This is a genomic window from Actinacidiphila acididurans (assembly GCF_016918855.1).
GTDB classification, from domain to species: domain Bacteria; phylum Actinomycetota; class Actinomycetes; order Streptomycetales; family Streptomycetaceae; genus Actinacidiphila; species Actinacidiphila acididurans.
The window spans coordinates 286997-344270 of the sequence record NZ_JADKYB010000003.1 but is presented as its reverse complement, the minus strand read 5'-3'; the positions used below and the strand labels follow the sequence as shown (position 1 = coordinate 344270).

Genomic DNA, 57274 nt, shown 5'->3' with positions numbered 1-57274 from the left:
GTGGTGAAGCCCAGTTCCGCCAGGTCCCATTCGGCGAGCCGGCCGGCGACCTCCGTGCGGATCATGCCCACCGCCGTCGGCTCGGCAGGCACGTCCCAGCGGGCGATGTGCTCCGGCGGCAGGACCCGGGTTCGGGCGACCAGCAGCGCCACGTCGTCCTCCGGATGGTGCGGCAGCATGGCGGCGAGCACCGAGCCGCAGACCCGCTCGGGGTCGCCGGTCGCCCCGCTCAGGGCCGTGCGGAGCAGATCGAGGCTCTCGTCGATGTCCCGGCCGCGGTCCTCCACCAGGCCGTCGGTGTACAGCAGGAGCGTGCTGCCCCCGGGCACCTCGACGTCGGTCGTCACGAAGGGCGAGCCGCCGATGCCCAGCGGTGGCCCGGCCGGTGCGTCGAGGAACTCCAGCGTGCCGTCGGGACGCCGCAGCAGGGGTGGCAGGTGTCCGGCCCGGGCGATGCCGCAACGCCGCTCGACCGGGTCGTAGATCGCGTACACGCACGTCGCGCCGATCACCTCGTCGGGGTATCCGTACGCGTCCTCGCTGCGATCGATGCGGTCGGCCAGTTCGTCGAGCCGGCCGAGGATCTCGTCGGGCGTCAGCTCCAGGGCGGCGAAGTTGTGCACGGCGGTGCGCAGCCGCCCCATGGTGGCCGCGGCGTGCAGACCGTGCCCGACCACGTCGCCCACGACCAGCGCCACCCGCGTGCCCGACAGCGGGATCACGTCGAACCAGTCCCCGCCCACGCTCTGGTGCGCGGGCAGGTAGCGGTAGGCGACGTCAAGGGCGTTCTGTTCCGGCAGGCTCGCCGGCAGCAGGCTGCGCTGGAGCGTGACGGCCATCGCGTGCTCGCGGGTGTAGCGGCGGGCGTTGTCGATGCTCACCGCGGCGCGGGTGGCCAGTTCCTCCGCGAGCGCCACGTCGTCCTGCTCGAACGGCTCCGGCTTCTGCGAACGCCAGAAACAGGCCACCCCGAGCACGACACCCCTGGCGTGCAGCGGCGCGCTGATCAGCGAATGGATGCCGTAGTCGATGATCCGCCGGGCGCGTTCGGCGTCCTGCGCGGCCCACGCGGTGCCCTCTCTCAGCTCCGCCTCGCGCACCGCGTGCCCGGTCGCCAGGCCTGCGGCCTGCGGGCCGTCCGGATGCAGCCGGATCCGGGTGCCGTCGGGCCACAGCGGCGGGTCCTGGCGGACACCGACGGTGGCGACCCGGCGCAGGGTATTCGCGGTGTCCGCCGGGTCGTCGCCGCGCAGGATCCCCTCGGCCACGTCTACGGTGACGAAGTCGGCGAAGGCGGGGACGGCCACCTCCCCGAGTTCCCGGGCGGTGCGTGCCACGTCCAGCGTCGTGCCGATGCCCGTGCCCGCGTGGTAGAGCACCTTCAGCCGGTCCTGGGCGGCCTGTGCCCGGCCGGCGGTCTGCTGGAGTTCGGTGGAGTCGCGCAGCGTGGTGACGCTCCCGGGCAGCCCGCCGTACTGCTCGGTCGGCCGCTGGTTGACGGCGAGCACCCGTCCGCCGGCCGGCCGCACCTCGTCGCTGGCCACCCGGCACGAGACCAGCAGTTCGGCGATCGCCGGGGGCAGGTCCAGCTCGGTGACCTGACGTCCCTCCGCGTCCAGTGGCAGGTCGAGCAGCCGGCGTGCCTCGTCGTTGGCCAGCAGCAGCCGGTGCTCCCCGTCGACGATCAGCACGCCCTCCCGCGCGGCGTGCAGCACCGCGTCGTGGTGCTCGTACATACGGGTGATCTCCGCCGGTCCCATGCCGCGGGTCTGGCGCAGCAGGCGTCTGCTGAGCAGCGCGGTGCCCGCCGTGGCCAGTACCACCGCCCCGCCGGTGATGCCGAGCAGCGCCGGCAGTTGCTCGCCGACCTGGTGGCTGATGCTCGCGATCCGGACCCCGGCGCCCACCGCGCCCAGGATCCGGCCGTCGGTGTCGCGGATCGGGACCTCGGCCCGCACCCGCGGGCCGAGCGCACCGGTGTCGTGGGCCTGCGTCGTACGGCCGGCCAGCAGCGGTGCCATGTCGATGGAGCTGCGTTTCCCGATGAGGGCCGGCGTGGAGGCGGTGTAGCGGATGCCGTCCCGGTTCACCACGCCGATGTAGTCCACGCCGGCCCGGGCCGCGGCCGCGGACGCCACCGGCTGGAGGATCGCCGGCGGGTTGCGGGACTTCATCGCCGCGGCCACTCCAGGAGCGTTGGCGAAGCCCTCGGCGACGGCCAGGGAGCGGTGTTCCGCGTCATGCGTGCTCTGCCGCTGGAGAGTGAGCACCAGGATGGCCAGGGCCCCGCCGGACAGCAGCAGCACGACGACCAGTTGCAGGATGAACAGTTTCCCGACCACGCTGTGCGGGTTCAGCAGCGACCGGATCGACTCGCCCTTGCGGCGCCCACGCCGGGCCGGGGCCGCTGCCTCCCTCGAGGACTTCCGGGAGGGGAGCAGTCCTGCCGGACCGGCGAACCGTGACATACCTCCTCTCTACCGCGACTTCGCCGGTGGCGGCGACCCGTCGGCGACGGCTCACTCGTTGCGGGGGAAGCCCAGGTTGATGCCACCGTGGCTGGGGTCGAGCCAGCGGGAGGTGACGACCTTGCCGCGGGTGAAGAAGTGCACGCCCTCGGTGCCGTGGGCGTGGCTGTCGCCGAAGAGGCTGTTCTTCCATCCGCCGAAGGAGAAGTACGACACGGGGACGGGGATCGGCACGTTGATGCCGACCATGCCGACCTCGACCTCGTTCTGGAAGCGCCGGGCGGCGCCGCCGTCGTTGGTGAACAGGGCCGTGCCGTTGCCGTAGGGGTTGGCGTTGATGAGGTCCAGGCCCTCGTCGTAGGACGCCACGCGGACCACGGACAGCACCGGGCCGAAGATCTCGTCGGTGTAGACGGGCATGTCCGGGCGGACGTCGTCGAAGAGGGTCGGCCCCAGGAAGAAGCCGTCGCCGTCCGCGTCGAAGTCCCCCTTCGTGCCGTCGACGACCAGCGTCGCACCGGCCTCGACCCCCGCGTCGATGTAGGAGGCGACCTTGTCGCGGTGCTCCCGGGTGACCAGCGGTCCCATGTCGGAGGCGCGGGTGCCGTCGCCGGTGCGCAGCCGGGCCATCCGGTCGGTGATCCCGGCGACGAGCCGGTCGGCGACCGGTTCGACGGCGACGAGCACCGAGATCGCCATGCAGCGCTCGCCGGCCGAGCCGAAGCCCGCGTTGACCGCCGCGTCGGCAGCCAGGTCGAGGTCGGCGTCGGGGAGCACCAGCATGTGGTTCTTGGCCCCGCCGAGCGCCTGGACCCGCTTGCCGTGCGCGGTGCCCGTCTCGTAGACGTACCTGGCGACGGGCGTCGACCCGACGAAGGACACCGCCTTGACGTCCTTGTGGGTGAGCAGCGCGTCCACGGCCTCCTTGTCGCCGTTGACGACCTGCAGCACGCCGTCGGGCAGGCCGGCCTCCTTCCACAGGGCCGCCACGGCGAGCGCGGCGCTGGGATCCTTCTCGCTCGGCTTGAGCACCACCGCGTTGCCGCAGGCGATCGCGATGGGCACGAACCACATGGGCACCATCGCGGGGAAGTTGAACGGCGAGATCACCGCGACGACACCGAGGCTCTGCCGGATCGAGTGGACGTCGACCGCCGTGGAGGCGTTCTCGGAGAATCCGCCCTTGAGCAGGTGCGGGATGCCGCACGCGAATTCGGCGACCTCCAGGCCCCGGGTGACCTCCCCCAGCGCGTCCGACAGCACCTTGCCGTGCTCGGCCGTCACGAGGGCCGCGATCTCGTCCTTGCGGGCGTGCAGCAGCTCGCGGAAGGCGAAGAGCACCCGGGTCCGCCGGGCGAGGGACACGTTGCGCCACGACCGCCAGGCCGTGTGGGCCGAGGCGACGGCGGCGCCGACCAGCTCGGCCGAGGCGAGGTCGACCGCTCCGGTCCGCTCCCCGGTGGCCGGGTTGAAGACCGGGCCGGTGCGCTCGGCGGTGCCCTCCCAGGGGCGGCCGTCGATCAGGTGGGTGATGCGCCGCGGCTCACTCACGGCTGGCTCCTTCCGTGCCGCGGACCAGTGGCCGCTGGCTCTGCTTGTGCCGGTCGTAGGTCCGGTGGGCGGCCCGGGTCGACTCCAGCGTGGACACGGCGCCGACCGGTACGTCCCACCAGCTCTCGCTGTCGGGCGAGGGCACCAGCGGGTCGGTCTCGACATGGATGACGACAGGACCGCCGTCGGCCGGCCGGGCCTTCGCCTCGGCGATGGCGGCCTCGAGTCCGGCGCGCGAGTGCACCTCGATCACATGGGCGCCGAGGCTGCGGGCGTTGGCGGCGAGGTCGGTCGGCAGCGGGGGGCCGTCGAGCCGGCCGTCGGCCGAGCGGTAGCGGTACTGCGTGCCGAACCGCTGGGAGCCGAGGGACTCCGACAGCGACCCGATGGAGTGGAAGCCGTTGTTCTGCACCAGGACGACCACGATCTTGACCCGCTCCTGGACCGCGGTGGCGAGTTCGGTCGGCATCATGAGGTAGCCGCCGTCGCCGACCATCGCGAACACGTCCCGGGTGCCGTCGGCGAGCCGGACGCCGATCGCGGCGGGGATCTCGTACCCCATGCAGGAGTAGCCGTATTCGACGTGGTACGCCTTGCGGTCCCGTACCCGCCACAGCTTGTGCAGGTCGCCGGGCATCGAGCCGGCGGCGCACAGGACGACGTCACGGGGGTCGGAGAGCTCGTTGACGCAGCCCAGGACGGTGCTCTGGGTGAGGACGCCGTCCGCGAGGCGGCTGGTGACCGACGCGTCGGGGTGGTGGGCCGCCTCGACACTCGCGTCCCAGGACGCCCAGAGGCGGGCCTGGTCCTCCTCGTGACCGGCGGGCACCCGGTAGCCGGCGACGGCCGCGGTGAGGGCGGTGAGGGCTTCGCGGGCGTCGGCCACGACGGCCAGGCCCGCGTGCTTGCCCGCGTCGAAAGCCGCGACGTTGATGTTCACGAAGCGCACGCCGGGGTTCTGGAAGGCGGTGCGGGAGGCGGTGGTGAAGTCGCTCCACCGGGTGCCGACGCCGATGACGACGTCGGCCTCCCGGGCCAGGGCGTTGGCCGCGGTGGTGCCGGTCGAGCCGACCGCGCCCATCAGCCGCGGGTGGCCGTGCGGCAGCGAGCCCTTGCCGGCCTGGGTCTCGCCGACGGGAATGCCGGTCGCCTCGGCGAAGGCGCGCAGCGACTCCTCGGCGCCCGAGTAGTGCACGCCGCCGCCGGCGACGAGCATCGGCCGGCGGGCGGTGCGCAGGACGTCGGCGGCCGCGGCGATCCGGGCGGTCTCGGCCGGGGGCCGGGCGATGTGCCAGGTGCGCGGGGCGAACAGCTCGACGGGCCAGTCGTACGCCTCGGCCTGCACGTCCTGCGGCAGGGCGATCGTCGCCGCGCCGGTCTCGGCCGGATCGGTGAGCACCCGCATCGCGCCGAGCAGCGCCGAGGGCAGCTGCTCGGGCCTGGTGACCCGGTCGAAGAAGCGGGACAGCGGACGGAAGGCGTCGTTGACGCTGACGTCGGCGGCGTACGGCAGCTCCAGTTCCTGCAGGACGGGGCTGCTCACCCGGGTGGCGAAGGTGTCGGACGGCAGCAGCAGTACCGGGATCCGGTTGATCGTCGCCAGGGCCGCGCCGGTGAGCATGTTGGTCGAGCCCGGGCCGATGGAGGCGGTGCAGGCCCAGGTCTCCAGGCGGTCCTTCTGCCGCGCGTAGCCGACCGAGGTGTGCACCATGGCCTGCTCGTTGCGGGCCAGGACGTACGGCAGGTCCGGCCCGTCGCCGGCCTCCTGTTCCATCTGGAGGAGGGCCTGCCCGATGCCCGCGACGTTTCCGTGGCCGAAGATCCCGAAGACGCCGGCGAAGAACCGCCGGCGCTCCCCGTCCCGCTCCGACCACTGGGCGGCCAGGAACCGGGTCGTCGCCTGGGCCACCGTCAGCCGCACCGTCGCGGCGCGCTCCGTGCTCATACCGATCCTCCCGATGCTGGGCGGGACAGCGGAAGCCGCGGGTCGAACGGCTGGTCCCGCCAGGTGTCGCGGACCCACGCGTGGGCGGGGTCGTCGCAGATCAGCCAGGCCCGCTCCGGCCCCGGGCCCGCCATGACGTTGAGGTAGTAGAGGTGCGCGTCGGGTGCGGCGATCGACGGCCCGTGCCAGCCGTGGGGTACGAGGACCGCGTCGCCGGTGCGCACCTCGGCGAGCACGTCGACGGGCCGGTCCGGGTCGGCGGTGTAGACGCGCTGGTAGCCGACGGGGTCGGTGCAGCGGGGGTCGGCCGGCTGCGTCTCGAACCAGTAGATCTCCTCCAGGGCGGTCTCCTCGCCCGGGCGTTCGACGTCGTGCTTGTGGGGCGGCCACGAACTCCAGTTGCCGGCCGGGGTGACGACCTCGCAGGCGATGATCGCGTCGGCGTCGAGCACCGCGGGGGTGCCGAAGTTGCGTACCTCGCGCGAGGCCGTGCCCGCGCCGCGGCGCTCCACGGGCACCTCGGCCGCCGCCACGTGACGGAAGGCCCTGCCCGGCCCTGCCCCGCCGGGGACCAGGGCGCCGGCGAGGGCGACCCGGGCCGGGCCGGCCGCCGCGCGTACGGTGATCCGCGAGCCTGCGGGCACGAAGGCCAGGTCGGTGGGTCCGGCGAACACGTCGGGCCGGCCGGTGAGCGCGGCCTCGTGGGTGGTTCCGTCGGGGGCCTGCGCCGTGACGTGCACGCCGCCGGACAGCGGCACGACCAGGTACTCCCAGTCGCCGCCCTCCAGGGTGCGGGTGTCCGGTCCGGTCAGGGTCGCCACGCGCAGGCTCGTGTGGTGCCAGCCGGGGCGGGCGTCGGTGACGGCGAGGTCCCATCCGTCGCCGCCCGCCGTACCGCGGGGCAGGACCCAACGGGCGTCGTGGTTCACCTGGTGCTCCCGTGGGTGAGTTCGGCCGCGATGTCGACGGCGGCGGCGACGTCCCCGTCGGGCGGGTAGAGCAGGGCGCGTCCGACGACGAGCCCGCGTACCTGGGGAATGCGCAGGGCGGCGGCCCAGGAGGTGTAGGTGTCGCGGGGATCGCCCTGGGGGTCGCCGCCGAGCAGGAGGGTGGGCAGTGTGGTGGCGTCCAGCACCCGGTCGAGTTCGTCGACCACCGGCAGCTTGAGCCAGGTGCGGGCACTGGTCGCGCCCAGTCCACTGGCTATGTGGATGGACTTGATCACGCTGTCCGGGTCGAGGAGGTTGCGCGAGCGGCCCTCCTCGCGTACCGACAGGAAGGGCTCGATCATCGCCATCAGGCCGAGTTCGGCCAGGTGCGTGACCGCGGTCGCCGTCGCTTCGAGGGTGGCCGCGGTGCCGGCCTCGCCGAGGCAGATCCGGGTGAGGGTCTTGCCGCCGTCCAGGCCCTGCGCCGCGATGGCCTGCGGGGTGTAGGCGGTGAACCGGTCGTCGAACTCGAAGACGGCGCCCTGCAGTCCGCCGCGGTTCATCGAGCCGATCACGACCTTGTCCTCCAGCGCCCCCATGAGCAGGAGGTCGTCGAGCAGGTCGGGGGTGCTGAGCACGCCGTCCACGCCGGGCCGGGACAGTGCGGTGGCGAGGCGGTCCAGCAGATCGGTGCGGCTGGCCATGGCGCCGCTGTCGCCGCGGACCCCGAGGGCGCCGCGGGCCGGGTGGTCGGCCGCGACGATGAGCAGCCGGCCGTCGTCGCCGACGAGCGGCCGCCGGGAGCGCTTCTGCCAGGACCGTGCGATGCGTTCGGGCTCGCGGGCCCGGATCTCGGTCAGCTCGGCGGCGTCCATCATGGCGTCCTTTCGGAAGTGCGCGCCCCGGAGGCGAGGGTGGCCGCCACCTCGGCCGTGGTGGGCATGGCGGTCGAGCATTCGAGGCGGGAGGCCACGATGGCGCCTGCGACGTTGGCGAACTCGATCACGCGGCGCAACTCCCAGCCGCTGAGCAGTCCGTGGACCAGGGCGCCACCGAAGGCGTCCCCGGCGCCGAGGCCGTTGACGACCTCGACGGGGAAGGGCGCCACTTCGACGCGCTCGTGGCGGGTGGCGGCCAGCACGCCCTTGGGGCCCTGCTTGACGACGGCCAGTTCGAGGCCGCGGTCGAGGAGGGCGTCGGCGGCGCGTCGCGGATCGCTCTCGCCGACGGCCACCTCGCACTCCTCACGGTTGCCGACGGCGATGGTGACGTGGTCCAGTGCCCGGCTCACCTGTTCCCTGGCCTCTTCGGGGCGGGCCCAGAACATCGGCCGGTAGTCGAGGTCCAGGACCGTGGGGCCGCGGCGGCCGCGGGCCCGCCAGGCGGCGAAGTGCGCCGACCGGCTCGGCTCGGCGGACAGTCCGGTGACGGTCGCCCAGAAGACGGCCGCCTCACGGATGTCGTCCAGCGGCAGGCCGTCGGGGTCGATCAGCAGATCGGGCGCCGTGCCGTACCGGTAGAAGTAGAGCGGGAAGTTGTCCGGGGGGAAGACCTCGCAGAACGTCACGGGCGTGGGCGGTCCCGCGGGGTCCTCGATCGGGGTGACGTGTGTCGGGTCGACTCCGAGCCGCGCGGTCTCCTGCCGTACGTAGCGGCCGAAGGGGTCGTTGCCGACGCGGCTGACGAGGGCGGCGCGGCGGCCGTGACGGGCGGCCGCCACGGCGACGTTGGTGGCACTGCCGCCGAGGAACTTCTGGAACGTGCGCACGTCCTCCAGGCCGACGCCGTGGTCGAGCGGATAGATGTCGACGCCGGTCCGCCCGATGGTGACGAGATCGTGGGCCATCGCTCACTCCCCTGCCGGGCCGGGCGCGGACCCGGACGGCTCGGCGAGGGAGAGCAGGTGGGCGATCGAGGCGCGTACGTCGTCCAGGGGGTCGGCGAAACCGGCCTCGCCGGGCGCCGCGCTCAGGACGGTGTCCTGCTCCAGTACGTACCATCCGGCGTATCCGCTGCTCTCCAGCAGCCGGACGATGCCGGCGATGTCGACGTCTCCGGCGCCCAGCGGCACGTACATGCCGCCGATGACCGCGTCGGTGTACGTCCGCTGGCCGGCGCGCACCTGCCGGGCGAGGGCGAGGCGTACGTCCTTCAGGTGCACATGGGCGATGCGGCCGGGCCAGCCGGCAGCGATGGCGAGGGGGTCGCCGCCGCCGATGAGCAGGTGCCCGGTGTCGAGGCAGAGCCCGATGCCGGAGCCCTCCAGGACGCGCCGCGTCTCCTCGCCGGACTCGATCATCGTGCCGACGTGGGGGTGGAGGGTGGCGGTGAGGCCGACCGCGGAAGCGGCGGCGGAGATGCGGTCGAGGTTGGCGAGCAGGCGGGCCCAGCCCGCCTCGTCGAGCGCCGGGCGCGCGTCGTAGCCCTCGGTGCCGGTGGCGGCCGCGAGCACGACGGTGCCTGCGTCGGCGGCCAGCAGGCCGGTCATCGCCGCCTCGACCTCGGGCAGCGGGTCGTGGCCGGGGTCGTGCAGCACGACCGGCACGAACTGGCCCACGGCGCGCAGGCCGTACGAGGCGAGGGTGGCCGCCTTGTCCGCCGGGGCGTCGGGCAGGAAGCCCTCGGGGCCGAACTCGGTGGCGCTCAGGCCGACGTCCTTCATCTGCCGCAGGACCAGTTCCGGCGCCAACTGGTGGCCCCAGCCCGGCACCTCGCTCACTCCCCACGAGATGGGCGCTCCGGCGACGCGCCGGGCCAGCGGCGGTGCGGGGGTGGACGTCACGACCGGTCTCCCTTCGCCTGGCCGCAACCGGTGTCCGGCCCGGCGGCGTGACCGCCGGCCAACCTGATCCGCATACCGCGCCCCTCTTCCCGCGTCACTTCTCGCGTCGTGCCCTTGCCGTCCACCGGGCCGGATGCCCGGCGCACGTGTACCGAGCCTGCCTTCCGCAGTGACAGCATGTCAATAGTTTGTCCTGACATTCTAACTTCCGTGCCATCAACTCCGCGCGGCGGGTACGGCACCGGCCGGATCAGTGGGCGGAGACGGTCATGGCGAAGGAGTACCGCGAGGCGCGGTAGACGTGGGAGCCGAACTCGACGGGCCGGCCCGACTCGTCGTGCGCGGTGCGGACCATGGTCAGCAGGGTGGCGCCGCGGGTCTCGTCGAGCAGCCTGGCCTCGGCGGCGGTGGCCCGGCGGGCGCCGATGGTCTGGTCGGCGGTGCTCAGGACTATGCCGGAGCGGCGCAGCAGTTGGTACAGGCCGCCCTCGCTCAGCGCGGTGCGGGTCAGCTCGACCAGGCCCGCGGGCAGATGGTTGTGCATGACGGCGATCGGCTCGCCGTCGGCCAGGCGCAGCCGCTCCACCGACACCACCTCGGAGCCCTCCGCCACCCGCAGCGCCGCGGCGATCTCGGCGTCGGCTGGGGCGGTCTCGATGGACAGCACCTCGGTGCTGGGCAGGCGCCGGTCGCGCTCCAGGTCCTCGTAGAGGCTGGTGAATTCGAGCTGGCGGCGTATGCGGTTGGTCACCACCTGCGTGCCGACCCCGCGCTTGCGGGCCAGCAGTCCCTTGTCCACCAGGTGCTGCATCGCCTGACGCATCGTGGGGCGGGACAGCCCGAACTGGTCGGCCATCGCGACCTCGTTGCTCAGCCGGGTGCCCGGCGGCAGGGCCCCGGTCTCGATGAGGTGCTGCAACTGCTGGGCGAACTGGAAGTACAGAGGCACCGGACTGCTGCGGTCGATGGTGATCTGCTGCGCGAGTGACTCCACTGTTCACCCCTCCTGGAGGCTCCTGCCGTCGGACGTCAGTATGACTCATGGCAGACTAAGTTTCGTACGTCCATATGTCATAACAATCTCTTGCCTTGTCATTCGCCGGAGAGTAGAAAGCAGATGGGCGCTCCAGGCCCTCCGGACGAAAGGCACACGCACATGCGTATCGGACTCATCGGCACGGGCCGTATCGGCGCGTTCCACGCCGCGACCCTCGCCACGCTGCCGGCCGTGACCGGCATCGTGGTGCACGACGCCGACGAAGGCTCCGCCCGTTCCGTGGCGGAGAAGGTGGGGGCGCAGTACGCGGGCGACCTGGACGGGCTGCTCGGCGCCGGACTCGACGGGGTCGTCGTCGCGGCCCCCACCGCCTTCCACGCCGAACTCATACTGGCCGCGCGGCGGGCCGGGCTGCCGACGTTCTGCGAGAAGCCGGTGGCCGGCACCCTGGAGGAGACCGACGCGGTGCTGCGCGCCCTCGAAGGGGCGCCGGTCCCGCTGCAGATAGGGTTCCAGCGCCGGTTCGACGCCGGGTACCAGGCGGTGCGCGAGGCGATCGCCGACGGCCGGCTCGGCTGGACGCACACCCTGCGGGCCTGCACGGCCGATCCGACGCCGCCTCACCCCGGCTACATCCCCGCCTCCGGCGGCATCTTCCGCGACTGCTCCGTGCACGACTACGACATCATCCGGTGGGTCACCGGACGCGAGGTCACCGAGGTGTACGCGACCGGCGCCAACCGCGGCGAGGACTTCTTCGCCGCGGCCGACGACGTGGACACCGCCGTCACCCTGCTCACCCTGGACGACGGCACCCTGGCCACCTGTACGGCCACCCGCTACAACGGCGCGGGGTACGACGTACGCCTAGAGGCCTGCGGCTCGCGGGGCACGCTGGCCGCAGGGCTGACCGACCGGGCCCCGCTGACCTCGGCGGAGGGCGCCCCCTGGCCCGCCGGCACTCCCTACGGCGGCTTCATGGACCGCTTCCAGGACGCCTACCGGGCCGAACTGACGGCGTTCACGGAGGTGGTGGCCGGTACGCGGCCGAGCCCCTGCACCGGGCAGGACGCGCGCGCCGCCCTCGCGGTGGCGGAGGCCGCCACCCGGTCGCGCAAGGAGGGCCGCCCGGTCCGCGTCGCCGAGGCGGGCTGACCGGCACGGGCGGGGCGAGGCACCGGGGACGCGGTCGCGGCGGGAAGATCCCACCGCGGCCGCGTCCTCGTACCCGGCGCCGTGACCGAACCGCCCGTGCCCGGTCATCCGTCAGCCCGCCGCCAGGCGCAGCCGGATCGTGCGGGACTCCGGGCGCAGCGCGAAGTCGGGCCACACGTCCGGCCCGCAGGCCCGCGAGCCCAGTCCGTGCTGGGCCGCGTCGATGATCAGGTGACTCGTCGCCGACTCGGGCAGCTGGTACGGGTGGGCGGCCCGGGCGATCTGCTGCGGGGTGTGGCGGGCCAGGGTGAAGCCCGGGCGGCGTCCGCGGGCGTCGGGGAGGGCGGCGATGCGCACCACCCCGGTCCCGGCGCTGGTCAGCGTCAACTGCCGCAGCGCGGAGCGGTGTCCGGTCTCCTGCGGGCGCGCGTACGCCACGGACAGCTCGCGGACCCCGGCGGTGAAGCGGCCGGTGCGCGCCGCGCGCAGGCTGTCCGGGTAGGACTCCAGCGGGCCGAGGCCGAACCAGTCGGCGCCGTCCACCGGCGCCGCGCCGTCGGGCAGCTCGAACCGGATGCCGATCCGCGGCCACACCGTCGGCCAGCCGCTCGACGGCGCGGTCTCCACCCGCAGTTCGAGCTCGTCGCCCTCCAGCGACCAGAGCGTCTCCACGGTCACCCACAGGCCGGAGTTCGCCGCCGAGACCCGGTCGACCGTGCGCAGGGCGTCCGCGGCGCGCTCCACCGCCACCCGACGCGTGGTCAGCCGGTCCAGGCCGTCGCGGCGCCACAGGGCGGCGTTGGAGATTCCGGCGATGCTCGCGTCGCTCTCCTCGACCTCCGTGGAGGCGCCCTCGTCGTTGTCGGTCGGGGCACGGAAGAGTTCCAGCCGGGGTCCGGTCACCGGACGGCCGGCCAGACGGGTCAGGGATCCGCCGGTGAACTCGGCGATGCCCAGCGTCAAGGTCCCCTCGCTCGGCCGCCAGTCGGTCCGCGGGCGGACCGCGGGCGCGGGGCGGGCAGCCGAACGGTCGAGCTGGGCGGTGGCCAGCACATGCCCCTGGTCCGCCCAGGCGGTCGCGGCCGCCAGCGCCACGTCGACGGTCAGCCAGGTCTCGGCGTCCTTGGCCACCGGGACCGGCGGCAGCGGCACCCGCGCCGACCCGCCGGGCGCGAGGACCGGCACGTCCAGTTCCCCGGCGTCCACCAGGGCCCCGTCGTGCTCGACGCGCCAGTGGAAGCGCAGGTCGGAGGTGTCGGCCGAGTGCCGCAGGCTGGTGACCACCAACTCATCGCCGTCGAAGGCGAGGCGGAGCGGCTGCACGACGGCCTTGAACTCGTACAGGCTCGGGGTCGGGACGTCGTCGCTGAGCAGCATGCCGTCCATCACGAAGTTGCCGTCGTGCACCACCTCCCCGAAGTCGCCGCCGTACGCGAAGTACGGCGTGCCGTCGGCGGTCGTCGTCGCGATGCCGTGGTCGCGCCATTCCCAGACGAAGCCGCCGTGCAGCCGCGGGTGTTCGTGCACCAGCGCCTCGTACTGGTCCAGCGCGCCCGGTCCGTTGCCCATCGCGTGCGCGTACTCGCACAGCAGGAACGGCTTGGTGCGCTGCCTCGCGCCCTGCGCCGGAGTGCAGTTCAGCAGCGGCGCGCGGGAGCCGTCGGTGCCGATCTGCCGGACCTCGGGCACCGAGGCGTACATCCGCGAGTAGACGTCGGTGTACGCGCCGGTGTGGTCGCCCTCGTAGTGCACGGGCCGTCCGGTGTCGCGGGCGTGCACCCAGGCCGACATGGCGGCCAGGTTGCTGCCGGTGCCCGCCTCGTTGCCGAGCGACCAGAGCACGATGCTGGGGTGATTCTTGTCCCGTTCGACCGTGCGCCGGACGCGGTCGAGGTACGCCTCGCGCCACGCCGGGTCGTCGCTCGGGTTGCCGGCCCAGCCGACCGCGTCGAAGCCGTGGGTCTCCAGGTCGCACTCCAGGACGACCCAGAAGCCGAGTTCGTCGGCCAGGTCGAGCAGCCGCGGATGCGGCGGGTAGTGGCTGGTGCGGATCGCGTTCACGTTGAACCGCTTCATCCGGGCCAGGTCGGCGCGGGCGTGCTCCTCGTCGAAGACCCGGCCGCGCACGGGGTGGGTCTCGTGGCGGTTCATGCCGTGGAAGACCACGCGGCGGCCGTTGACCAGGAAGCGGTCGCCGCGGATCTCGACGGTACGGAACCCCACCCGCAGGGCGACGGTCTCGGCGGCCGTCGAGACCGTGACGTCGTAAAGGCGGGGCACCTCGGCGGACCACGGCTGCACGGCGCCGACGTCGAACGGGGTCACGTCGGCCGGGCTCGCCCAGACCTGTTCGACGCCGAGTTCCGGCAGCCGCAGGGTGACCGGGAAGGCCGAGGCGCCGGCGGTGACCTCCGGCTCGATCCGGCCCTGCCCGTCGTCGAATCCGGCCCGCAGCCAGACGTCCTCGACGCCGCCGGCCGGCCGCGCCAGCAGGGTGACGTCGCGGAAGATGCCGGGCAGCCACCACTGGTCCTGGTCCTCGACGTAGCTGGCCGCCGACCACTGGTGCACACGCACCGCGACGACGTTGTCGCCGGGGCGCACGGCCGAGGTCACGTCGAATTCGTGGGCGAGCCTGCTGCCGCTCGCGCCGCCGATCTCCTCGCCGTTCACCCACACCCGGAACAGCGACTCGACGCCGTCGAACCGCAGCACCACCCGTTCGGCGTCCGACCAGGCGGCGGGCAGTTCGACATGCCGGCGGTAGTCACCGGTGGGGTTCTCGTCGGGGACGTGGGGCGGGTCGATCGGGAACGGGAACTGCACGTTGGTGTAGATCGGCCGGCCGTGGGCGCCGTCGCCCTGGAGCACCCAGTGGGAGGGCACCGGGATGCTGTCCCAGCCCGCGTCGTCGAAGCCTTCGGCGGCGAAGTCCTCGGCGGCGCGGGCGGTGGGCGACAGCCGGAACCGCCACGGCCCGTTCAGGGAGAGGGAGGGTGCGTCGGAGTGCAGCCACGAGCGCGCCGCACGCAGCGCGCCGCGCCCTGGCGTGGGGTCCGAGACGTACGAGGTGTCGGGGGAGGGCACGAGGTCACAACTCTTTCTCGAGGGCGGAGGCGGTGGGTCCGTGGGGCCGGGGGCTACTGGAGGACGACGGTGCGGATCTCCCAGGGGCCGAGGGCGAGTTCGAGCCCGTCCGGGGCCGGGGTGGTGGACAGCGGCCGGCCGAGCAGGTCGACCGTGGTGGCCTCGGTGAAGGGGCCGGTCACGCGGGCGGTCGCGCCGGTGTCGCTCATCGCGACCAGCCGCACCTCGACGCCGCCTCCGCCGGACCGCCCGGCGCCGGCTTCCTCGACCGCGACTTCCCGGGCGCCGATTTCCTGAGTGCCGATTTCCTGAGCGCCGACGCGGCGGACGGTGGACACGAGGACGTCCGCGCCGTCGACCCGCACGCCGGTGGCATCGGGGGGCAGCGGGGCGCCGGCGGGCGCCGTGCCGCGGGTGACCAGGACGTCGTTGCGGAAGAGTTCGGCGGCGGCGACCGCGTCCGCGCCCTGCCAGCCGGAGGCCGAGGGCAGGACGGCGAAGCGGTTGTGAATGCGCATGCCGAGGTCCTGCGCGCCCGGCGCGGGGATCTCGCTCGCGGCGGGCTCGTCGCGGTAGGGATGGATGTTGACGCTGATGGAGCCGATCGCGCGCAGCAGGGTGACGGCGAGTTCGGAGCCGTCGCCGACGAGTTCGTACTCCGAGGCGTGGTCGAGCAGGAGTGTGGCGGCGCCGGCCGACACGAAGGAGCTCGCCGGGAAGGTCGGGATCGGGTACTCGCCCCAACCGCCCTCGGCGGTGAGCCCGCGCCGGGTGACGGCGAACTGCCCCGCCGCGGCGGACTCGGCGGCCGGCTCGGGCAGGGGGACGTGGAAGCGCAGCCGGTGGTCGGCGGACCGGTTCAGGAACGAGGTGGAGACCCGTACGAACGGCTCGCCCGCCCTGACCTCCACCAGGGTCTCGACCGGGGTCCGCACCGTCCGCGCGTCGCGCACGTCGCGGTCGGCGGAGAGCGCGGCGGGCCAGGCGTAGACCCGGGTGACCAGCGTCCGGGAGCGCAGCGGGCCGGTCTCCAGGACCTCGACGGTGACCTCCGCCGGCTCGGTGACCAGCACGTCCTTGGCCGGCGGGCCGTAGTTGTAGCTGTCGCCGCGGTCGCCGCCGTCCACGAGGCGGCCCACGCCGCGCAGCACACAGCCGTCGGCGCCGGTCACGTCCAGGGTGCCGTCGGCGGCGATCTCCACCCCGACCAGGCCGTTGGACAGCGTACGGTCCGCCGCCGTCGCGGGGACGAACGCCGGTGCCTGCTCGGGCGCCTGTTCCCGGGCCTCGACCCGGAAAGCCGCGAGCCCGGAGGCGGGGACGGGCACGGAGACGAGCGCGGTCGCGCGGGGCTCCTCCAGCGTCAGCACCCGCCACTCCCCCGGGTGCGCGGCGGCCGCCTCGGCGACCTCGCGGCGCAGGATCAGCAGGTCGAAGGGTCCGGCGGCGGGCACCTCGGCGAGGTGGAAGACGAGCGATCCCGCGGTGAGCTCGTAGGAGTCGATGAGCCGGCCGAACAGTTCGCGGCGGTGGATACGGCGCAGCACGCGTTCGAGCTGCGAGGCGTCCATGCGCTCGTCGCTGAGCACCGTCGGGGCCCGGTGGATCGTCTGCACCGGGTGCGCCGAGCCGTCGGCCGCGGTCGCGACCAGGACGCCTGCCTCGGGCGGGGCGACGACGTCCACCTCGACGGCGGCGGTGCGCGCGAACGGCAGCGGGTTGGCGACCAGGTAGCCGTCACTGGGCACCTCGGCGGCGGGCTCCGCGAGGGCCGCGTCCCGTACCGCCCGGGCGGTCTGGGCGGCTTCGGCGAGCCGCGCGTCGACCTGGTCGCAGGTCTCGTCGGTGCCGGAGCCGACGACCGAGTCGTGCGCGGTGGACTCGATGATCTTGTGCCAGGCCAGCGCGAGGAAGGGCGAGTCGTCGCGCCGGGACCACAGGGCGTTGATCCGCTCGGCGTGGTCGACGGTCCGCTCGGCGACGGCCATCCGCTGCTTGAGCCCGAGCCGTACGGAGAGCACGCCGGGCAGGATGTTGCCGCGTACGTGGCTGCGCAGTTCGCCGGTGACGACGGCGGAGACCTCGTCGCGCGCGTGCGCGCGGATGTACTCGTCCAGGGTCGCGACGGTGATGGCACGCTGGTCGCTCGACGCACGCCGCAGCCATTCGGTCAGCCGCGGGTCGGGGGCGTTGTGGTCGGTGCCGGCCATCGCGAGCACCGGGTCGTTGCCCCAGCGGTCGGCGGTCATCCCGGCGTAGTCGCCGAGCGCCCGGCCGATGCTGTCCGGCACCAGCAGGACGTCGAGCCCGTTGTCGTAGCCGTCGAAGAGGAACTCGGTGCGCACCTCGGAGCCGTCGGGGGCGCGCCAGCGGAAGGCGTGGCCCTCGACGGAGCCGGGGACACCGCGCCACAGCGCCGCGTGCTCGAAGCCGGCCCGGGCCAGGATCTGCGGCATCTGCGCGACGTGGCCGAACATGTCGGGCAGGTAGCCGACGGGCATGGCGCCGCCGAGTTCCGCGGCGGCCGCCCAGCCCATCCGCAGGTTGCGCACGATGGTCTCGCCGGAGCACAGGAACTCGTCGAGCAGGATGAGCCAGGGCCCGATGGCGAGCCGTCCCTCGGCGACCAGGGCCGCCAGCCGGTCGCGGTTCTCCGGCCGCATCCGGAGGTAGTCCTCGACCGCGGCCATCTGCCCGTCGACGGTGAACCGGAAGTCCGGGTTCGCCTCGGCCGTCTCGAGCACCGTGTCGAGTGCGGCCACGAGCCGGTGCCGGAACACCTGGAAGGGCTCGTACCATTCGCGGTCCCAGTGGAAATGGGGCACGAAGACGGCGGATCTCTGCATGGGTCGGCGACCTTCTGTGGGCGGGGTGGGCGTGCGGGGCGGCCGGGGCCGGCCGGTCACTTCAATGAGCCGGCGGCGAGCCCGGTGCGCCAGAAGCGCTGAAGGAGGATGAAGACGACGATCACCGGCACGATCGAGACCAGCGCGCCGGTGATCACGGACTCCTGGAGGAGCGGGGCCCGGGCGGTCTGGCCGTTCCACTCGTACAGGCCGAGCGTGACCGGGAAGAGCGACTCCTTCTGGAGCATCACCATGGGCAGGAAGAAGTTGTTCCAGATGGCGACGAACTGGAAGAGGAAGATGGTCACCAGGGACGGCGCCATCAGCCTGGACGCCACCGAGAAGAACGTGCGGAACTCGCCGGCGCCGTCCAGGCGGGCCGATTCCAGGATCTCGTCGGGCACGGCGGCCGAGGCGAAGATCCTGGCCAGGTAGACGCCGAACGGACTGACGATGCTGGGCAGGAACACCGCCCAGTAGGTGTCGACGATGCCGGTCGCCGAGAACAGCAGGAACAGCGGCAGCGCGAGAGCGGTCGTGGGGACCAGGACGCCGCCGAGGACGACGGAGAACAGGAACTCCCGGCCCCGGAACCGGAACTTGGCGAGCGCGTAGCCGCACAGCCCGGATATCAGGGTGCCGACGGCGGCGCCGAGCACCGCGTAGATCACGCTGTTCAGGGCCCACTTCAGAAAGATGCCGTTGCTGCGGGTGAACAGCGTGTGCAGGTTGCTGAACAGGTTGAAGTGCGAGAACGCCAGGCCGTTGGTGGAGGCCAGGTCGCCCTGCGGCTTGGTGGCCGCGACGATCAGGAAGTAGATCGGCAGCAGGAAGTAGATCGCCAGGAGGAGCATCAGCGCCATGACGGCCGTGCGGCTGGCGCGGCTCTCGCGGAGGGCGGACTTGCCGCCCGTGGTCAGGTTGCTCACAGTCCGGCCTTCTTCGAGGTCAGTCGCATGAACCCGAAGCTCAAGACGAAGGTGATCAGGGCGATGACCACGGAGATCGCCGCCGCCTGCTGGTAGTTGTTCCCGGAGGCCACCGCGTACGCGAGCATGTTCGGGGTGAACGTGCTCGAGATGTTCGAGGAGATCTGCCGCAGCACGGCCGGCTCGGCGTAGAGCTGCAGTGTGCCGATGATCGAGAACACCGTGGTGAGGACGATCGAGGGGGCGATGATCGGGACCTTGATCCGCCACGCGATCGTCCAGTTGCCGGCGCCGTCCAGCTTGGCCGCCTCGTACAGCTCCTGCGGGATCGCCTGGAGGGCCGAGAACATGATCAGCATGTTGTAGCCGGTCCACAGCCAGGTGGAGACGTTGGCCGCCGACCACAGCACGGCGCCCGGCCCGAGGAAGTTCGGCTGGAGCCCGAGGTGCTTGAGGATGTCGACCACGGGGCTGAGCTGCGGCGAGTACAGGTACGACCACATGATGGCGGCGATCACGCCGGGTACGGCGTACGGCATGAACGCCGCTATGCGGAAGAACGACTTGACCTTCAGCAGCGGTGTGTCCAGCAGCAGCGCCATGACCAGTGCGACGAACAGCATGACCGGTACCTGGACGATGCCGAACAGGCCGATGCGGCCGATGCTCGACCAGAACTCGTGGTTGTGGAGCACCTGGCTGTACTGGTCGAAGCCGCCGAAGGTCGTGTACGAGGTGCCGTACTGTCCGCCGTTGCGGCGCACGACCCGGAAGCTCTGCCAGATCGCGTAGCCGACCGGCACCAGGTAGAACAGCACGAACGGCAGGAAGAACGGGGTCAGGAAGGCGATGATGGTGCCCGCCCCGACCCCGCCGCCGCTGAGACGACGGCGGGGGGCGCGGGGCGCCGCCACCACGCGCTTCGCGCGGGTTTCGGTGACAGTCACTGCGGTCACTTGCCTGCCGCGGCCGGGATCGCCAGGTCCTTCATCGACTTCAGCGCAGTCGACTGGGCGGTCGACAGCGCTCCGGTCAGCGTGCCGCTGCCTGCCGCCGCCTTGGCCATCGCGTCCTGGAGGCTCAGGTTCACCGTCTTCTGGGTCGGGCCCCAGGCGAAGTTGGTGTCGATGTTCCTGGACGAGTCGGCGAAGACGTCGAAGATCTTCTCGTTGTTGTAGTACGGCACGCCCTGCGAGAGGGCGGGCAGCTTCAGGCCGGCGGTCGCCGCCGGGTACAGGCCGCCGAGCGAGTTCTCCAGGGCCAGGGCCTGCGGGTCGGTGTTCAGCCAGGTGTTGAACTTGACCGACTCGTACAGGTGCTTGCTGCCCTTCATGAACGCGACGGTGGATCCGCCCCAGTCACCGGAGGCGCTGTTGCCGCCCCAGGTGGGCATCGGGACGATGGACCACTTGCCGGCCTGGCTGGGCAGGTTGTCGCGGAACATGCTGTAGCCCCAGGCCGCGCCGACGTAGCTGGCTATCTGGTTCTTCTGGTAGGCCGCGTACATCTGCGTCGAGCCGTTGGCCAGGTCGGTGCGCACGAGCTTGGCGTCGATCAGCTTCTGCCAGTAGTCGGCGACCTGCTTGCTCTGGTCGGAGGCGACGGTGACGTGCCACTCGTTGCCGGAGTACGAGTACATCTGCGCGCTGTTCTGCCACAGCAGGCCGTTGAACCACTCGGCGTTGTTCGGGTCGAAGAACGTCATCGTCAGGCCGGGGTCGGCGGCGTGCAGCTTCTGCGCGTCCGCCGCGTACTCGTCCCAGGTCTTCGGCGGGGTCAGGCCGTGCTGCTTGAAGATGTCGCTGCGCACGTAGAGCGCCATCGGGCCGGTGTCCTGCGGGAAGGCGAACACGCCCGTGCCGCCGAAGCTGGCCTGCGACCAGGTCCAGGGCACGAACTGCGACTTGGCGGCGGTGGCCGCCGAGCAGGCGGAGGCGTCCACGAAGGCGTTCTGGGTCCGCAGGTTGGGGAGTTCGTCGTAGCCGACCTGGGCGAGGTCCGGCGCCGTGCCGGCCTTGAGGGCGTTGCTGATCGTGCCGTACTGGTCATTGGAGATGTTCTTGGTCTGGACCTGGATGTCCGGGTTCTGCTTGTTCCACAGAGCGACGACCTTGTCCATGCCCGGAACGGTGTTCCAGTACTGGAGGGTGACCTTGCCCTTCGCGGGCTCGCAGGAGGAGGCGGAGGCGGAGCTCCCCGAGTGACCGGACGAGGAGCATCCGGCGAGCACGGCGATGCTGGCGGCCGCGGCGACGACGGCGGTGAGGCGGACGCGCGTGGCGGTGTTTCTCATGGTTTCCTTCCAGAGTGTCCAGCCCCAACGCTGGACGGGTCGACGTTGACACCCCAAGGCAGACCGGCTGCCTTCTGGTTGGAATGATTCCGTGAACGTTCCCGTGAGCGCTCCCGTGAACGTTCACGGATGTTGATGAATTGTTTCGGAAGTTTGCGCTCCGCTACGGACGATTGTCAAGACATTCGGGTCAATGCCCGGTCCGGCAGGTCAGGCGGAACCGCCCGGCCGCAGCTCGGCGTGCACCACCAACTCGTCGGCGTCCAGCGGATCCGCGCCGGTCAGCAGCCGTCCGACCTGGTCTATGGCGAGCGCGCCGAGCCGGTGCGTGTCGAGCGCGACGCTGGTGAGCGGGGGCTCGACCAGTGCGCCGAGCGCCAGTCCGTCGAATCCGATCACCGCCAGCTCGCGCGGCACGCTCCGGCCCATCCGGCGCGCCTCGCGCAGGGCGCCGATCGCGATGATGTCGTTGAAGGTGAAGACGGCCGTCACGTCGGGGTGGGCGGCGAGCAGGGCCCGCAGGCCGGCTCCGCCGCCGTCGGCCGACTGGTCCGCGCCGGCCACCAGGCCGGCGTCGATGCCGTGCGCCGCGGCGGCGGTGAGGAACCAGGCGCGGCGCAGGCTCGGCTCGGCGCGGCCGGCGTGGTCGAGCATGCCGATCCGGGTGTGTCCCTGGGCGATCAGGTGGGCGACCGCGGCGTGGACCCCCGCCTCGCCGTCGATCCGGATCGAGCTGAACCGCGCCGTGCGGTGTTCGCTGCCGATGAGCACCATGGGCATGCCGCGGGTGTAGCGGTCGAGCTCGTCCTCGGAGCAGCTGAAGTAGCCGACGACCGCGTCCACCTGCGAGCCGATCACCTGAAGCGTGCCGAGTTCCTCCGCGGCCCGGTCCGCGGTGTCGTAGACGACCACGTGCCAGCCGCGGGTGCGCGCGGCCTCCAGGGCCGAGGCGGCGACCTCGGTGAAGAACGGGTTGAGCAGGTCCGGGATCACCAGTCCGATGGTGGTGGTGTCCTGCCGGACCAGGCCACGGGCGAACCGGCTCGGCCGGTAGCCGAGTTCGCGGGCGGCGTCGAGCACGCGCTGCTTGGTGGAGCCCTCGATCTCGTCCTTGCCGTTCAGCGCGCGCGACACGGTCTGCCGGGACACCCCGGCGAACCGGGCGACGTCATGGATCGTGACCTTCCGGATTTCCGCCCCCGACGACGACACCATCGCGCACCTCCGCTGCTCGCGAGCGCCGATACGCCCCGCTGGGCCCGAGTATGCCCCACGCGGCGAACAGCCCCCGCCGGGCCCGTCGCGAGGGTCCCGCCGACCCCCGCGTTCACCTCGCAGGCGCGCTCCGGTCCGGCCACACGGCGCGCACCGCGTCCGGAAGGCCCGCCACTCCCCCGGGGCCGAATGTCGCCAACTGGAGGATGTAGCCGGGTACCGTGGCCACGATCACCTGGGTGAGGGGCTCTGCCGCAATGTCCGACGGCAGGTCTCCCGTTTCCTGACTTTCCCGGACGATCCGGGCGAGATCGGCGGTCACCTGGGTGAGCGTGGTCCTGATCCGCTCGGCGAGCTTCGGGTCGCGCAGGGACTCGGACCACACCAGGAGCGCCATGGCGGCGAAGCCGTTCTCCCGGTGCTTGGCCTCGATCACCCGGAAGAGGTCGGCGAGCAGTTCGCCGAGGCCGACCGCCGATTCGCGGTTCACCACCTTGTCGACCTCGGCGACGACCTCGCGCAGGTTCTCCTCGGCGATCGCGGCGATCATGTCCTGCTTGCTGGCGAAGTACCGGTACACCGCCCCCGCCGACAGTCCCGCTTCGAGCAGCAGGTCCTGCATGGACGTCGCGTGGAAACCGTCGCGCAGGAAGCAGCGCCTGGCCGCGGCGAGGATCTCCGCGCGACGGGCGTCGAGGTGCCGCTGGCTCACTTTGGGCATGGCACCGAATATACCAACAAAGCGATCATTCGTTCTCCTGAGCAGTGAAGGGCGTCGATCAGGTCGTGGTGCGGCGATTCGGTCGGGTCATGGCGCGGAGATACGTGATCGCGGCGTCGGCGACGGCGGCGGGTTGTTCGGGGAACAGGGCGTGCCCCGCGTCCTCGACGACCGCGCTGGTGACCCGCTCGCCGAATTGTGTGCGCAGGTCGTCCCACTGGCTCCTGGGGTGGAACGGGTCGCTGTCGGCGAGGATCTCCAGAATGGGCGCCTGGCCCGCGCCCCAGTAGCGGCCGATGTCGATGCCGGTGACGGCGGCGCGCTGCATCGCCAGGGTCCGCGGGTACCAGCCGGACAGCCAGACCGAGGCGTCGTGGCCGGGGGCGAAGAAGGCCAGGCGCAGTGCGGCGAGCCGCTCCTCGTCGGACAGGGTGAGGTCGCCGGCCCGGAAGGGGGCGTTGTCGATCTCGGGCGGAACCGCGCGGGTGGAGGCTGCCGCGAGGACGACGGCGCGAACGGTGCCGGGGTGGTCGGTGGCCACGGTGCGGGCGACGAAGTTCCCGTAGGCGTGCCCGAGGACGACCGCGGGGCCGTGGCCGAGCCGGTCGATGACACCGGCGACGTCATCACCGAGATCGCCGATGGTGACGCCGCTCATCGGGCCGGTGGAGCCCGCCGTACCCCGCGGCTGGGGTCGCAGGACGCGGTAGCCCGCTGCGACCAGTGCCGCGGTGAACACATCGAAGTCCTCGCCGCCGTCGCGGCCGTAGGACGGCAGAATGACCACGTCGAGGTCGTTGTTCTCGCCGTCCAGGTAGGTCTCGATCGACACCTGGCCGCTGCCGGTGGTCTTGCTGTGCCGGTTCACTGGTCTCCCTTCCGGGCGCGACGGCCGGTGCTCAGGATGCGGCGGGCGGGTCGAGTTCGACGCGCAGGAGCGCGGCGTTGCGCACGATGCCTTCGGGCGGTGCGGTACGGCCGCCGTCGGTCGTGACGTAGAGGACCCGGCCGTGGTCGCCGGGCTCGCCGCCCCAGTAGGCGCTGGACGGCCCGGCGATCACCGGGTCGAACGGGTCACCGGCGAGGTGGCGCACCTCGCTGCCGTGGCTCGGTGCGAGCGGGACGCGGTCGAGGGTGTTGGCGCGATGCCGGGTGACGTACGCGAAGCCGGCGTCCTCGTCGATGCAGAAGTCGTCGGCGTTGTCGATGGCGGCGACGAATTCGGGGGCGCCGGACGGGTCGAGCGTGGTCGGGTCGACCGGCACGCGCATGAACACCTTCTGGGCGGTGGAGGTGTAGTACAGGTAGCCGGTCTTCGCGCCGTACCGCACGCCGTTGATGCCCGGCTGCGGCGGCGGGGCGACCTCGCCGTCGGGATCCCAGGCCATCGTGTCGTGTGCGAGCCATACCCGGCCGGTGGCGCTGTGCGCTCCCTCGGCCAGGTCGACGCGCCAGACCAGTCCGGCGAAGCAGTCGGCGACCGCGAGCACTCCGGGGCCGAGCAGGCAACTGCCGTTGAGGGCGCGGACCCTGTTGTCGAAGGTGTGGACGATCTCCGGGAGGATCGGGTCGCCGGGGGTCCAGCCGTTGAGGTCGATCCGGGCGAGATGGGATTCGTGCGTGGTGTACCCCTCGGTGAGGCTCACGACGAACACGTCCGGTTCGACCTCGACGATGCCGGTGACCGGGTGGTCGAAGGTGTGCACGAGCACCGGGTCGACCAGGGTGCGGGGGGCGGGGCCGGGGACGTACCACAGTTCCTGCTGCACCACGGCGGTGATCAGCAGCGAGCCGTCGGCACGGACGACCAGGTTCTCCAGGAAGTGGCCCTGCGGGAAGTGGGCCACCGGGGTCAGGGTGACCTCGGGAAGAGGCGCGATGGCCATGGCGGTTCCTCCGATTCCTCGGGATGTGGTGGGGTTGCGTACCAGGGGTTTCGTGCCGCTCGCGGCGCGGCTACTGCTCGAGCCCGACGGCGCCGGCCGGCACGTCGTAGGCCATCAGCGTCAGACAGACCGCGGTGAACCAGCCCATCAGGACCGTGACGTCGACAATGCCCTGGTCGCCGAGCAGTTCCTGCGCGCGGCGGTGCAGGCCCCTGGGCACCACGCGCGCCGCGGCCAGAGCCGACGACAGCTCGTAGACCACCTGCCGACGCGGGTCGGCGAACGCGGTGGGCCGGCCGGTGATCAGGGCCTCGACCTGCGACGGGTCGAGCTCGCCGAGGATCACGCCGATCTTCTCGTGCTCGAAGTTGCTGTACGCCGCGCCCCAGCGCCCGTTGATGACGTTGGTCACGATCTCGATCTCGGCCTTCGACAGGGTCGACTTCGTCTGGAAGTACGCTCCGGTCGGCACGATCGTCATCGACAGCGCCGGGTTGGCCAGCCAGATCTTGTGCGGGCCGGGCACCAGCCCGCGGAGCCTGGTCGTCCGGTCGTACGCGTCACGCATGGCCGCCGGCATCTCGTCGACCGGCGTCTCCACGAAGCGGCCGAAGGTGCCGAAGTCGGTGGGGTCCTCGAGCTCGGCCAGGAGTTCCTTGGCACTCGTCATGCTTGCCCTCCTTCACAAGCGCCGGCCACGGGACGGCCGGCGGGCACGTCGTAGGCGTTGAGCAGGACGCCCAGTGCCACGTAGTGGACGGTGATGAACACCACGGCGTCGAAGCCCGGCCGGCCGAGCTCGGCCACGGCGGCGTCGTACAGCGGCCCGGGAACCGCCCCGGCCCGGACCAGAGCCCCGGCGACGTCACCGGCCAGCAGTTCTTCCTCGCTCAGGCCGGCGGGGCGCGATCCGGCGCTGAGGGCCGCGATCTGGTCCGCGCGCAGTCCGGCGCGCGCCGCCAGCGGAGCGTGCGCGTACAGCTCGTACGCGACATTGAAGCGGGCCCCGATCGTCAGGATCACGACCTGCCGGGCTCTCTCGCCGAGCCCGGGCAGCTTCTGCGCGAGGTCGATGAACCGGCCCAGCGGCGCCGCGAGTTCGGGGAAGTGGAGCATGACGCCCCACGGGCCGACGAACGCGCCCTCGGGGTTTCGCACGTCGAAGCCCTGGTACTCGGCGTCCCGGGTCATCGTCTCGAATGCCTCGTAGAGGGGGCGCTGCCCGGCGGTCAGATCCGCCGGGGGCACCAGTGGCAGTCGCATGGGGACTCCCCTCTCTCAAAACGAACGATCAATCGCTTTCTTTTGAACCGTAGCTCGCTCGCAGGGGCACTGCAAGGCGAACGTTCGTTTTTTTATAGGGGTCGCACCGAGGGGCGACCTACAGCCGACTTGTACAACCAAAGTGTCCAACCAGGCTGTATTCATGTTACGGTCGATTCCACAACCAGGCTGTACATCAGCGCACCGAGGAGCCCGCATGAAGCTCACCAAGTTCGGCCACGCCTGTGTCCGGATCGAGGACGGCGACCGCCGGCTGGTCATTGATCCGGGCGGGTTGACCGACCCCGCCGTCCTGGACGGGGTCCGCGCGGTCCTGGTCACCCACGAGCACTTCGACCACTTCTCCGAGGCGGCCCTGCGCGCGGCCGCCGCCGCGGAGCCGGGCCTGCGGATCTGGACCGACACCGCCGTCGCCAAGCAACTCGAAGGGCTCGGCCACCAGGTGATCACCGTCGGCGAGGGCTCGGCCTTCACCGCCGAGGGTTTCGACGTCCAGGTCCACGGCACCTGGCACGCCGTCATCCACGACGACATACCGCGCGTGACCAACATCGGCTTCCTGGTCGACGGCGCCGTCTTCCACCCCGGGGACGCCCTCACTGTCCCGGGCACCCCCGTCGACACCCTGCTGCTGCCGGTCCACGGCCCCTGGTCCGCCACCGGCCAACTGATCGACTACGTCCGCGACGTCGCCCCCGACCGCGTCTACGCCATCCACGACGGCGCCCTCAACGACATCGGCCTCGCCATGGTCGCCGGCTTCCTCGGCGGCACCGGCCCCGGCGCCGGCAGCACCTACGGACGCCTCACCCCGGGCGAGAGCGCCGAACTGCCCTCCCGCTGACCCCCCCCGGCACGTCTTTGCGTCAACCAGGCTGTACACCAAAGCTGTACATGTGAAGTAAAGTGCCGGTATGGACGCCTACGACCTCGCCGAGGACCTGCGTCACACCCTCGGCCGGCTGGTGCGTACCGTACGCGCCGCCGACACCATGACGCCGGGTGAAGCCGCCGTCCTCGGCTACCTCGAACGGGAGGGCCCGCAGACCACCGCGGACATCGCCGCCCGCCGCGGGGTCACCCACCAGTCCGCCGCCAAGGCGGTCAAGGAACTGATCGGCGCCGGCCTGGTCCGCGCCGAGCCGCACCCCAGCGACGGCCGCAAACTCGTGCTGCACCTCACGGACACCGGACGCGACATGCTCGGCGAGGAACGCCGGCGCCGGGCCGACTGGCTCGGCCGGGCCATCGAGGAGGAGCTGTCCGGCCGCGAACGGCAGCAACTGGCCGCCGCTGTGGCGCTCATGGACCGCCTGGCCCAGCACGGGCCCGACCGTTCGGCGGAGCCGCGCCGGCGGTGATGCGCCGGAGCTGATGCGCGACCGCCGCCGGGTCCCGGTCGGCCGGGTCCCGGCGGCGGAGGTGGCCGCTCACTTCACGTGGTGGTTACTGGTAGCTGAAGGTGATCGGCGCGTGGACGTTGCGCTCGGGCAGGGTGACGGTCAGGACATGCGTGGCGGTGTCGAAGTGCACCGCGTCGGCGCCGAGAGGAGCGCCGTCGAAGGTCAGGCTGGTGGGGGCCGTCGCGCCGGAGAAGGACAGGGTCCAGCGGCGGGCGTGGACCTGCCCGGGGAAGGAGGCACCGGTCGGAGTGATCCGTACGGTGTGCCGGCCGCCGCTCTCGGTGTAGCGGATCTGCGTCGTGGCGCTGTGGTGCTTGGCGTCCGGCGTGGTGCCGTCGTCCTCGTACAGCGCGGTGCTGCCGGGGGCGCCCTGCGCGATGTGCAGGGTGACGTCGGTCAGCGGGCTCGTGTCGTCGGCCGGGACGTCACCGGTCCTGGTGGGCACGATCGCGCCGGCCCGCAGGAAGACCGGCATGGTGTCCCAGGTCGTCGTGACGTCCTGGGTGGTACCGCCGGTGTACGTCTTCCCGGTGAAGTAGTCGGTCCACTGGCCCGGCGGGAACCACACCGAGGTGGTGGCGGTCGTGCCCGGCGTGGTGACGGGGGCGACCAGCATGTCGGAGCCGTAGAAGTACTCGCTGCCTGCGGCGCCGTACGCGGCGGGCTCGTCGGGGTACTCCAGGTACGTCGGCCGTACGACCGGCACTCCGGTGGCCGCCGCCTGCTCGGCGAGCGAATAGGTGTAGGGCACGAGGTTCTCGCGCAGGTTCAGGAACTTCGCCGCGGCCTCCTCGGCCGCCGGCCCGTACTGCCAGGGCAGCCGGTCGCTGTGGTTGCTGTGCAGCCGGTCGATCGGCTGGAAGGCGCCGAACTGCACCCAGCGCACGTACAGGTCGTCCGGCAGTTTGGCGGTGGTGCGGGTCTGGCCGCCGGAGGTGTAGGTCTCCGAGCCCTTCAGCCCGGTCGTGTCGTTGTGGCCGCCGATGTCGTGGCTGATCGCCGACATGCCGGTGGCCGCCGACTCGCCCGGTGTGTAGCCGACTTCGGCGCGCAGCGTGCCCCAGGTCGACGCGGTGTCACCGGTGAAGTGGATGGTGGAGCGCTTGTCGGCCCACGGGCCGGTCGGGACCGCCGACGGGTTGGCGTACCCGCCCGACTGCAGGGAGCCGTAGGCGCGGGACAGGACGAAGCCGCGCCCGCCGCTCGCCTGCTGCGTGTCCTGCGCGTACTGCTGGTTGATCCACGCGTCCGGGGTCACGCCGGCTTGCGAGGACCGGGAGTCGTCGCAGCACCAGTCCAGCCACCAGAAGTCGTTGCCCGCCTGGTCCATGCTGCTGTGCAGGTCCATGTAGGCCTTGAGCTGGTCCGGGTCGCCGAAGTCGAAGACGTAGCAGGTGCCGCTGCCCGAGGGGGCGCTGCAACCGCCGGGCTGGAGCTTGCCCTTGGCCGTGGCCTGCGCCTGGGCGAACTGCGGGTCGGTGTCCAGGATGCTCGGGTGGATGTTGAGCGTGTTGTGCAGCCCCTGCGCCGCGGACCAGTCGAAGAAGCCCTTCGGATCGGGGTACTTGGCCGGGTCCATCTCCCAGCCGCTCCAGGTGTTGGGTGACTTGAAGTCGGTGTCGGTGACCAGCACGTCCAGCGGCACCCCGTGCGAGCGGAAGGCCGGCAGGATCGTGCTCTCGTAGTCGGCGGCGGTCCGGTCGAAGTACTCCGAGTACCAGACGCCGTACGCCCACTGCGGCAGCAGTTCGGGCGGGCCGGTCAGTGTGGCGAGGTCGGACAGCGCCTGCTTGTAGTCGTGCCCGTAGCCGAAGACGTAGCCGTCCTGGTACGGCGCCCCGCCGTGCTCCGGGCGCGCGGTGGCGGTCCGCGTGGCCGGGTCGTACACCGCGGACGGGGTGTCGTCGAGCAGGTACCAGCCGTCCTGGTGCAGCAGGCCGGGAGCGGTCTGCGGCGCACCGTTGTCGCCGTTCACGCCGTCCAGGCCGCGCCGGTAGCCGCCGAGCGCGATGTGCGGCGGCGGGGCGGACGCCTGAGCGGCGGTCACCGCGAGGGTGTCGAGGTTGACGTGGCAGCTGGCCGGGTCGGGGCAGGCCAGCGAGAGGTCGTCGGTGCCGGCCTTGAGCGCCACCGGGACGGACAGCGTGCCCCAGGTGTCCCAACTGCCCGTCACCGGCAGGGAGATCGTCTGCGCGGTCCCGGCGGCGGTGAGGGTCGCGGTACGGGTCCGGTTCTGGCCGTCGCCCCCGGTGGAGTTGGCGTACCGCAGGTGCAGCGTGTACGTGCCGTCGGCCGGGACGTTCACCACCCGGGTGGACACGCCGGCGTTCTGGTTGAGCTCGGCCAGGAAGCCGTCGCCGGAGTAACCGGCGTGGTTCGTGGCCTGCTTGGCGGAGCCGGTGAAGCTCGTGTCCTCGGCCTCGCAGGCGGTGCCGAAGGCGCAGAGCGGCACGGCGCGGGTGGAGACCGGCGGGAAGCCGGCGCCCTGCGGGACGAGCGCGACGCTGTCCACGTTGACGTTGCCGGAGTCGGCCGCGGCCCGGGTGAGGGCGATCGTGTGCGCGCCGGGGGCGAGCTGGAGCGGCACGGACAGCGTGCTCCAGGTGTCCCAGCTGCCGGTGACGGGCAGCTGCGCCTGCTGCGGGGAGCCGCCGTCGACGGTGACGGTCAGGGTCCGGGTGGTGTTCTTCCCGTCGCCGCCCAACGCGTTGGCGTACCGGGCGTCGAAGGCGTACGTGCCGGCGGTGGGCACGTCGACCTGCGCCGACACGGTGGCGCCGGTGGCCGCGTATCCGGCGAGGAATCCGGTGCCGGTGTATCCGGTGTGGTCGGTGGCCGGGGCCAGGCCGTCGTACGGGAGGTCCTCGGCCTCGCAGAGCGTGCCGACCGCGCAGGTCAGCCGCCGCCAGGGGGCCGCGGTCACGTCCTGCTGCCCGGCCCGCAGGGTCACCGAGAGGTTCTGCTGGTCGAAGGGGCCGGAGTCCACCTTGTACCGCAGCGTCAGCGCGCTGGTGGACACGGTGAGCCAGCCGCCGGAGACCGACGAGGTGTACGTGGCCGGGGCGAACGCGTCCCGGCCGATCGCGTTGAACGTGGGCGCGTCCAGGAAGCGCGCGTCCCCGGCGTACTCGGTGCGGATGAGGGTGGGCGACAGCACCTCGAAGCGGGCGTCGCCCGACACCACGGCCGCCGGCCGCGTGCTGTGGTCCGCCCCGGCGGCGCTCTGGCTGTTCGCGGCGACCGTCACCCCCGCCAGCGCGGCGGTGAGGGCGACGAGTGCGACGCCGCGTCGCCTTCGTCTACGGGCGGACCGGTTCACTCCCAGGGACATGGTTACCCTTTCTGCGGTACGGAGGGCCACGCCGGCGCGCGTACGACGACACCGTCGGCGCCCGCCCGTCGGCCCGCCGGGCGGGGCGTCGGGTACCGGTGTCCCGCCGAGGGCGGGCGGGACGGGTAACTGGACGTGCGGAGTCGGCGTGCCGCGCAGAGGCGGTGCCGTGCGGGTCCTTGCGTGCGGGTTGCTCAAACGTTGTAAAGCACAGGCATGACAACACGGCGGGGTGGGGTTGTCCAGTCCCGCGGCTGAATGGGCTGGTAGTTGAGGGTGCGTCGGAGAGTGTGTCGCAGACGGCCGGCACTGCTTGTGTTCATCGTTGGAAAGCACCCCCGGCAGGTGCGCGGTCGGCGCGGTCATTCCGTGAAAGGGGCGGGGTCGGCGACCGCGGACGGCCTGCGGGCGGGCTCCGGGCGCGCGGTGTCCTCGTCCTCGCCCGCCCGCCGGGCCGGTGCGGCGCCCCGCAGCAGCAGTGCCACGGCCAGGGCGGCCAGCAGTGCGACACCCGCGCCCGTGGAGAAGGCCAGGTGCAGGCCGTCCACGAACGCGCTCCGGGCCGACTGCGCGGCGGCGCTGCCGCCGACCGCCTCCGCGCCGGCCAGCGAGGCCCGAGCAGCGCCCTCGGCCTTCGGCGGCAGCCCGGGCGGCAGGTGCAGGTGGTCGTGGTAGCCCGCGCTCAGTACGCTGCCCAGGATCGCGATGCCCAGCGCCCCGCCCAGTTCGCGGGACAGGTCGTTCATCGCCGAACCCACGTTCTGCAGTGCCTTCGGCAGGGCGTCGGTGATCTCGGTGGTGGCCGGGGTCATCGCCAGGCCCATGCCGGCGCCCAGCGGCAGCAGTCCGGCGACGACCAGTCCGTACGAACTGTCAGCGGCGAGCCGGGAGAGCACCGCCATGCCGGCGGCGACGAGCACCAGTCCGGCCACCCACGGCCGGCGCACTCCGACGCGCCCAACCAGCCTGGGCGTCAGCCGGGTCGCCGGCACCAGCGCTGCGGCCAACGGCAGCACACCCACCGCGGCCGTCAACGGGCTGTCGCCGCGGACGAGTTGCAGATACTGCATGGCCACGAAGATGAAACCGAAGAAGACCAGGAACTGGAGCGTCACCGACACCGAGCCGGCCGCGAACCGGCGGTTGCGGAACAGCCGCGGGTCCAGCAGCGGGTGCTCCCGGCGCAGTTCCCAGAGCGTGAAGCCGGCCAGCACCAGCAGCCCGAGCGCGATCCCGCCGAGGGTGAGCGGGTCGGTCCAGCCGCGGGTCGGGGCCTCGATCACCGAGTGGACCAGCGCCAGGAGGCCGACCACGGCGATCACCGCGCCCACCACGTCCAGCCGCGGCCGGTCGCGTTCGGCCGACTCCGGCACGAACATCAGGGTGCCGACAGCGGCGACGCCGCCCAGCACCACGTTGAGCAGGAACGCCGAGCGCCACGACCACTCCTGGAGCAGCAGCCCGGTGCACAGCACCCCGACGACCGCGCCGGCGGCGGCGACCGCCGTCCACACGCTCACCGCCCGGGTGCGCTGTTCGCGCGGAAAGGTGCTGGTGATGGTGGAGAGGGTCGCCGGCATCACCATCGCCGCTCCGACGCCCAGCAGGCCGCGCAGGCCGATGAGTTGGTCCGGGTTCCTGGTCAGGACGGCGAGCACGGAACCGGCCGCGAAGACGACGAGACCGATGAGGAGCAGCCGCCGCCGGCCGAACCGGTCGCCGAGTGCCCCCGCGGGCAGCAGCAGAGAGGCGAAGGCCAGGCTGTAGGCGTCCACCACCCAGGCCAGCTGCGTCTGCCCGGCATGGGTGTCGCGGGCCAGGTCCGGCAGCGCGACGTTCAGCGAGGCCATCGCCGAGACGACCGCGCCGAGCGCGAGGCAGGTGATGAACAGGACCGGGCCGTGGCGTACGGGCCGGCCGCCGCTCGTCGGCGGCGTGGTCGAGGATCCCTCGACCCGGGTGCGCGCGTGGGTGCGCATGGACGCCCTCCTCCGTCAGGATGTCCGTTGCTGACGCGACCACCGTGGCGCGGCCCGGCCCGCGTTTTCCACGCTGTTGAATTACCGGGCGACGGCTCCCGCGATGGTGCGGGGAGCCTTTCTGCTGGTCAGCCGGGCACGCGTCGCCTGCGGCCGGGGGGCCGGCCGGCGCGGATCGGTCCGGGCGATGAATTCGCGCACGCCTTCGACGCCCACCGCGAGGGCCGGCGCGCGCCGTCAGCCCCGGCCGCGCGTTCCTGCGTCGGAGTTCGCGGAAGCGGGCGCGGGCCCGGCCGGGCGCCGTCGTACCGGGTCCTGGAGCGCGGCACGGACCGCGGGCCCGTACAGGCGCGCGACCTCCTCGGCCGGCATGGACGCGATCGGCTCCATGCGCAGCAGGTAGCGGGTGACGATGATGCCGGCCATCTGGGTGCAGAACGCCATCGCCCGCATCCGGGCGTGCGGCCCCCCGATCCGGTCGGCGACGCGGTCGATCAGCTCCCGCTCCAGCACCTCCCTGACCAGGGCGGCGGAGTCGTCGTCCGCGGCGACCCTGCGCAGCATCCCCAGCAGCGCGGGGCCGGACTCGGCGGAGTCCCAGGAGACGAGCATCGTGCGCAGGGCCCGGGGGCCGAAGGTGGCGGGATCGCCCTGGAGCGCTTCCGCGATCGCCTCGGCGGGGTTGGTCACCAGCGCCATCGCGGCGCCGAACAGCCCTCGTTTGGAGCCGAAGTAGTAGCTGATGAGGGCGGGGTCCACGCCCGCTTCCCGCGCGATGGACCGCAGCGTCACGGCGTCGTATCCGCGCGCCAGGAACCGTGTCCGGGCCACGCCGAGGATGGCTTCACGTGCCCCGGTGTCCTTCCCGGGCCGCCCCGGCCGCCGGCTGTGCCCGTCCCGCGCCATGGGGTCGATGCTACGGCGGGGCCAGTCGCCGTACCGCCCCGCGGCGACGGGCCCGGCCGCGCGTCGTGACGCGCGGCCGGGCCGCATGCGGGACTCTTGGGACGGGTCAGAAGCCCGAGTTCCCCGGGCCCCTGTTGACGGTGTAGCCGCCGGGGTTGTTCAGGGCAGCGGAGCCGGTGCCGCTCACGGTGGTGTTGCTGACCGTCATGGCGCCGGTGACGTTGTTGATGTCGAAGCCGTAGGTGCCGGCCCCGTCGATGGTGTCGTGGTCGAGGGTCAGGTTGCTGATGGTGTGGCCGAAGCTGAGCAGGACGGCCTGGTAGGAGCTGTCCTTGATGGTGTTGCCGGTGACGTTCACCGGCTGGGTGATGTCGCCCTTGGCGTCGGCGAAGATCCACAGGGCGCCGATGTCGGAGTTCCAGTTGCCGTTGTGGGAGCCGGTGCGCAGCAGGAGGTTGTCGCGGACGGTGGTGGGGCCGGAGAAGTTCTGGCCGAAGGCGGTGCTGACGGTGATGCCGGAGCCGAAGGCGACCGTGTCGCTGACCGCGTTGTCCTCCACCACGTTGTTGCCGCCACCGTAGACGCCGATGCCGTTGGCCTGGATCGGGCTCTGCACGGTGTTGTGCGAGACGGTGCAGGCGGTGACGTCGCCGCCCTCGGTGTCCAGGGCGATGTTGTCGTCGCCGGTGTTGCGGACGTCGGACTGCTCGACGCGGGAGCCGGTCGATCCGCCGTGCAGGTGGACGCCGTCGGCGAAGATGTCGCGGACCCGCAGGCCCGCCGCGTCGAGGCCGGTGGCGGGCACCGCCCACAGGCCGACCTTGGCGTGCTCCAGCCACACGTCAAGGACGAGCGAGCCCGAGGCGAAGGCGCCCTCGATGGTGGGCGCCCCTTGGTCGTTGTTGCGGAAGGTGTGGTCGCCGAAGATCGACAGGTCGGCGATCTGGTTGCGTCCGCCGGTCGCGTAGAGGCCGCCGTCGCCGTTCTCCGCGGTGGACTGGACGGTGGTGTACCAGGGGCCGGCGCCGCGCAGCGAGACGTCGCTCAGATTCACGCGGCCGGAGATGCCGTAGGTGCCGGCGGGCAGCCACAAACCCTGGCCGGTGCCGGAGAGCCGGCTGAGCGCGCTGTTCAGTGCCGAGGTCACGTCGCCGCCGGGAGTCACGCCGTAGTCCGCCGCCGAGACGTATCCCGCGGGCATGGCGTAGGCAGCATCGACCAGTTCGGTGTCGACCGTGTCGATCGTGTACGTGCCGCCGGCCGTGCTGTCCTTCTGCAGTTTCAGGACGGTCCCCGCCGGCCAGGTACCGGAGTTCCTGTAGCGCACGTCGTCGTAGAAGTGGTGGCCGGAGCCGCCTGCGGGGCTGTTGGTGTCGTGGTAGCCGTCGCCGTACAGCCAGGAGTACTTGTTGGTCAGCGTCAGGTCGGTGACCTTGGAGCCGCCGGCGTAGAGGGTGAGCGGGGCGGTGATGGCCGATCCGTCGGAGGTGTCCGGGATCGAGTAGCGCACGACCACGGAGTCGGCCGGCTTGGTGAGGGTGATCTGGACGTACTTCCCGGTGCCGGTGAGCTGTACGGCGCTGCGGCCGGTGGCCTCGGATGCGAGCGAGGGGTACGCGCGGCCGGCCGGCAGCACGGTGCCGTTGGTGGTGGCGTCGGCGGCCCGGTACTCGGTGTACGGCAGGGTCGCGCCCCGGGTGGCGAGCGCGGTGCCGCCGTCGATCGTCACGCCGTCGACCGCCACGTCGCCGGTGTCGCCGGAGTCGTGCTGGAGCCCGATCAGGTTCAGCCCGGAGCGCAGGGTGACCGATGCGCTGACGGACCGCCAGCCGCTGCCGGCGGGCAGGCTCAGCCGGGAGTCCTTGATGCCGTTGAGGTAGAGCGAGAGGGTCTGCGCCGAGCCGGTGGAGTTCGCGTAGCCGACCGATACGGTGTAGGCGCCGGCCGAGGGCACGGCGGTGTCGATCTGGGTCTGGGCGCCCTGGGCGGTGAAGCCGGTCAGGTAACCGCTGCCGGAGTAGCCGGAGATCGAGGTGGCGACCGAGGGGCCGCCGGTGAAGAAGGCGGTGGCCGCGTCGTAGGTCTGGCCGTTGCCGGGCGGCGGGGTGGTGGGCGGGGTGGTCGTGGTGCTGCCGACGGTGATGTTGTCGAGGTTGACGTTGCCGTTGTCGGTGCTGTCGAAGCGGTAGGCGACGGTGTTGGCGCCGGCCTTGAGCGTCAGGTTCTCGGTGACGGTGCCCCAGGTGTTCCAGTCGGCGGTGGCCGGCAGTGAAGTGGTCACGGCCTTCGTGCCGTTGACGTAGACGGACAGAGTGCGGGTGGTCGTCGTGCCGTTGGCGTAGCGCAGGGTGACCGGCGTGCTTCCGGCGCTCGCGGCGGTGACGGAGAAGGTGGTCGCGGCACTGCCCTTGTTGCCGTCGGTGTAACCGCCGACGAACCCCGCGCCGGTGAAGCCGGTGTGGTCGGCGGCGACGGCCGCGCCGCCGGACAGGGCCGCGGACTCCGCCTCGTACTGGCCGCCGGGCGGGGCCGGGGCGGCGGTGAGGGTGATGTCGTCGAGATTGACGTTGCCGCTGTCGGTGCTGTCGAAGCGGTAGGCGATGGTGTCGCCGCCCGCGGTCAGCGTGACAGGGGTGGCGAAGGTGTTCCAGGTGTTCCAGTCGGCGGTGGCGGGCAGCGAGATCTGGGTCAGCCTGGCGCCGTTGACGTAGACCGAGAGGGTCTGCGGGGCGGTGGTGCCGTTGGCGTAGCGCAGCGTGGAGACGTAGCCGCCGGCGCTTGCCGCGGTGACGGAGAAGGTGGTCGCGGCACTGCCCTTGTTGCCGTCGGTGTAACCGCCGACGAAGCCCGCGCCGGAGTAGCCGGTGTGGTCGGTCGCGACCGCGGCGCCGCCTGACAAGGCGGCCGACTCGGCCTCGTAGACGGCGCCGGCGGGGGATGCCGAGGCACGCAGGGCGGTCCAGCCGACGAGGGCGGCCAGCAGGGCGAGCAGCGCGACGACCGCGGCGGGCGCTGTTCTGGGGACAGACGCCGGTCCGGGGACAGACGCCGGTCCGGGGGCAGGCGCTGATCCGGGCACGGGCGCTGATGTGGGCAGACGGGTGCCCCGGGGGGATTCGGGCATGGACGGGCTCCGCAGCAGGTGGGGGGGTGCTTGAGTGAGCGGCACCGTAGCCCCGGGTCACCTCCGGTGCAATGCGCGGACGCCGACCCGTGGAATTCCCGCGGCACCGCGCGGAATCCGCCTGCCGTCCACGACAAATGGCCTGACCTGCACGGACGTTCGCGCATCGCGGGCGGGCGCGGCAGCCGGCGGTGAATGCGGCGAAGCTTTTCGGTCGGTTTCTTGCTCGGATTCCGCGGGGCTCCCGCTCCTACGGCCTGTCGCCGTCGGCCGGTGCCGGTGTCGGAGCCGGTGCGGTGGAGTGTCGGACGACGAGTTCGGGTTCGTGGAGGAGTTCGGTGGGGGTGGGGTTGGTGCCGTTGATCTGGTTGGTGAGGAGGGTGACGGCGGCGCGGGACATGGCTTCGATGGGTTGGCGCAGGGTGGTCAGGGGTGGGTCGGTGTAGTTCATGAAGGCGGAGTCGTCGTAGCCGACGACGGACAGGTGGTGGGGGACGGTGAGTCCTTGTCGGCGGGCGGCGCGGATGGCGCCCAGGGCCAGGACGTCGCTGCCGCAGATGAGGGCGGTGATGCCGGTGGTGATGAGGTCGGTGGCGACGGCTTGTCCGCCTTCGAAGGAGAAGATGGCGTGGCCGATGGGGTGTGCGGTGCGGCCGGTGGGTGCACGGTCGGCCAGGGCGGTGAAGGCTGCGGCTTTGCGGCGGGAGGGGGTGTGGTCGGCGGGACCCACCATCAGTCCGATGCGGGTGTGGCCGAGCGAGGTCAGGTGGGCGTAGGCCTGCTGGACCGCGGCCACATCATCCGTCGACACCTGAGGAAAACCGCCGTGGTCGACCGCGGCGTTCAGCAGCACCACCGGCACACCGCGCTCCTTCAGGGCCGCGCTCTCGTCCAGGGTGAGCCCGCCGCAGAAGATGACGCCGCAGACCTGCTGGTCCAGCAGCATCGTCACGTACTCCGCCTCGGTCAGCCCGCCCGCCGACCTGGTGCACAGCACAGGAGTGAAGCCGAGCTGCACCAGCGCGCCGCCCGCGACCTCCGCCAGCGCCGGGAAGATCGGATTCTGCAGCTCGGGCAGCACCAGACCCACCAACCGCGCCCGCACACCCCGCAATTGAGTCGGCCGCTCATAACCCAGCACATCAAGCGCCGTCAGCACCGCCTGCCGCGTACTGTCCGACACCCCCGGCTTACCGTTCAGCACCCGGCTCACCGTCGCCTCGCTGACCCCCACTTTCTGGGCCACCTGCACGAGCTTGCGCACCATGTGCGCACTATAGCCGTGCTCGGCTGTCGATTTTCTGCGTTGTACATGCGCGACTTACGCGCTGCCACAACACATCAGTCTGGTTTTTGCGTAAATGTGTTTCTGTATTGCGGGCTTGGTGCGGGCGACGTAGCTTGTGCGTCACTTCGGGGAGCGGCCGCCCCTTCCACCACCCTCATGACCAGGGACGATTCATGACCGGTTTCCCGGCGGGCAGCAGAGCCCGCACGGCCTTCGCCGTCGCCATGGCGGCAGGGCTCGCCCTCGCAGTGAGCGGTTGCGGCAGCTCCTCCGGCTCGTCGGCCGCCGCCGACGGCACCGTCACCATCACGGTCAACGACATGCCCGCCAAGACCGACCCGGTGAACCGGAAGATCTTCCTGGCGGACGTATCGGCCTTCGAGAAGCTGCACCCCAAGATCAAGGTGGTGCCGCACGAGGGCCAGATGGACCCGCAGACCTTCGCCACCAAGCTGGCCGGCGGCCAGCTGGAGAACGCCTTCTACGTCTACTACACCGACCCCGCGGGCCTGATCGCCCGGCACCAGGCGGCCGACATCACCCCGTACCTGTCGCAGTTCCCGGCCGTGAACCAGGTCAAGCCGCAACTGCGCAAGGTCTTCCAGGACGCGAACGGCCACACCTACGGCCTGCCCGAGGGCAATTACTCGATGGGCCTGGTCTACAACCGCGTACTGTTCCAGCAGGCCGGGCTCGACCCGGACCGGCCGCCGACGACCTGGGACGAGGTCCGCGCGGACGCCAAGCGGATCGCCGCCCTCGGCCACGGCGTCGTCGGCTACGGCGACTACAGCAAGTCCAACACCGGCGGCTGGCACTTCACCGCCGAGATGTACTCGCGCGGCGGCGACGTCGCCAAGCAGCAGTCCGACGGCACCTGGAAGGCCGACTTCGACAACACCACCGGCCAGGCGGTGCTCCGGCAACTGCACGACATGCGCTGGAGCGACGGCTCCATGGGGCAGCGGCAGTTGCTGGAGTGGGCGGACCTGCTGCAGATGATGGGCGCGGGCAAGCTCGGCATGTACCTCGCGACCGCGGACAACATCCCCACCATCGCCTCGCAGTACAAGGGCGACCCCAAGGACTACGGCCTCGGCCCGATCCCCGGCGGACGGGGCACACTGGCCGGCGGCGGCGGGTTCATGTTCAACCCCAAGGACACCCCCGCCCAGATCAAGGCCGCCCTGGCCTGGGTGACCTTCAAGTACGAGAACCCCGGCCGCATCGACCTGGGCGCCCAGCGCGCGGCCCGGGCCGGGCAGCCGGTCGGCCTGCCCGAGCCCAACATCTGGACCGGCGCCGCCGCGGCGGCCAAGGCCGCCGCCGACAAGAAGTACGCCAACCAGCCGGTGGCCAACTACGCGCCGTTCGAGCAGTCGCTGCCCGGCATCCCGCTGGTGCTCGAACCGCCGAAGGCCCAGCAGATCTACGCGGTGCTGGACACCGCCATGGCGAAGGTCCTCACGCAGAAGGACGCCGACATCGACGGCCTGCTGTCGGACGCGGCCAAGCAGGTCGACTCCCTGCTCGCGGCGCAGTAGCCGCCCACCCGGAAGTCCACCCTGCACCGTCCGCGGGCCGGCCGAGCCCTGACCGGCGCGGCCCGCGGGCGCCGACGAAGGAGTTCCCATGGCCACATCCCTGGCCCCCCGCCGCCCCGGCTCCCCCGCGGCCCCAGCCCGCCGCCGCCCCGGGACGCACTCCGCGCGGCGCGCCCGGCTGCGCCGCCGGATCGCCGACAACGCCCTGGCGTACGCCTTCATGGCCGCCGGCATCGTCTGCTTCGCGGTGTTCTCGTGGTACCCGCTGGTCCGGGGCATCGTGCTGAGCTTCCAGCAGGACAACCTGATCACCGCGCCGAGGTGGGTGGGTCTGGCCAACTACCGCCGCCTGTTCGACGACCCGCTGTTCTGGACCGCGTGGAAGAACACCGCGGAGTTCACCGGCCTCGCCCTGCTGCTCGGCTACGCGGTGCCGTTCGTCATCGCGGTGCTCCTCAACGAACTGCGGCACTTCAAGGCGTATTTCCGCATCGCGGTGTACCTGCCGGTGATGCTGCCGCCGATCGTCGTCGTCATGCTCTGGCAGTTCTTCTACGACCCGGGCGGCGGCCTGTTCAACACCGTGCTGCGTGGCGCGCACCTGCCGACCTCGCAGTGGGTCCAGTCGCCGCACGCCGCGATGATCTCGCTGGTGCTGGTGTCGACCTGGGCGAACATGGGCGGCGCGACACTGATGTACCTGGCCGCGCTCCAGGCCATCCCCGGCGAGCTGTTCGAGGCCGCGGAGCTGGACGGCGCCGGCATATGGGCCCGGCTGCGGTACGTCACGCTGCCGCAGATGCGGTTCATCATGCTGGTCCTGCTGCTGCTCCAGATCATCTCCACGATGCAGGTCTTCATCGAGCCGTTCCAGCTCACCGGCTTCACCGACCCGTCGACGATCACCGTGATGACGCTGATCTACCGCTACGCCTTCGCGGTCGACAACGACTTCGGGCTGGCCGCGTCGATGAGCGTGCTGCTGTTCGCCGTGCTCGGCGTGTTCGCCGCGCTCTACCTGCGGCTGACCCGCGAATCGGACTGACCGCACCAGCGACGACCAGGGACCCCGACCATGACCGCACCCTCCCCCGCCGCACCGGCGAACCGCAGCCTGATCTCCGACCAGGAGCTGGCCGGACCCCGCTACCGCGCCGTCTACTTCACGGTGCTGACCGTCACCACCGTGCTGTTCGCCGCGGCCTTCCTCTTCCCCCTGTACTGGATGGCGAGTTCGGCGCTGGAGACGCCGCGCCAGTTCGCCGCGCAGACCCCGACGCTGCTGCCGAAGTCCGTCCACCTGACCGCGTACCAGGACGCGTGGAGCCAGATGGACATCGCGCACTTCTTCCTCAACACCGTCTGGTACGCCGCCGGCGGCTGGCTGATCCAGATCTCGGTGGACGTGTGCGCGGCCTACGCGCTGTCGAAGCTGCGGCCGGCCTTCGGCAAGGCGATCTTCGCCGGGATGCTCGCCAGCCTGATGCTGCCCTCCGCGGCGCTGCTGGTGCCCGCCTACCTGACCGTATCCGATCTGCCGCTGCTCCATCTGAATCTGCTCAACACGCCCTGGGCGCTGTGGCTGCCGGGCGCTGCCAATGCCTTCAACATCTATGTGCTGCGGCGGTTCTTCGACCGGATCCCCGGCGAACTCCTCGACGCCGCGAGCGTGGACGGGGCCTCCCGGCTGCAGACACTGCTGCGTGTGGTGCTCCCGCTGTCCCGTCCGGTGCTCGCGGTGATCTCCGTCTTCGCGGTCGTCGGGATGTGGAAGGACTTCCTGTGGCCGCTGCTGGTGCTCCAGGACCCCGACAAGCAGACGCTGTCGGTGGCGCTGCACCGGCTGTCCACGTCCACCACGCAGGTGCCGCCGACCGAGATGATCGCGGGCCTGGCCATCGCGGCGGTGCCGATGATCGTGCTGTTCCTGTTCTTCCAGCGGCACATCCTCGGCGGGCTCTCCGCGGGGGCACTCAAGGGCTGACCCGGCGCCGGCCTGTCGCACCCCGCCGACTCACCCGGTGTCGCGCCCAGCGCCGCCGCGCCGCTCCGCCCTGCCCTCCGACCTGCAGAAAGAGGGCGGCCGTTTCATCCCCTTCTTCCGTTGTGCCCGCTCTCTCTTCACGCAAGGAGCCCGCCCCCGTGGCCGATCAGCACGCCGCAGCCGAACCCGCCGAGCACGCCCAGTGGTGGCGTGACGCCGTCATCTACCAGGTCTACCCCCGCTCCTTCGCCGACGGCGACGGCGACGGAATCGGCGACCTGACCGGCGTCCGCGACCGCCTGCCCTATCTGGCCGATCTCGGCGTCGACGCCCTGTGGTTCAGCCCCTGGTACGCCTCCCCACAGGCCGACGCCGGATACGACGTCGCCGACTACCGCCGTATCGACCCCGCCTTCGGCACCCTGGAGCAGGCCGAGGCGCTCATCGCCGAGGCCCACGCCCTGGGCCTGCAGATCGTGGTCGACGTGGTACCGAACCACGTCTCCGACCGGCACGCCTGGTTCCGGGAGGCACTGGCCGCGGGTCCCGGCGCCGAGGCGCGCGACCTGTTCTGGTTCCGGCCCGGCCGGGGCGCGTACGGCGAACTGCCGCCGAACGACTGGCAGTCGGTGTTCGGCGGGTCGGCCTGGGCCCGTACCGCCAACCCCGACGGCACGCCCGGCGAGTGGTACCTGCACCTGTTCGCGCCCGAGCAGCCCGATCTGAACTGGAACAACCCCAAGGTCCGCGAGGAGCACGAGAGCGTGCTGCGCTTCTGGTTCGACCGCGGCGCCGACGGGGTGCGGATCGACTCCGCGACGATGCCCGCCAAGGACCCCGCGCTCCCGGACTTCGACCACACCGCGCCGCCGGCCCCGCACCCGTACATCGACCGCGACGACGTGCACGACATCTACCGCGCCTGGCGCGCCCTCGCAGACGGCTACGAACGGCCCCGCGCCCTGATCGGTGAGGTGTGGCTCGGCGACCCGGAACGGTTCGCCGCCTATCTGCGGCCCGACGAGATGCACAGCGCCTTCAACTTCGACTACCTCAACTGCCCCTGGGACGCGGCCGCGCTGCGCCGGGTCATCGACGCGACACTGGCCGCGCACGCCTCGGTCGGCGCCCCCGCCACCTGGGTGCTGTCCAACCACGACGTCACCCGGCACGTCACCCGCTACGGCCGCGCCGACACGTCCTTCGGGCTGTCGCTGCGCCAGCACAAGGCGCCGACCGACCTGGAGCTGGGCACCCGCAGGGCGCGGGCCGCGCTGCTGCTCGACCTGGCGCTGCCCGGCGGCTGCTACCTCTACCAGGGCGAGGAGCTGGGCCTGTGGGAGGTCGAGGACATTCCGGACGAGCTGCGCCAGGACCCGATCTTCCACCGCACCGGCGGCACCGACATCGGCCGCGACGGCTGCCGGGTGCCGCTGCCCTGGTCCGGGGACCGCCCGCCGTTCGGCTTCAGCCCCGAGGGCGCGACCGCGCCACCGTGGCTGCCGCAGCCGCAGCAGTGGGCCGCCTACACCGCGCAGGCGCAGGAGGGCAGGGCGGAGTCGATGCTCACCTTCTACCGGACCGCGCTGCGGCTGCGCCGGGCCGAACGGGGCCTGCGCGGCCCGGACTTCCGCTGGCTCCCCGGAATCCCTGCGGGCGTCCTGGGCTTCGCCCGCGGTGACGGCTTCTCCTGCCTGGCGAACCTCTCCGGAGCGGCCACGCCACTGCCCGAGGACGCGGATGTCGTCCTCGCCAGCGACCCCGGCCTCGACCGGGCCGCGCGTGAGCTGCCCTCCGACACGACCGTATGGCTGCGGCAACGCTGACCACGGAGAAAAGCTCGACGAGAAACAACTCGACGAACAACTCCCCGAAGAACTCACGGAAGCACTCACGGAAGAGAGCGGACATCACGTCATGACTCGGAGACTGGCGGAAGTCGCCAAGCGGGTGGGGGTCAGCGAGGCGACGGTGAGCCGGGTGCTGAACGGTAAGCCGGGGGTGTCGGACAGTACGCGGCAGGCGGTGCTGACGGCGCTTGATGTGCTGGGTTATGAGCGGCCGACTCAATTGCGGGGTGTGCGGGCGCGGTTGGTGGGTCTGGTGCTGCCCGAGCTGCAGAATCCGATCTTCCCGGCGCTGGCGGAGGTCGCGGGCGGCGCGCTGGTGCAGCTCGGCTTCACCCCCGTCCTCTGCACCCGCACCGCCGGCGGGCTCACCGAGGCGGAATACGTGACGATGCTGCTGGACCAGCAGGTCTCCGGCGTCATCTTCTGCGGCGGACTGAGCGCCGACGAGTACGGTGCGCTGCTCCGGCGGGGCGTGCCCGTCGTGCTGCTCAACGCCGCGGTCGACTACGCGGCGGTCCGGGCCGAGCGGCCGCTCGACCGCCCGCCCCATCCGTCTCATCCATCTCATCCGTCCCAGGACCGGCCGCATGACCCGCCGGCCCCCGCGGACCGCGGCCCGTACCGTCCCGGCGAGCGGCGCCAGGAGCGCGGGGCGATCCGGACACCCGGTTTTCCTCAGGTGTCGACGGATGATGTGGCCGCGGTCCAGCAGGCCTACGCCCACCTGACCTCGCTCGGCCACACCCGCATCGGACTGATGGTGGGTCCCGCCGACCACACCCCCTCCCGCCGCAAAGCCGCAGCCTTCACCGCCCTGGCCGACCGTGCACCCACCGGCCGCACCGCACACCCCATCGGCCACGCCATCTTCTCCTTCGAAGGCGGACAAGCCGTCGCCACCGACCTCATCACCACCGGCATCACCGCCCTCATCTGCGGCAGCGACGTCCTGGCCCTGGGCGCCATCCGCGCCGCCCGCCGACAAGGACTCACCGTCCCCCACCACCTGTCCGTCGTCGGCTACGACGACTCCGCCTTCATGAACTACACCGACCCACCCCTGACCACCCTGCGCCAACCCATCGAAGCCATGTCCCGCGCCGCCGTCACCCTCCTCACCAACCAGATCAACGGCACCAACCCCACCCCCACCGAACTCCTCCACGAACCCGAACTCGTCGTCCGACACTCCACCGCACCCCATCACCAGGGCACCCGGCTCCCCCACGCCGGCCTGCGCGCCGTCGGCACCGACTGACGGGCCGGCGGCAGGCGCAGGGCGGTCATGGCGGAACCACCGCGGGGCGGAACCTAGTCGAGCCGGGAGACCTGGTAGTGGGCGATGTACCAGTCGCCTTCGGAGCGTTCGAGTACGACGCCGAGGTTGACGTGCAGGGCGGGCCGCCGGTCGGTGAAGGAGAAGTCGACGGCCAGGTACCCGAGCACGAGGTCGTCGGAAAGTCGCCTGCTCTCCAGAACCCGATAGGCGGCGGACATGCCCACGGGCTGCGATGCGTAGTAGTCGACGACACCCTGCCGGCCCACGCTGTACGGGTGCAGCCCCTGGAAAACGGCGTCTTCGGTGAAGGCGGCGGCGACCCCGTGCGGCTCGTGGGCGTCGACGGCCGCCTTCCACCGGTCGAGGACGCCCCGCAGGATCGTTTCGGTGTTCGTCATGGTGTTCATGAGGGTTCTCCGGTCTGAGGGACAGGGGAAGGGAGACGACGGGCTCGGACGCTCAACTGCCGCTGCTGGGACGGGAGTTCAGTGGCCCGCGCTCATCCCTCCGTCGACGTGGAGGATCTCGCCGGTGACGAACGGGGCGTTCTCCAGGTAGATCACCGCGTCCACCACGTCACTCAACTCGCCCATCCGGCCGACCGGGTGCAGGGCGGCGAGAGCAGCGTGGGTCTCCTCGGGGTGCATGGGGGTCTTCACGGTGCCCGGGGACACGGCGTTGGCGCGGATGCCGCGAGCGGCGTATTCGATGGCGAGCGACTTGGTGGCGGACTGCAGGCCGCCCTTGGTCAGGGAGGCCAGCACCGACGGCACCCGGGCGTCGGCGTTGTCGACGAGGCTGGTGGTGACGTTCACGATGTGTCCGCCGCCCTGGGCGAGCATCCGCTCGACGGCCAGTTGCGTGATGCGGAAGAAGCCGGTGAGGTTGACCGCGGTCACGGCGGCGTACTCGTCCTGGCTGTAGTCGGTGAAGGGCTTGGCCACGAAGATGCCGGCGTTGTTGACCAGGGTGTCGACGCGGCCGAACCGTTCCATGGCGGCGGCGACGACACGCTCGGCGGTGGCGGGGTCGGCGATGTCGCCCTGGACGGTCAGAACGCCCGCGTCGTCGGACGGGGCGATGGTACGGGACGTGGCGACGACGGCGTAGCCGAGCTTGCGGTAGGCCTCGGCCAGTCCCGCGCCGATGCCCTGCGAGGCGCCGGTGATGACTGCGACCTTCTGGTGCTGAGAGTTCATGATGACCTTCGTCGGTGTGATGGCGGACGTACGGTCAACCGGTTCTCGCTACTAGCCGACCGGTCAACTATCCAGAACGTACGCTCCGCGCCGACGCGAAGGCAAAGGTCAGGGGCGGTCCGGCCAGGACCGGCTTCCTTCCAGCTGGGAGGCGTGGCCTCCCAGTGCAGGTCGTGCCGGTGCAGGTCGTGCCGGTGCAGGTCGTGCCGGTGCAGGTCGTACCTTGCAGGTCGCGGCCCGATGTCTAAAACCGGTGCGGGTCGTCGGCGGGCAGCCAGTCGTCGGGGGTGCGGATGCCGAGGTCGCCGACGTCGTCGCACAAGGCGTCGACAACGGCCAGGACGGCGGCGCGGTCCTCGTCGCGGCGCCGCACCAGGGACCAGGTCCAGTGGATCCGGGGCGCGACGACGGGCCGCCGGACGAGGTCGGGCGGCAGCTGGGTGGTCTGGCCCTTGGGCGAGTTGACGACCGGCCGGCGGCTGCGGCGGACGTGGTCGAAGAAAGCCGGGCCGGTGATGCCGCCGTCGGAGATGCGCGCCGCGCGGGCACCGGTGTCACGGGCGAGGTCTTCGGCGTACGCGTTCCAGGACGACCAGGAGGTGGTGTCGTCGTCCACGAGGACGGTCGTGTCACGGGCGGGCACGTCGCCGGTGTCCTTGCCGGTGGCGACGGCGTAGAGCCGGTCGGCGCCGAGCAGCCGGGCACTCAGGCCGAGCCGGTCCAGGTCAACGGTCCGCACCCAGCACACCGCGAGGTCCAGGCTGCCGTCGGCGACCCGGGCGGCCTGGGCGTGCGAGGGGGCGACCCATGCGTCGACGTGTACGTCGGCCACGGCGGACGTCCGGGCGACGAGGTCCGCGGGAAGCCAGTTGACGTAGCCGAGCCGGACCGGCTGCGACCCCGAAAGGCGCCGCGCACGCCGCTGGAGCTCGTCGGCCTGTTCCAGCAGGGCCCGGGTGTACGGGAGCAGGTCCGAGCCGGCCGGGGTGAGGGACACGGAACGGCGGTCACGGTCGAACAGCCGCACTCCCAGGTCGCGTTCGAGCGCCTTGATCTGCTGGGACAGCGACGGGCCGGCGATCAGGAGCCGCTCGGCGGCCCGGCCGAAGTTCAGTTCCTCGGCCACTGCCAGGAAGTAACGAAGTTGGCGCAGCTCCACGGCCGTCATGCTACGTCGCCGTGCCGGTGGGAGGCGCGTCCTCCCAGCAGGGAGGCGACCGGTCGTGGCGTGGCCCGGGGCGACGGCGGAGGATCGGAATCGGCCGGCCCGGCGTGACGCGGCGGCACCGTGACCCCTCGCCGTCCGGCCGGTACGTGGCGCCCCGGCCGCCCCGGCCCGGGCAGGCCGTCATCACCAGCGGTGTTCCGGCCCCCGCCGGACACCCGACGAGCGGAGCAGGTCATGCGGACCATGCGCGAGTTCCTGGTCGAGATCACGACCACCATTCCCGAGGGCACCAGCCAGGACGAGGTCGACCGGCGGCGGGCCGCCGAGGCGGTCCGGGCGAAGGAACTGGCCGCCGCCGGCCACCTCACGCGGTTGTGGCGCCCGGTCGGCGAGCGGCGCAGCATCGGCGTCTGGCGCGCAGCGGACGAGGACGAACTCCACGAAAAGGTGCTCGGCACGCTGCCGCTGCACCCGTGGATGACGCTCACCGTGACTGCGCTGGAGTCCCACCCCAACGACCCCGGCCGGCCCGACGGCACGTCGTGACGCCGCGGCGGTCGTTCGCACCGGCCGCCGCCGGCCCGCAGCTCCGCGCCCCGATACCCGTACGACCCGCAAGGACTTCGTCATGGCAGTACGCGCCCGGTGGGCGTCCCCGTCCCGGGGACCTCGCTCCCCCTGGCTGCACGTCACCCAAGCAGCCGCGGCACTGGCCGCGGGCATGGGTGTCGGCAGGTTCGTCTTCACCCCGATCCTGCCCCTGATGCACGCCCAGGCGGGGCTGTCCGCGGGCGCGGGCGCCGACCTGGCCACCGCCAACTACACCGGCTACCTCGCCGGAGCGCTGGCCGGCATCGCGGCGCCCGCGCTGCTCCGCTCACCCTTCCTCCTGCGCGGCTCCTTGATCGCGCTGACCGGCAGCCTGGCCGCGATGCCCGCCACCCACAGCACGGCGGTATGGATCGTGCTGCGGCTTCTGGCCGGAGCCGCCAGCGCCCTGATCTTCGTCATCGCCGTCAGCTCCCTCCACGGCCACCTGCGCGAGCAGCCGGCGCACCTGTCCGGCTGGGGCTTCGGCGGAGTGGGCGCCGGCATCGCCCTGTCCGGCCTCCTCGTGCTCGCCCTGCGCTCGGCTGCCGACTGGCGGGCCGCCTGGTGGGCCTCGGCAGCCCTCACCGCCGCCCTCACCCTCGCCTCGTGGCACCTGCGCCCCGAACCGGCTCCCGCGGCCGGAGCGGAACCGGGCCGGGCGGCGGCCCCCGCCGCTGCACCGGGCGCCCGTACACACCGCTGGTTCGGCGTCCTGCTCGCCTCCTACACCCTGGAAGGCATCGGCTACATCGTCGCCGGCACCTTCCTGGTCGCCGCGATCGAGCAGGGCTCACCGGGGTGGATCGGCAGCGGCGCCTGGGTGCTGGTCGGGCTGGCGGCCGTACCGTCCTCACCGCTGTGGGCCCGCCTGGGCCAGCGCCGGTCCCGCCCCGACGTGCTGTTCGTCGCGCTCGTCGTCCAGGCGGCCGGGATCGCCCTGCCGGCGCTGGTCGGCGGTGTGGCGGCCGCCCTCGCCTCCGCGCTCCTGTTCGGCGCCACCTTCATCGGGGTGAGCACGCTCGCCCTTGCCACCGGCGCCCACCTGCGGTTCCCCCGCTCGGTCGCCCTCCTGACCGCCGGCTACTCGGTCGGCCAGATCCTCGGCCCCCTGGTCGTCACCCCACTGCTCCGGCACGGCTACCACCAGGCCCTGCTGCTGGCCGCCGCCGTGGTCCTGGCGGCCGCCGCGGCCGCCGCCCTGTTGCGTATCGGCTTCCCCCACCACATGCCGACGGCGCGGTACGACGCCCCGGTACGGGGATCCGTACCGGCCGGGGCCACCGCGGACCCGGACACGGGCGGGGCCTGAGAGGCCGAGGTGAGGATGTCCGGTCCTGCGGTTCAGTCGCGGCCGGCTATGCCATCTCCTGCCGCGGCTCAGGGGAAGGGCGGCGGCCCGCACGACACGCCGCCGCCCTTGCGTGTCCAGCGCCTTGCGGCGGGTCCGGGTCAGGCCCGCGTGCGGCGGCGGCGCAGGGCCACGACGCCCAGTGCCCCGGCTCCGGCCAGGACGAAGGCGCCGGCCGCTGCGGCGAGCGTAGACGTCCCGCTGCTTCCGGTCCTGGCCAGCTGCGTACCGGTCGTGCCGGAGGTCGTGCCGGAGGTCGTGCCGGAGGTCGTGCCGGAGGTCGTGCCGGAGGTCGTGCCGGAGGTCGTGGAGGGGGCCTCGGTCGAGGCGGACGGCGAGGCGGAGGTGGAGGGGGTCGGGGTCGCGGAGGCGGTCGCGGTCGGGGTGGCCGCGCCCCCGGTGGATCCGGTGGAGCCCGCGGCGAGCACCGTCAAGGTCACGTTCTTTCCGCAGAGGCCGGTGCCGAGCAACGGTATTGACCCCTGGTTGACGAAAACGCAGGGCTCCAGGGTGACCTTCCCCGCAGGGGTGTCCTTGCGGTAGGCCACCCGGACCTTGGTGGCCGTGCTGCTGTGCGCCGCGAGGGAGGTGTCCTTGCCGCTCAGGTCGAACTGGTACACGTCCTCTCCCGCGTTGGAGGCGAGCGGCGTGAGGGTCTTCCAGGTCCCGGAGCGCAACACCTGCACGGAAGCGTAGTGGTTGGCGAGCAGCGTGTCCGTCAGGTTCGCGTACGCCGACGCGGTGGGGTTGGTCACCGTGGCCTCGAAGCGGACGGCGGGGCCGCCCGCCGTCACGGTGGTGGCGGCGCCGGACAGTCCGGTGATGAGGGGGTCGACCTTGATGGTGTCGTCGTCGGTGTCGACGGCCGCTCCGGAGGCGCCGTTGGAGACGAGAGTGGTCAGTTTCAGCTGCGAGACGCCGCCGTTCGTGTCGCCGTGGTGCGGGGTGCCCATGGGCACCCCTATGCGGAGCTGCACGGTGCGGGACCGGCCCGCGGCGAGCGGGAAGGTCTCGGGCAGATCGCCGGAGAACGTGTCGCCGGCCGCAGTCAGCGGCACTGTCTTCCAGGTCGTGCCGCTGAGCCGGTACTGCAGGCTCACGGCGTCCGGCATCAGACTGAGTGCCCCGTCGAGGCGGAAGGCCAGCCGCGCCGACGAGGTGTCGTAGGCGCCGGTGTTGGAGACCTTGGTGGTGAAGTCGACCGGCAGGCCGGCGAACCCCACCTCCGCGGGCGCGGCGGTGGCGACCGTCAGCTTCGGCGGCTGCGATCCGTCCGCGGAAGCGGCTGGCGCGAGGGCGAAACCTGCGGCGGCCAGCAGCAGTGCCGTCCCGGAGACTGCCCCCGACGAACGAACCCTTTGTGCAAACGTGTTCAACGTGTCCCCCCGGATACGTGTGTCGCGCGGTGTCGCCGCGCTCGGTGACGTCGGGCAGAGTGCCGTCGTCACGCACAGTTGGACCCGCCGGCCCGGCGGCCAGTTGTGCTCCGTTGTGTGACAGCCCTGTCACCGAAATGTCCGGGCCGGCGGGCTTGCGCCCCTCCTTCGCCCGGGTCCGCCCTCGTAGAGCGTCCTTGTGCCCTTACGCCACCCCGGCGGTCTCCCCCGATGCCTTGGCGCCGAGGATGGCGAGGCAGTTGCGCCACATCACGTTGAGACGCGTGCTGTCGTTGTAGAGCTTGGCGAAGAGGACCTGGCCTTCGAGCTGTGCGACAACGGCCCGGGCGGCGTCGCGGGTGTCCTCGGCGGTGATCTCTGCCCGCTGCCGGGCCTGCGCGACGACCTCCTGGACCATGTCGACCTGCGCGTCGAAGATCTCCTGCAGCCGTCCCCGTATGACTTCGGTGTGGTTGCTCAGCTCCAGGCTCAGGTTCCCGAACATGCAGCCCAGTACGGTGCCGCAGCTCTCCTGCCCGGCACGCTGGCCAGCCTCGGTCTCCTCGAACAGCAGCCGCAGCCGGTCGAGCGGGGCGCCGTCACCGGTCAGGACGCGCTCCCAGTCCTTGCGCTGCATCGCCCAGTGCTCGTCGAGAACGGCCAGGCCGAGCGCCTCTTTCGACTCGAAGAAGTAGTAGAAACTGCCCTTCGGCACGCCTGCCGCCTTGCAGATCTCGGCGGTGCCCAGGGCCGAGTAGCCCCGCTGCGCCATGAGCGACCGGGCGGCGCCGAGAATCTTCTCCCTGGCATTGCTGGTACGTCCCACGTCGTGAGTATACGACCGATCGACTACTCGGCCGCGCGGGCCGGGCCGTCACCGCGTACGGTCGGCCCGCCCCGGGTCGTTCGGGTGCGATTCGAGCGGGGTGACGTGGGCCGTCATCCACGGATGCAGCGGCAGCGTGCCGAGCACCTTTTCGTGGAGTTCGTCCTCGTCCGCTGCGCGCCAGACGCCGATGCTGCGCCGCTCGCCGACCGGGCGCCACAACCGCGCCAGGTGTCCCGTCGACGCCAGTTCCTTCGCCCGGACCGCCTCGGCGGCCCGCCGCCGGTCGACCTCGTCCTGGCTGGTGCCCTCGGGAATGGTGGTCGTGATCTCGACCAAGAACTCGCGCATGCTTGTCGCTCCGCTCGAGTGTCCGCCTCGGGTCTCTGTCCACCCTATTGACTCCCGCCGCGGACCGCGATCTTGCCGGGCCCGCACGGTAGCGTGGCGATCATGGCGGACTGGGACATGCGGCCGGCTCAGGCGTCGGACGTCGAGGCCGTGGCCGAGTTGCGGGCGGTGGTGCTGCGCGCGGATCTGGAACGGCTGGGGCGGTACGACGGGCAGCGGGTGCGGCAGCGGCTGCGGGACGGATTCGACCCGGCCCACACCTGGGTGATCGAGGTGGGCGGTGCGTTCGCCGGCTGCGTGGCGCTGCGGCCGGCCGAGGACGCCCACTGGCTGGAGCACTTCTATCTGGTCCCGCACCTTCAGGGCAGCGGTATCGGTTCGGGCGTACTGCGCCGGTTGCTGGAACGATGTGACCGCCGCGGTGTCCTCGTACGGTTGAACGTGCTCCAGGGCAGTGCGGCCCGACGGCTGTACGAGCGGCACGGATTCTCGGCGGAGAGCGAGGACCGGGTGGACGTGTTCATGGTGCGCAAGCCGGACTGACACATGTCGGGGCTGCGGGAAGGACCGCCGGTCACTCAGCAGTGGCACCGGAGACGTACGACGACGCAGTCCTCGTCGAGTGCGTCGAGATACGCCGTGGACGTGCGGGCGTAGGCGGCCCGGGGCCCGTCGGCCGCCCTGTGATGTTTACGGCGTCAGGCCGGCCGTTCGGTGCCCGCTCCCGCCGCCGGCGTATCCGCGCCGGGCTCCGCCGGGACGACGTGGCCGGGCGGGGTGGTGACGAAAGTGAGCGCGGCCAGGAAATCGTCGAAGGCCTGGTCGGCTCGCCCCGTATCACCCGTGGCATCGAGGTCCATGATGAGACCGCGGACGACGGCGAGCACGAGGGTGCCCAGTTCGGGGCGGCCGATACTGCGCATGCCGTCTTCGAAGGGCTGCAGCCAGTCCGTGGTGGCCTCGCGACGGAAGTCCGGCCACAGCCGTTGCCCGGCGCTCTCGCGGAGCCTGCCGAACATGCTGAGGTACGGGCGGCCGTCCGGACCGGTCATGACCTGCCAGGCCCGTCGCAAAGTGCTCAGGTAGGGCTCGTCGGATCGCGGGGAGACCAGATCGCCGAAGAAATCGCGCTGGCGCTGCCGTGCCCTCCGCAGGGTTTCCCGCAGCAGGGCGTCGCGGGTTCCGAAGTGGTAGATCAGCATCCGCGCCGAGGTTCCCGACGCCGCCGCGAACGGCTCCAGGCGGTCGGGCAGTCCGTGGGCGAGTGCGTGGTCGACGCAGGCGTCGAGTATCCGGTCGCGGATCTCGGGTTGTTTGTGCCGTCCCATCCCCACACTTTTTCACGTAACCGGCACTACGTCTAACGTTGATCCAGGTGGCCGGGACACCGGATCGAGACCGAATCAAGGAGGAAAGATGCGTGTGGTCTTCGTGCACGGGGCGTGTGTTCGTGACGGGTCGTGGTGGTGGCATCCGACCGCGGCCGTCCTGCGGGAGCGCGGCATCGCCAGCGTCGCCCCGGCGCTGCCGAGCTGCGGCGAGGGCGACCGGCCGGCCGGACCGCTGGGCCCGGGACTGCCGGAGGACGTCGCCGCGGTGCGCGCCGTCCTGACCGATTCGGACGAGCCGACCGTGGTCGTCGCGCACAGCTACGGCGGCATCGTCACCGCCGAGGCCGCGGCGGGCGTCGCCGCGGTGCGCCACCTGGTGCTGGTGTCCAGCTACCTGCCCGAGGCCGGCGAGTCACTGTCGACGTTCGGCGCCGACACACCCCCGCCGTTCCTGGACTTCGACCCGGACAGCGGCACCTTCGGCGCCCGGCCCGAACTGTTCGCCCGGACCTTCGCCCAGGACTGCCCGCCGGACATCGTCCGCGACGCGGCCACCCGCCTGGCCCGGCAGACGCTGGCCGTGACCCAGCAGCCGGTACGGGCCGCGGCATGGCACGACCTGCCCACGACGTATGTGGTGTGCAGCGAGGACCGAGGCACCCCCGCGGCGGCGCAACGTGAATTCTCCCACCGCGCCGACAAGGTCGTCGAGGTGACGGCGGGCCACCACCCCTTCCTGTCCCAGCCGCAGACCGTCGCCGACATCATCACGAGCCTGGCGTGACCGCCCGGCTCCTGGTCAGGCAGAAAGGATGCCCGGCCGGGTCGGTGAACACCCGCCACCGGTCACCCCCCGACTGATCCTCCGGCTTGACCGCACCCAGCTCCAGCACCAGGGCTTCGGCCTCGTCGAGGTCGTCGACGGTGAAGTCGAGGTGCACTTGCTGCGGCGTGGTCTGGCCGGGCCACTGCGGGGCCCGGTAGTCGTCGACCCGCTGGAAGCCGATGAAGAGTCCGTCTTCGCGGGTGAGGCCGGCGAAGTCGCCGTCGGACTTCGGGTGGAGCTCGAACCCGGTGGCCCGTTGGTAGAACGCGGCCAGCGCCTCGGGATCGGACTCGGGTGCTGTGACACCGTAGTGATCGGCTGCACGCTTCGCGACCCGATTCTCAATGGCGGTCCGACAGGGAGTGGGCGCTCGGCGGCGGCTCAGCTGCCTCCACGATCGCCGACACCACCGCGTCGGGGGTTTCCAGCTGCGGCATGTGGCCCGTGCGGGGCAGCACGTCGAAGTGTGCGCCGGGGATCGCCTCGGCGAAGGCACGGCCGTAGGCGGGGGTGACGATCTCGTCGCTTTCGCCCCAGAGCACGAGGGTGGGGAGGGTCAGGTCGCGCAACCGCGTGCGCAGGGTCGGGTCGGTCATGGTGCCGGCGTAGACCTGGAGTGCGGCGCGGTTGGCGGCCGCGGCGGCCCGCTGGCCTTCGTCCAGGGTGGTGGGGTCGATACGGAAGGGGGCCGGGTCGTGGAAGCTGAGCGCCATGATCTGATCGGGCGTCATGCCCGACACGTCGGTCACCGGGTGGTCGGGGACGTCGATGCCGACCGGGTCGAGGAGGACGATGCCGCTGACCCGGGGTGAGTTCAGCAGTCCGATCTCGGCCGCGATCCAGCCGCCGAGGGAATTCCCGATGACGGTGACGTCGTCGAGGCCGAGCTCGTCGAGCAGCGCCGCGTAGAGGCCGGCGAGCCCGGGGACGCCGTCGAGCGCCTGGGGGCGGTCGGTGGCGGCGAAGCCGGGGTGGACCGGTGCGATCACCCGGACTCCCGCCCGGCGGGCGAGCAGGCCCGCGAAGCCGGCGACCGACTGGGGGCCGGCGCCGCCGTGCAGGACCAGGAAGGCCCGGCCCCGGCCCTGTTCCTGGAAGGTGAGCGGAACCTCGACCGACTTGTCCGCGGCCAAGGCGACAACGGTGTTCCGCGTGGTGACAGGCGTGCTCATCATGCCCTCCGGATTCCGTACGACTCATCGCTTGTCGTGAGAGGCGCCCCTCACGAAGTCGAAGGTAGTCACCCCCGTCATGCGAGTCAACTCTCACGATGAGGGGGTACCCTTCCGGAGTCAGCTTTTCGACGCAGGAGGAAGTCATGGACAGGCTTTCCGTGGTCGGCCCCGACGGCGGGGAAACGATCCAGCTGGGGCCCACCCGCATGCGCATACTCGAGGACGGCGGCACCACCGGGCACCGCCTGGGGATCGGGGAGATCACGATCGCCCCGCACACGCAGGGCCCGCCGCAGCACCGCCACGCCGAGCACGACGAGGGCTTCTACGTCGTGTCCGGCACGGTGCACTTCACCGTCGGCGCGACGACCTACGAGGCTCCGGCCGGCACCCTCGCGATGATTCCGCCGGGCACCCCGCACACCTTCGCCAACCGCGGCGACACACCCGCGGTGGTGCTGAACACGTTCACACCGGACCTGTACGTCCGGTACTTCCACGACCTGCGGGACATGATCGCGTCCGGTCAGGAACTCACACCGGATACGACCGTGACGGCCATGAGCCGCTACGCCACGGTCCCCTCGACCGACTTCGCGTAGGAGCAGCGAAAGGCGGCGGTCAGTCGGCGGCCCTGTCCCGCGGAGCGGTGAGGCGGCGGCGGGGCCGCGCGGCCGGCGCGTCGCACTTCTCCAGCGACGCCCGGGCCAGGCTCGTCGCGGTGCGCACCAGGCTGGCCACGGCCTCCTCGGGCGGCAGGCCGTACAGATCGGTCAGGCTGAACAGCGCCTCCGCGCTCACGACGACGGACAGGTCGCGCCTGAGCTGCTCCAGCGCCTCGGCGCCGAGCGCCGCCGAGCCGTCCGTCAGGGGGGAAAGGGCGTAGTCGATCAGGCCGAACCGCAGCCCCGGGCGGCGGGTGGAGCGCTCCGGCCGGGTGATGGTGCCGGCGATCATCGCGCGGACCACTCCTTGCCGGCGCAGTACGTGCCGCAGCAGGTATTCCGTGGCCGCCGCGACGCGTTCGACCACGTCCCCGGACTGCGCGACCGAGCGCAGCGCGTCCTCGGGAGAGGGGACGTACCCGACGATCGCTTCCTCCAGCAGACTGCTCAGGTCGGGGAAATAGCGGTAGGCGGTGGCTTCGGACACCAACGCGGCCTTGGCGATCTCGGCCATGTTCACGTCTCGCCCGGACTCGCTGAGTTCGGCCGCCGCCTGGACGATCGCCCGGCGCGTGCGCAGTTTCTGGTTGACCCGCCCGCCCTCCGTGCCCGGCGATGCCATACCCGCTCCCCTCCCTATGATGCGACTTGCCCCGCAATAGTAGAGCCTACTCGCAGGACGCGAGGAGTGGACAGTCGTACACCGGAAAGCGGCTGGTCCCGATCTGTCGGGTCGGGGCAGGTCACGGCGGCGCGGGGCCGGGGGCGGACCGGCCGCGGCGGCCGGTCCGCTCCATCACCTCGGCGGAGCCGCCCGCTCCGTCACCTCGGCAACGCCGGTCCGGCCGGCGGTCAGGACCAGTCGATCGGGCCGTCGCGGTCGATGAACCGTCCCGAGCCGGCGCCGGGGCCTTCGGTCGCGAGAAGGACGATCGCGTCGGTGCCTTCCGTCACGGTCTGCGGGCCGCTGTGGCCGTTGAGGTCGGTGGCCGTGTAGCCGGGGTCGGCGGCGTTGACCCGGATGTCCTTCAGGCCCTTGGCGTATTGGGTGGTCAACATGGTGAGGGCCGCCTTCGAGGATGTGTAAAGGGGCGCCACGACCGAGGACTCGACCCGCGACGGGTCGTGGGTGATGGCGAGCGACCCCATTCCGCTGCTGACGTTGACGACGACGGGGTCCGCGGACCGGCGCAGCAGCGGCAGGAAGGCGGTGGTCGTGCGGACCACGCCGAAGAGGTTGACGTCGAAGACGGCGAGGGCGTCCGCGCCGGTCAGGTCGTCCGGGTCGCCGTGCGGGCCGTGGACGCCGGCGTTGTTGATCAGGACGTCGACCACGCCTTCGTGCGCGGCGACATCGGCGGCCGCGGCGACGACGGAGGCGTCGTCGGCGACGTCGATACGGACGAAGCGCGCGCCCAGCGTCGCAGCGGCCTCCGCGCCCCGCTCCGGGTCGCGGGCTCCCAGGATCACGGTGTGACCGAGGGCGATCAGGCGGCGGGCGGTCTCGTGGCCGAGCCCTTTGTTGGCTCCGGTGATGAACGTAGTGGTCATGTCTCGATCGTCGCGCCGCGCCGGTGGCCTGCCCAGGGACGCCTCGACCGTAGGAAGAGCGGTACCACCTCGGGGGCAGCGGTACCACCTC

48 protein-coding genes (1 of these 48 only partly in view) are annotated in these 57274 nt (G+C 71.9%); 13 read left to right on the top strand and 35 right to left on the bottom strand.

All coding sequences use genetic code 11. From position 1 onward, the window contains the following. The 8 genes from ITX44_RS06925 to ITX44_RS06890 form a co-directional block, all read right to left on the bottom strand. Nucleotides 1-2468 carry the 5' portion of a SpoIIE family protein phosphatase gene (locus ITX44_RS06925; protein WP_205356132.1) on the bottom strand. It extends 268 nt beyond the left edge of the window, so the window shows 2468 of its 2736 coding nt (coding positions 1-2468); it begins with the start codon at nt 2466-2468; the stop codon falls past the left edge of the window. Between the two features lie 51 nt (nt 2469-2519). Further along, a complete protein-coding gene (locus ITX44_RS06920; RefSeq protein WP_307795132.1) occupies nt 2520-4019 on the bottom strand; it encodes a CoA-acylating methylmalonate-semialdehyde dehydrogenase in 1500 nt (499 codons plus the stop codon). Beyond that, nucleotides 4012-5964 carry a 3D-(3,5/4)-trihydroxycyclohexane-1,2-dione acylhydrolase (decyclizing) gene (iolD, locus tag ITX44_RS06915; RefSeq protein ID WP_205356131.1) on the bottom strand — a complete coding sequence of 651 codons (1953 nt, stop codon included), beginning with the start codon at nt 5962-5964 and terminating at the stop codon, nt 4012-4014. The genes ITX44_RS06920 and iolD overlap by 8 nt, the downstream gene beginning before the upstream one ends. Then, entirely contained in the window at nt 5961-6893 is a 933-nt protein-coding gene (gene iolB / locus ITX44_RS06910; RefSeq protein WP_205356130.1) for a 5-deoxy-glucuronate isomerase, read from the bottom strand. Before iolB ends, iolD begins: the two co-directional genes overlap by 4 nt. Beyond that, nucleotides 6890-7768 carry a Cgl0159 family (beta/alpha)8-fold protein gene (locus ITX44_RS06905; protein ID WP_205356311.1) on the bottom strand — a complete coding sequence of 293 codons (879 nt, stop codon included), beginning with the start codon at nt 7766-7768 and terminating at the stop codon, nt 6890-6892. The genes iolB and ITX44_RS06905 overlap by 4 nt, the downstream gene beginning before the upstream one ends. Then, on the bottom strand, nt 7768-8739 hold the full coding sequence (gene iolC, locus ITX44_RS06900; protein WP_205356129.1) for a 5-dehydro-2-deoxygluconokinase: 972 nt from the start codon (nt 8737-8739) through the stop codon (nt 7768-7770). The genes ITX44_RS06905 and iolC overlap by 1 nt, the downstream gene beginning before the upstream one ends. 3 nt (nt 8740-8742) lie before the next feature. After that, entirely contained in the window at nt 8743-9675 is a 933-nt protein-coding gene (locus ITX44_RS06895) for a TIM barrel protein (protein WP_307795131.1), read from the bottom strand. Between the two features lie 250 nt (nt 9676-9925). Continuing rightward, nucleotides 9926-10669, bottom strand: coding sequence for a GntR family transcriptional regulator (locus ITX44_RS06890; protein ID WP_205356128.1), 744 nt, complete (start codon nt 10667-10669; stop codon nt 9926-9928). Nucleotides 10670-10831: 162 nt separating this feature from the next. Here ITX44_RS06890 and ITX44_RS06885 point away from each other — a divergent pair, with 162 nt between their 5' ends. Next, nucleotides 10832-11827 (top strand): Gfo/Idh/MocA family protein, encoded by a 996-nt coding sequence (locus ITX44_RS06885; RefSeq protein WP_205356127.1) that lies wholly within the window; start codon nt 10832-10834, stop codon nt 11825-11827. A 111-nt stretch (nt 11828-11938) separates the two neighbouring features. On the opposite strand, the gene ITX44_RS06880 is transcribed toward ITX44_RS06885, so the two are convergent. The 11 genes from ITX44_RS06880 to ITX44_RS06830 form a co-directional block, all read right to left on the bottom strand. Then, entirely contained in the window at nt 11939-14914 is a 2976-nt protein-coding gene (locus tag ITX44_RS06880; protein ID WP_205356126.1) for a glycoside hydrolase family 2 TIM barrel-domain containing protein, read from the bottom strand. Nucleotides 14915-14967: 53 nt separating this feature from the next. Beyond that, nucleotides 14968-17760 (bottom strand): glycoside hydrolase family 38 N-terminal domain-containing protein, encoded by a 2793-nt coding sequence (locus ITX44_RS06875; protein ID WP_205356125.1) that lies wholly within the window; start codon nt 17758-17760, stop codon nt 14968-14970. 56 nt (nt 17761-17816) lie between these two features. After that, entirely contained in the window at nt 17817-18623 is an 807-nt protein-coding gene (locus ITX44_RS06870) for a carbohydrate ABC transporter permease (RefSeq protein ID WP_205356309.1), read from the bottom strand. A 62-nt stretch (nt 18624-18685) separates the two neighbouring features. After that, on the bottom strand, nt 18686-19636 hold the full coding sequence (locus tag ITX44_RS06865) for a carbohydrate ABC transporter permease (RefSeq protein WP_205356124.1): 951 nt from the start codon (nt 19634-19636) through the stop codon (nt 18686-18688). Nucleotides 19637-19641: 5 nt separating this feature from the next. Beyond that, nucleotides 19642-20982, bottom strand: coding sequence for an ABC transporter substrate-binding protein (locus ITX44_RS06860; RefSeq protein ID WP_205356123.1), 1341 nt, complete (start codon nt 20980-20982; stop codon nt 19642-19644). Nucleotides 20983-21192: 210 nt separating this feature from the next. Then, nucleotides 21193-22197, bottom strand: coding sequence for a LacI family DNA-binding transcriptional regulator (locus ITX44_RS06855; RefSeq protein ID WP_205356122.1), 1005 nt, complete (start codon nt 22195-22197; stop codon nt 21193-21195). A gap of 112 nt (nt 22198-22309) precedes the next feature. After that, nucleotides 22310-22918 carry a TetR/AcrR family transcriptional regulator gene (locus tag ITX44_RS06850; protein WP_205356121.1) on the bottom strand — a complete coding sequence of 203 codons (609 nt, stop codon included), beginning with the start codon at nt 22916-22918 and terminating at the stop codon, nt 22310-22312. A gap of 58 nt (nt 22919-22976) precedes the next feature. After that, entirely contained in the window at nt 22977-23786 is an 810-nt protein-coding gene (locus tag ITX44_RS06845; RefSeq protein ID WP_205356120.1) for an alpha/beta fold hydrolase, read from the bottom strand. 31 nt (nt 23787-23817) lie between these two features. Then, complete coding sequence (locus ITX44_RS06840; RefSeq protein ID WP_236060158.1) at nt 23818-24804, bottom strand: SMP-30/gluconolactonase/LRE family protein; 987 nt, start codon at nt 24802-24804, stop codon at nt 23818-23820. 70 nt (nt 24805-24874) lie between these two features. Beyond that, a complete protein-coding gene (locus ITX44_RS06835; protein WP_205356119.1) occupies nt 24875-25474 on the bottom strand; it encodes a carboxymuconolactone decarboxylase family protein in 600 nt (199 codons plus the stop codon). Beyond that, on the bottom strand, nt 25471-26067 hold the full coding sequence (locus ITX44_RS06830) for a carboxymuconolactone decarboxylase family protein (RefSeq protein WP_205356118.1): 597 nt from the start codon (nt 26065-26067) through the stop codon (nt 25471-25473). The genes ITX44_RS06835 and ITX44_RS06830 overlap by 4 nt, the downstream gene beginning before the upstream one ends. Nucleotides 26068-26284: 217 nt before the next feature. Between ITX44_RS06830 and ITX44_RS06825 the strand changes: the two genes are divergently transcribed. Both ITX44_RS06825 and ITX44_RS06820 read left to right on the top strand, forming a co-directional pair. Further along, entirely contained in the window at nt 26285-26932 is a 648-nt protein-coding gene (locus ITX44_RS06825; protein WP_205356117.1) for an MBL fold metallo-hydrolase, read from the top strand. A 70-nt stretch (nt 26933-27002) separates the two neighbouring features. Then, nucleotides 27003-27449, top strand: coding sequence for a MarR family winged helix-turn-helix transcriptional regulator (locus ITX44_RS06820; RefSeq protein WP_205356116.1), 447 nt, complete (start codon nt 27003-27005; stop codon nt 27447-27449). 85 nt (nt 27450-27534) lie between these two features. Here ITX44_RS06820 and ITX44_RS06815 read toward each other — a convergent pair whose 3' ends face one another. The 5 genes from ITX44_RS06815 to ITX44_RS06795 form a co-directional block, all read right to left on the bottom strand. Continuing rightward, nucleotides 27535-30822: a TIM-barrel domain-containing protein gene (locus ITX44_RS06815; RefSeq protein WP_205356115.1), complete on the bottom strand. Its 3288-nt coding sequence runs from the start codon at nt 30820-30822 to the stop codon at nt 27535-27537. Between the two features lie 362 nt (nt 30823-31184). Further along, nucleotides 31185-32801 (bottom strand): MFS transporter, encoded by a 1617-nt coding sequence (locus ITX44_RS06810; protein WP_205356114.1) that lies wholly within the window; start codon nt 32799-32801, stop codon nt 31185-31187. A gap of 237 nt (nt 32802-33038) precedes the next feature. After that, a complete protein-coding gene (locus ITX44_RS06805) occupies nt 33039-33707 on the bottom strand; it encodes a TetR/AcrR family transcriptional regulator (RefSeq protein ID WP_205356113.1) in 669 nt (222 codons plus the stop codon). Between the two features lie 106 nt (nt 33708-33813). After that, complete coding sequence (locus ITX44_RS06800; protein WP_307795130.1) at nt 33814-36786, bottom strand: CBM35 domain-containing protein; 2973 nt, start codon at nt 36784-36786, stop codon at nt 33814-33816. A 295-nt stretch (nt 36787-37081) separates the two neighbouring features. Next, a complete protein-coding gene (locus ITX44_RS06795; protein WP_205356111.1) occupies nt 37082-38098 on the bottom strand; it encodes a LacI family DNA-binding transcriptional regulator in 1017 nt (338 codons plus the stop codon). A gap of 194 nt (nt 38099-38292) precedes the next feature. Between ITX44_RS06795 and ITX44_RS06790 the strand changes: the two genes are divergently transcribed. The 5 genes from ITX44_RS06790 (at nt 38293) to ITX44_RS06770 (ending at nt 44755) form a co-directional block, all read left to right on the top strand. Next, nucleotides 38293-39663 (top strand): ABC transporter substrate-binding protein, encoded by a 1371-nt coding sequence (locus ITX44_RS06790; protein WP_205356110.1) that lies wholly within the window; start codon nt 38293-38295, stop codon nt 39661-39663. 88 nt (nt 39664-39751) lie between these two features. After that, the gene (locus tag ITX44_RS06785) at nt 39752-40708 is read left to right on the top strand and encodes a carbohydrate ABC transporter permease (RefSeq protein WP_205356109.1); all 957 of its coding nucleotides are present in this window, start codon (nt 39752-39754) and stop codon (nt 40706-40708) included. A 30-nt stretch (nt 40709-40738) separates the two neighbouring features. Continuing rightward, nucleotides 40739-41647: a carbohydrate ABC transporter permease gene (locus ITX44_RS06780; protein WP_205356108.1), complete on the top strand. Its 909-nt coding sequence runs from the start codon at nt 40739-40741 to the stop codon at nt 41645-41647. Between the two features lie 158 nt (nt 41648-41805). After that, a complete protein-coding gene (locus tag ITX44_RS06775) occupies nt 41806-43473 on the top strand; it encodes a glycoside hydrolase family 13 protein (protein WP_205356107.1) in 1668 nt (555 codons plus the stop codon). 91 nt (nt 43474-43564) lie between these two features. Next, nucleotides 43565-44755 carry a LacI family DNA-binding transcriptional regulator gene (locus ITX44_RS06770; protein WP_236060157.1) on the top strand — a complete coding sequence of 397 codons (1191 nt, stop codon included), beginning with the start codon at nt 43565-43567 and terminating at the stop codon, nt 44753-44755. Between the two features lie 53 nt (nt 44756-44808). Here the strand turns inward: ITX44_RS06770 and ITX44_RS06765 are convergent, their stop codons facing one another. The 3 genes from ITX44_RS06765 to ITX44_RS06755 form a co-directional block, all read right to left on the bottom strand. After that, nucleotides 44809-45183 carry an SgcJ/EcaC family oxidoreductase gene (locus ITX44_RS06765; protein ID WP_205356106.1) on the bottom strand — a complete coding sequence of 125 codons (375 nt, stop codon included), beginning with the start codon at nt 45181-45183 and terminating at the stop codon, nt 44809-44811. Nucleotides 45184-45261: 78 nt separating this feature from the next. After that, on the bottom strand, nt 45262-45975 hold the full coding sequence (locus ITX44_RS06760) for an SDR family NAD(P)-dependent oxidoreductase (RefSeq protein WP_205356105.1): 714 nt from the start codon (nt 45973-45975) through the stop codon (nt 45262-45264). A gap of 244 nt (nt 45976-46219) precedes the next feature. Continuing rightward, nucleotides 46220-47143 (bottom strand): LysR family transcriptional regulator, encoded by a 924-nt coding sequence (locus tag ITX44_RS06755; RefSeq protein ID WP_236060156.1) that lies wholly within the window; start codon nt 47141-47143, stop codon nt 46220-46222. 243 nt (nt 47144-47386) lie between these two features. Between ITX44_RS06755 and ITX44_RS06750 the strand changes: the two genes are divergently transcribed. Beyond that, complete coding sequence (locus ITX44_RS06750; RefSeq protein WP_205356305.1) at nt 47387-47689, top strand: muconolactone Delta-isomerase family protein; 303 nt, start codon at nt 47387-47389, stop codon at nt 47687-47689. A gap of 82 nt (nt 47690-47771) precedes the next feature. Then, the gene (locus tag ITX44_RS06745; RefSeq protein ID WP_205356104.1) at nt 47772-49043 is read left to right on the top strand and encodes a YbfB/YjiJ family MFS transporter; all 1272 of its coding nucleotides are present in this window, start codon (nt 47772-47774) and stop codon (nt 49041-49043) included. Nucleotides 49044-49183: 140 nt separating this feature from the next. Here ITX44_RS06745 and ITX44_RS06740 read toward each other — a convergent pair whose 3' ends face one another. From ITX44_RS06740 to ITX44_RS06730, 3 genes are all read right to left on the bottom strand, one after another. After that, a complete protein-coding gene (locus ITX44_RS06740) occupies nt 49184-50458 on the bottom strand; it encodes a hypothetical protein (protein WP_205356103.1) in 1275 nt (424 codons plus the stop codon). 205 nt (nt 50459-50663) lie between these two features. Continuing rightward, the gene (locus tag ITX44_RS06735; protein WP_205356102.1) at nt 50664-51284 is read right to left on the bottom strand and encodes a TetR/AcrR family transcriptional regulator; all 621 of its coding nucleotides are present in this window, start codon (nt 51282-51284) and stop codon (nt 50664-50666) included. 48 nt (nt 51285-51332) lie between these two features. Further along, nucleotides 51333-51635 carry a muconolactone Delta-isomerase family protein gene (locus ITX44_RS06730; protein WP_205356101.1) on the bottom strand — a complete coding sequence of 101 codons (303 nt, stop codon included), beginning with the start codon at nt 51633-51635 and terminating at the stop codon, nt 51333-51335. A 102-nt stretch (nt 51636-51737) separates the two neighbouring features. On the opposite strand from ITX44_RS06730, the gene ITX44_RS06725 reads away from it, so the two are divergent. Continuing rightward, a complete protein-coding gene (locus ITX44_RS06725) occupies nt 51738-52178 on the top strand; it encodes a GNAT family N-acetyltransferase (protein WP_205356100.1) in 441 nt (146 codons plus the stop codon). 155 nt (nt 52179-52333) lie between these two features. On the opposite strand, the gene ITX44_RS06720 is transcribed toward ITX44_RS06725, so the two are convergent. Then, nucleotides 52334-52963 carry a TetR/AcrR family transcriptional regulator gene (locus ITX44_RS06720; protein WP_236060155.1) on the bottom strand — a complete coding sequence of 210 codons (630 nt, stop codon included), beginning with the start codon at nt 52961-52963 and terminating at the stop codon, nt 52334-52336. A gap of 88 nt (nt 52964-53051) precedes the next feature. Between ITX44_RS06720 and ITX44_RS06715 the strand changes: the two genes are divergently transcribed. Further along, nucleotides 53052-53750, top strand: a complete 699-nt coding sequence (locus tag ITX44_RS06715) for an alpha/beta hydrolase (RefSeq protein ID WP_205356099.1) — start codon at nt 53052-53054, stop codon at nt 53748-53750. Here ITX44_RS06715 and ITX44_RS06710 read toward each other — a convergent pair. Together ITX44_RS06710 and ITX44_RS06705 are read right to left on the bottom strand one after the other, a co-directional pair. Further along, nucleotides 53734-54138, bottom strand: coding sequence for a VOC family protein (locus ITX44_RS06710; RefSeq protein WP_205356304.1), 405 nt, complete (start codon nt 54136-54138; stop codon nt 53734-53736). The genes ITX44_RS06715 and ITX44_RS06710 overlap by 17 nt on opposite strands. Beyond that, nucleotides 54134-54967 carry an alpha/beta fold hydrolase gene (locus tag ITX44_RS06705; RefSeq protein ID WP_236060154.1) on the bottom strand — a complete coding sequence of 278 codons (834 nt, stop codon included), beginning with the start codon at nt 54965-54967 and terminating at the stop codon, nt 54134-54136. Before ITX44_RS06705 ends, ITX44_RS06710 begins: the two co-directional genes overlap by 5 nt. 143 nt (nt 54968-55110) lie before the next feature. On the opposite strand from ITX44_RS06705, the gene ITX44_RS06700 reads away from it, so the two are divergent. Beyond that, a complete protein-coding gene (locus ITX44_RS06700) occupies nt 55111-55569 on the top strand; it encodes a cupin domain-containing protein (RefSeq protein WP_205356098.1) in 459 nt (152 codons plus the stop codon). A 19-nt stretch (nt 55570-55588) separates the two neighbouring features. Here ITX44_RS06700 and ITX44_RS06695 read toward each other — a convergent pair whose 3' ends face one another. Continuing rightward, nucleotides 55589-56254 carry a TetR/AcrR family transcriptional regulator gene (locus tag ITX44_RS06695; protein ID WP_205356097.1) on the bottom strand — a complete coding sequence of 222 codons (666 nt, stop codon included), beginning with the start codon at nt 56252-56254 and terminating at the stop codon, nt 55589-55591. A 230-nt stretch (nt 56255-56484) separates the two neighbouring features. Next, nucleotides 56485-57183 (bottom strand): SDR family NAD(P)-dependent oxidoreductase, encoded by a 699-nt coding sequence (locus ITX44_RS06690; RefSeq protein ID WP_205356096.1) that lies wholly within the window; start codon nt 57181-57183, stop codon nt 56485-56487. Nucleotides 57184-57274: the final 91 nt, after the last annotated feature.

Bases quoted from the DNA above. Each gene is read 5' to 3' on its own strand.
- ITX44_RS06690 (WP_205356096.1), bottom strand. From the start codon at position 57,183: ATGACCACTACGTTCATCACCGGAGCCAACAAAGGGCTCGGCCACGAG.
- ITX44_RS06825 (WP_205356117.1), top strand. From the start codon at position 26,285: ATGAAGCTCACCAAGTTCGGCCACGCCTGTGTCCGGATCGAGGACGGC.
- ITX44_RS06760 (WP_205356105.1), bottom strand. From the start codon at position 45,975: ATGAACTCTCAGCACCAGAAGGTCGCAGTCATCACCGGCGCCTCGCAG.
- ITX44_RS06725 (WP_205356100.1), top strand. From the start codon at position 51,738: ATGGCGGACTGGGACATGCGGCCGGCTCAGGCGTCGGACGTCGAGGCC.
- ITX44_RS06860 (WP_205356123.1), bottom strand. From the start codon at position 20,982: ATGAGAAACACCGCCACGCGCGTCCGCCTCACCGCCGTCGTCGCCGCG.
- iolD (WP_205356131.1), bottom strand. From the start codon at position 5,964: ATGAGCACGGAGCGCGCCGCGACGGTGCGGCTGACGGTGGCCCAGGCG.
- ITX44_RS06745 (WP_205356104.1), top strand. From the start codon at position 47,772: ATGGCAGTACGCGCCCGGTGGGCGTCCCCGTCCCGGGGACCTCGCTCC.
- ITX44_RS06870 (WP_205356309.1), bottom strand. From the start codon at position 18,623: ATGGCGCTGATGCTCCTCCTGGCGATCTACTTCCTGCTGCCGATCTAC.
- ITX44_RS06835 (WP_205356119.1), bottom strand. From the start codon at position 25,474: ATGACGAGTGCCAAGGAACTCCTGGCCGAGCTCGAGGACCCCACCGAC.
- ITX44_RS06885 (WP_205356127.1), top strand. From the start codon at position 10,832: ATGCGTATCGGACTCATCGGCACGGGCCGTATCGGCGCGTTCCACGCC.
- iolC (WP_205356129.1), bottom strand. From the start codon at position 8,739: ATGGCCCACGATCTCGTCACCATCGGGCGGACCGGCGTCGACATCTAT.
- ITX44_RS06805 (WP_205356113.1), bottom strand. From the start codon at position 33,707: ATGGCGCGGGACGGGCACAGCCGGCGGCCGGGGCGGCCCGGGAAGGAC.
- ITX44_RS06840 (WP_236060158.1), bottom strand. From the start codon at position 24,804: ATGGCCATCGCGCCTCTTCCCGAGGTCACCCTGACCCCGGTGGCCCAC.
- ITX44_RS06790 (WP_205356110.1), top strand. From the start codon at position 38,293: ATGACCGGTTTCCCGGCGGGCAGCAGAGCCCGCACGGCCTTCGCCGTC.
- ITX44_RS06850 (WP_205356121.1), bottom strand. From the start codon at position 22,918: ATGCCCAAAGTGAGCCAGCGGCACCTCGACGCCCGTCGCGCGGAGATC.
- ITX44_RS06770 (WP_236060157.1), top strand. From the start codon at position 43,565: ATGACTCGGAGACTGGCGGAAGTCGCCAAGCGGGTGGGGGTCAGCGAG.
- ITX44_RS06755 (WP_236060156.1), bottom strand. From the start codon at position 47,143: ATGACGGCCGTGGAGCTGCGCCAACTTCGTTACTTCCTGGCAGTGGCC.
- ITX44_RS06795 (WP_205356111.1), bottom strand. From the start codon at position 38,098: ATGGTGCGCAAGCTCGTGCAGGTGGCCCAGAAAGTGGGGGTCAGCGAG.
- ITX44_RS06750 (WP_205356305.1), top strand. From the start codon at position 47,387: ATGCGCGAGTTCCTGGTCGAGATCACGACCACCATTCCCGAGGGCACC.
- ITX44_RS06765 (WP_205356106.1), bottom strand. From the start codon at position 45,183: ATGAACACCATGACGAACACCGAAACGATCCTGCGGGGCGTCCTCGAC.
- ITX44_RS06905 (WP_205356311.1), bottom strand. From the start codon at position 7,768: ATGGACGCCGCCGAGCTGACCGAGATCCGGGCCCGCGAGCCCGAACGC.
- ITX44_RS06780 (WP_205356108.1), top strand. From the start codon at position 40,739: ATGACCGCACCCTCCCCCGCCGCACCGGCGAACCGCAGCCTGATCTCC.
- ITX44_RS06785 (WP_205356109.1), top strand. From the start codon at position 39,752: ATGGCCACATCCCTGGCCCCCCGCCGCCCCGGCTCCCCCGCGGCCCCA.
- ITX44_RS06815 (WP_205356115.1), bottom strand. From the start codon at position 30,822: ATGTCCCTGGGAGTGAACCGGTCCGCCCGTAGACGAAGGCGACGCGGC.
- ITX44_RS06810 (WP_205356114.1), bottom strand. From the start codon at position 32,801: ATGCGCACCCACGCGCGCACCCGGGTCGAGGGATCCTCGACCACGCCG.
- ITX44_RS06695 (WP_205356097.1), bottom strand. From the start codon at position 56,254: ATGGCATCGCCGGGCACGGAGGGCGGGCGGGTCAACCAGAAACTGCGC.
- ITX44_RS06875 (WP_205356125.1), bottom strand. From the start codon at position 17,760: ATGCAGAGATCCGCCGTCTTCGTGCCCCATTTCCACTGGGACCGCGAA.
- ITX44_RS06715 (WP_205356099.1), top strand. From the start codon at position 53,052: ATGCGTGTGGTCTTCGTGCACGGGGCGTGTGTTCGTGACGGGTCGTGG.
- ITX44_RS06855 (WP_205356122.1), bottom strand. From the start codon at position 22,197: ATGGTGTCGTCGTCGGGGGCGGAAATCCGGAAGGTCACGATCCATGAC.
- ITX44_RS06820 (WP_205356116.1), top strand. From the start codon at position 27,003: ATGGACGCCTACGACCTCGCCGAGGACCTGCGTCACACCCTCGGCCGG.
- ITX44_RS06720 (WP_236060155.1), bottom strand. From the start codon at position 52,963: ATGGGACGGCACAAACAACCCGAGATCCGCGACCGGATACTCGACGCC.
- ITX44_RS06705 (WP_236060154.1), bottom strand. From the start codon at position 54,967: ATGATGAGCACGCCTGTCACCACGCGGAACACCGTTGTCGCCTTGGCC.
- ITX44_RS06700 (WP_205356098.1), top strand. From the start codon at position 55,111: ATGGACAGGCTTTCCGTGGTCGGCCCCGACGGCGGGGAAACGATCCAG.
- ITX44_RS06730 (WP_205356101.1), bottom strand. From the start codon at position 51,635: ATGCGCGAGTTCTTGGTCGAGATCACGACCACCATTCCCGAGGGCACC.
- ITX44_RS06830 (WP_205356118.1), bottom strand. From the start codon at position 26,067: ATGCGACTGCCACTGGTGCCCCCGGCGGATCTGACCGCCGGGCAGCGC.